Origin of the sequence: Pseudomonas sp. 44 R 15 (genome assembly GCF_900004965.1) — a bacterium.
In the GTDB taxonomy this organism is placed as follows: domain Bacteria; phylum Pseudomonadota; class Gammaproteobacteria; order Pseudomonadales; family Pseudomonadaceae; genus Aquipseudomonas; species Aquipseudomonas orientalis_A.
In genome coordinates this window covers 68,914-125,571 of record NZ_CVTU01000117.1, presented here as the reverse complement: position 1 = coordinate 125,571, position 56,658 = coordinate 68,914, and the positions used below count along the sequence as shown (strand labels likewise).

54 protein-coding genes and 1 pseudogene (1 of these 55 only partly in view) are annotated in these 56,658 nt (G+C 61.1%); 24 read left to right on the top strand and 31 right to left on the bottom strand.

The annotated features are described in order from the left end of the window. From BFP93_RS24925 to BFP93_RS24895, 7 genes are all read left to right on the top strand, one after another. A protein-coding gene (locus BFP93_RS24925) for a Na/Pi cotransporter family protein (RefSeq protein ID WP_065895299.1) crosses the window boundary here: on the top strand, positions 1 to 510 show its 3' end. Its footprint begins 1,149 nt before the window's first position; 510 of the gene's 1,659 nt are visible here — the last part of the coding sequence; the start codon falls outside the window, past its left edge; the stop codon is at positions 508 to 510. 58 nt (positions 511 to 568) lie between these two features. After that, a complete protein-coding gene (locus BFP93_RS24920; protein ID WP_065895298.1) occupies positions 569 to 1,951 on the top strand; it encodes a M16 family metallopeptidase in 1,383 nt (460 codons plus the stop codon). Between the two features lie 70 nt (positions 1,952 to 2,021). Then, positions 2,022 to 3,053, top strand: coding sequence for a DUF5924 family protein (locus BFP93_RS24915; RefSeq protein ID WP_065895297.1), 1,032 nt, complete (start codon positions 2,022 to 2,024; stop codon positions 3,051 to 3,053). Positions 3,054 to 3,107: 54 nt separating this feature from the next. Next, positions 3,108 to 4,256 carry an ABC transporter permease gene (locus BFP93_RS24910; protein WP_065895296.1) on the top strand — a complete coding sequence of 383 codons (1,149 nt, stop codon included), beginning with the start codon at positions 3,108 to 3,110 and terminating at the stop codon, positions 4,254 to 4,256. Then, positions 4,253 to 5,056 carry an ABC transporter ATP-binding protein gene (locus tag BFP93_RS24905; RefSeq protein ID WP_065895295.1) on the top strand — a complete coding sequence of 268 codons (804 nt, stop codon included), beginning with the start codon at positions 4,253 to 4,255 and terminating at the stop codon, positions 5,054 to 5,056. Before BFP93_RS24910 ends, BFP93_RS24905 begins: the two co-directional genes overlap by 4 nt. Position 5,057: 1 nt before the next feature. Further along, complete coding sequence (locus BFP93_RS24900) at positions 5,058 to 5,996, top strand: MlaD family protein (protein ID WP_065886788.1); 939 nt, start codon at positions 5,058 to 5,060, stop codon at positions 5,994 to 5,996. Then, positions 5,993 to 6,604 carry an ABC-type transport auxiliary lipoprotein family protein gene (locus BFP93_RS24895; protein WP_065895294.1) on the top strand — a complete coding sequence of 204 codons (612 nt, stop codon included), beginning with the start codon at positions 5,993 to 5,995 and terminating at the stop codon, positions 6,602 to 6,604. The genes BFP93_RS24900 and BFP93_RS24895 overlap by 4 nt, the downstream gene beginning before the upstream one ends. Positions 6,605 to 6,698: 94 nt before the next feature. Here the strand turns inward: BFP93_RS24895 and BFP93_RS24890 are convergent, their stop codons facing one another. From BFP93_RS24890 to BFP93_RS24870, 5 genes are all read right to left on the bottom strand, one after another. Next, complete coding sequence (locus BFP93_RS24890; protein ID WP_065895293.1) at positions 6,699 to 7,928, bottom strand: nucleoside recognition domain-containing protein; 1,230 nt, start codon at positions 7,926 to 7,928, stop codon at positions 6,699 to 6,701. A 97-nt stretch (positions 7,929 to 8,025) separates the two neighbouring features. Next, positions 8,026 to 9,357, bottom strand: coding sequence for a glutamate/aspartate:proton symporter GltP (gltP, locus tag BFP93_RS24885; RefSeq protein WP_065886786.1), 1,332 nt, complete (start codon positions 9,355 to 9,357; stop codon positions 8,026 to 8,028). 715 nt (positions 9,358 to 10,072) lie between these two features. Beyond that, entirely contained in the window at positions 10,073 to 10,540 is a 468-nt protein-coding gene (locus BFP93_RS24880) for an inhibitor of vertebrate lysozyme family protein (RefSeq protein WP_065886785.1), read from the bottom strand. A 2-nt stretch (positions 10,541 to 10,542) separates the two neighbouring features. Then, the gene (locus BFP93_RS24875) at positions 10,543 to 10,707 is read right to left on the bottom strand and encodes a DUF1328 domain-containing protein (protein ID WP_003187386.1); all 165 of its coding nucleotides are present in this window, start codon (positions 10,705 to 10,707) and stop codon (positions 10,543 to 10,545) included. Between the two features lie 78 nt (positions 10,708 to 10,785). Next, the gene (locus tag BFP93_RS24870; protein ID WP_065895292.1) at positions 10,786 to 11,070 is read right to left on the bottom strand and encodes a hypothetical protein; all 285 of its coding nucleotides are present in this window, start codon (positions 11,068 to 11,070) and stop codon (positions 10,786 to 10,788) included. A 401-nt stretch (positions 11,071 to 11,471) separates the two neighbouring features. On the opposite strand from BFP93_RS24870, the gene algB reads away from it, so the two are divergent. Beyond that, on the top strand, positions 11,472 to 12,818 hold the full coding sequence (algB, locus tag BFP93_RS24865) for a sigma-54-dependent response regulator transcription factor AlgB (protein WP_057725682.1): 1,347 nt from the start codon (positions 11,472 to 11,474) through the stop codon (positions 12,816 to 12,818). Between the two features lie 10 nt (positions 12,819 to 12,828). Next, entirely contained in the window at positions 12,829 to 14,616 is a 1,788-nt protein-coding gene (locus tag BFP93_RS24860; RefSeq protein WP_065895291.1) for an ATP-binding protein, read from the top strand. Between the two features lie 8 nt (positions 14,617 to 14,624). Here BFP93_RS24860 and BFP93_RS24855 read toward each other — a convergent pair whose 3' ends face one another. The 6 genes and pseudogenes from BFP93_RS24855 to BFP93_RS29440 all read right to left on the bottom strand — a co-directional run. Further along, a complete protein-coding gene (locus BFP93_RS24855; protein WP_065895290.1) occupies positions 14,625 to 15,401 on the bottom strand; it encodes an N-acetylmuramoyl-L-alanine amidase in 777 nt (258 codons plus the stop codon). An 89-nt stretch (positions 15,402 to 15,490) separates the two neighbouring features. Then, a complete protein-coding gene (locus BFP93_RS24850) occupies positions 15,491 to 17,539 on the bottom strand; it encodes a GGDEF domain-containing protein (protein ID WP_065895289.1) in 2,049 nt (682 codons plus the stop codon). After that, positions 17,536 to 18,414: an endonuclease/exonuclease/phosphatase family protein gene (locus BFP93_RS24845; RefSeq protein WP_065895288.1), complete on the bottom strand. Its 879-nt coding sequence runs from the start codon at positions 18,412 to 18,414 to the stop codon at positions 17,536 to 17,538. The genes BFP93_RS24850 and BFP93_RS24845 overlap by 4 nt, the downstream gene beginning before the upstream one ends. A gap of 10 nt (positions 18,415 to 18,424) precedes the next feature. After that, entirely contained in the window at positions 18,425 to 19,060 is a 636-nt protein-coding gene (dsbA, locus tag BFP93_RS24840; RefSeq protein WP_065895287.1) for a thiol:disulfide interchange protein DsbA, read from the bottom strand. Between the two features lie 168 nt (positions 19,061 to 19,228). After that, positions 19,229 to 19,840, bottom strand: coding sequence for a c-type cytochrome (locus BFP93_RS24835; protein WP_065895286.1), 612 nt, complete (start codon positions 19,838 to 19,840; stop codon positions 19,229 to 19,231). A 33-nt stretch (positions 19,841 to 19,873) separates the two neighbouring features. Further along, positions 19,874 to 19,975: pseudogene (locus BFP93_RS29440) on the bottom strand (cytochrome); the annotation flags it as partial. Positions 19,976 to 20,186: 211 nt separating this feature from the next. On the opposite strand from BFP93_RS29440, the gene yihA reads away from it, so the two are divergent. Next, the gene (gene yihA / locus BFP93_RS24830; RefSeq protein ID WP_042943980.1) at positions 20,187 to 20,828 is read left to right on the top strand and encodes a ribosome biogenesis GTP-binding protein YihA/YsxC; all 642 of its coding nucleotides are present in this window, start codon (positions 20,187 to 20,189) and stop codon (positions 20,826 to 20,828) included. Positions 20,829 to 21,097: 269 nt separating this feature from the next. On the opposite strand, the gene polA is transcribed toward yihA, so the two are convergent. Further along, on the bottom strand, positions 21,098 to 23,893 hold the full coding sequence (gene polA, locus BFP93_RS24825; protein ID WP_065895285.1) for a DNA polymerase I: 2,796 nt from the start codon (positions 23,891 to 23,893) through the stop codon (positions 21,098 to 21,100). A gap of 74 nt (positions 23,894 to 23,967) precedes the next feature. Between polA and BFP93_RS24820 the strand changes: the two genes are divergently transcribed. Further along, positions 23,968 to 24,258, top strand: coding sequence for a DUF2782 domain-containing protein (locus BFP93_RS24820; protein ID WP_017528747.1), 291 nt, complete (start codon positions 23,968 to 23,970; stop codon positions 24,256 to 24,258). A 56-nt stretch (positions 24,259 to 24,314) separates the two neighbouring features. Next, the gene (locus tag BFP93_RS24815) at positions 24,315 to 25,268 is read left to right on the top strand and encodes a homoserine kinase (RefSeq protein WP_065895284.1); all 954 of its coding nucleotides are present in this window, start codon (positions 24,315 to 24,317) and stop codon (positions 25,266 to 25,268) included. A 143-nt stretch (positions 25,269 to 25,411) separates the two neighbouring features. On the opposite strand, the gene BFP93_RS24810 is transcribed toward BFP93_RS24815, so the two are convergent. After that, a complete protein-coding gene (locus tag BFP93_RS24810) occupies positions 25,412 to 26,341 on the bottom strand; it encodes a zinc ABC transporter substrate-binding protein (protein ID WP_065895283.1) in 930 nt (309 codons plus the stop codon). Positions 26,342 to 26,399: 58 nt separating this feature from the next. Between BFP93_RS24810 and zur the strand changes: the two genes are divergently transcribed. From zur to BFP93_RS24790, 4 genes are read left to right on the top strand one after another with little or no spacing between them, the layout of a single operon-like run. Beyond that, on the top strand, positions 26,400 to 26,882 hold the full coding sequence (gene zur / locus BFP93_RS24805) for a zinc uptake transcriptional repressor Zur (protein ID WP_065895282.1): 483 nt from the start codon (positions 26,400 to 26,402) through the stop codon (positions 26,880 to 26,882). After that, complete coding sequence (znuC, locus tag BFP93_RS24800; RefSeq protein WP_065895281.1) at positions 26,882 to 27,661, top strand: zinc ABC transporter ATP-binding protein ZnuC; 780 nt, start codon at positions 26,882 to 26,884, stop codon at positions 27,659 to 27,661. The genes zur and znuC overlap by 1 nt, the downstream gene beginning before the upstream one ends. Then, positions 27,654 to 28,442 (top strand): zinc ABC transporter permease subunit ZnuB, encoded by a 789-nt coding sequence (gene znuB, locus BFP93_RS24795; protein WP_065886772.1) that lies wholly within the window; start codon positions 27,654 to 27,656, stop codon positions 28,440 to 28,442. The genes znuC and znuB overlap by 8 nt, the downstream gene beginning before the upstream one ends. Positions 28,443 to 28,479: 37 nt before the next feature. Beyond that, positions 28,480 to 29,199 carry a PA5502 family lipoprotein gene (locus BFP93_RS24790; protein ID WP_065895280.1) on the top strand — a complete coding sequence of 240 codons (720 nt, stop codon included), beginning with the start codon at positions 28,480 to 28,482 and terminating at the stop codon, positions 29,197 to 29,199. Positions 29,200 to 29,299: 100 nt separating this feature from the next. Here the strand turns inward: BFP93_RS24790 and katE are convergent, their stop codons facing one another. Next, positions 29,300 to 31,441, bottom strand: coding sequence for a catalase HPII (gene katE / locus BFP93_RS24785; protein WP_065895279.1), 2,142 nt, complete (start codon positions 31,439 to 31,441; stop codon positions 29,300 to 29,302). A 265-nt stretch (positions 31,442 to 31,706) separates the two neighbouring features. Here katE and BFP93_RS24780 point away from each other — a divergent pair, with 265 nt between their 5' ends. Genes BFP93_RS24780 through BFP93_RS24770 form a run of 3 tightly spaced genes read left to right on the top strand, consistent with a single transcriptional unit; the run spans position 31,707 to position 34,228 of the window. After that, on the top strand, positions 31,707 to 32,714 hold the full coding sequence (locus tag BFP93_RS24780) for a methionine ABC transporter ATP-binding protein (protein WP_065895278.1): 1,008 nt from the start codon (positions 31,707 to 31,709) through the stop codon (positions 32,712 to 32,714). Then, positions 32,714 to 33,406 (top strand): methionine ABC transporter permease, encoded by a 693-nt coding sequence (locus BFP93_RS24775; protein ID WP_038851116.1) that lies wholly within the window; start codon positions 32,714 to 32,716, stop codon positions 33,404 to 33,406. Before BFP93_RS24780 ends, BFP93_RS24775 begins: the two co-directional genes overlap by 1 nt. 51 nt (positions 33,407 to 33,457) lie before the next feature. Next, positions 33,458 to 34,228 carry a MetQ/NlpA family ABC transporter substrate-binding protein gene (locus tag BFP93_RS24770; protein WP_065895277.1) on the top strand — a complete coding sequence of 257 codons (771 nt, stop codon included), beginning with the start codon at positions 33,458 to 33,460 and terminating at the stop codon, positions 34,226 to 34,228. A 195-nt stretch (positions 34,229 to 34,423) separates the two neighbouring features. On the opposite strand, the gene BFP93_RS24765 is transcribed toward BFP93_RS24770, so the two are convergent. From BFP93_RS24765 to BFP93_RS24745, 5 genes are read right to left on the bottom strand one after another with little or no spacing between them, the layout of a single operon-like run. Beyond that, positions 34,424 to 35,059 carry an SCO family protein gene (locus tag BFP93_RS24765; RefSeq protein WP_065895276.1) on the bottom strand — a complete coding sequence of 212 codons (636 nt, stop codon included), beginning with the start codon at positions 35,057 to 35,059 and terminating at the stop codon, positions 34,424 to 34,426. Next, positions 35,056 to 35,955, bottom strand: coding sequence for a heme o synthase (gene cyoE, locus BFP93_RS24760; protein ID WP_065895275.1), 900 nt, complete (start codon positions 35,953 to 35,955; stop codon positions 35,056 to 35,058). The genes BFP93_RS24765 and cyoE overlap by 4 nt, the downstream gene beginning before the upstream one ends. Continuing rightward, positions 35,943 to 37,022, bottom strand: coding sequence for a COX15/CtaA family protein (locus tag BFP93_RS24755; RefSeq protein ID WP_065895274.1), 1,080 nt, complete (start codon positions 37,020 to 37,022; stop codon positions 35,943 to 35,945). Before BFP93_RS24755 ends, cyoE begins: the two co-directional genes overlap by 13 nt. Positions 37,023 to 37,032: 10 nt before the next feature. Then, positions 37,033 to 37,617: a hypothetical protein gene (locus BFP93_RS24750; RefSeq protein WP_065895306.1), complete on the bottom strand. Its 585-nt coding sequence runs from the start codon at positions 37,615 to 37,617 to the stop codon at positions 37,033 to 37,035. Continuing rightward, on the bottom strand, positions 37,583 to 38,347 hold the full coding sequence (locus BFP93_RS24745) for an SURF1 family protein (protein WP_065895273.1): 765 nt from the start codon (positions 38,345 to 38,347) through the stop codon (positions 37,583 to 37,585). Before BFP93_RS24745 ends, BFP93_RS24750 begins: the two co-directional genes overlap by 35 nt. Before the next feature lie 31 nt (positions 38,348 to 38,378). Between BFP93_RS24745 and BFP93_RS24740 the strand changes: the two genes are divergently transcribed. Further along, positions 38,379 to 38,582, top strand: a complete 204-nt coding sequence (locus tag BFP93_RS24740) for a twin transmembrane helix small protein (protein WP_057725706.1) — start codon at positions 38,379 to 38,381, stop codon at positions 38,580 to 38,582. A gap of 6 nt (positions 38,583 to 38,588) precedes the next feature. Here the strand turns inward: BFP93_RS24740 and BFP93_RS24735 are convergent, their stop codons facing one another. The 4 genes from BFP93_RS24735 to coxB form a co-directional block, all read right to left on the bottom strand. After that, on the bottom strand, positions 38,589 to 39,476 hold the full coding sequence (locus BFP93_RS24735; protein WP_065895272.1) for a cytochrome c oxidase subunit 3: 888 nt from the start codon (positions 39,474 to 39,476) through the stop codon (positions 38,589 to 38,591). A gap of 35 nt (positions 39,477 to 39,511) precedes the next feature. Then, on the bottom strand, positions 39,512 to 40,063 hold the full coding sequence (locus BFP93_RS24730) for a cytochrome c oxidase assembly protein (RefSeq protein ID WP_065895271.1): 552 nt from the start codon (positions 40,061 to 40,063) through the stop codon (positions 39,512 to 39,514). Positions 40,064 to 40,198: 135 nt separating this feature from the next. Continuing rightward, complete coding sequence (gene ctaD, locus BFP93_RS24725; RefSeq protein ID WP_065895270.1) at positions 40,199 to 41,785, bottom strand: cytochrome c oxidase subunit I; 1,587 nt, start codon at positions 41,783 to 41,785, stop codon at positions 40,199 to 40,201. A 58-nt stretch (positions 41,786 to 41,843) separates the two neighbouring features. Further along, positions 41,844 to 42,971 (bottom strand): cytochrome c oxidase subunit II, encoded by a 1,128-nt coding sequence (gene coxB / locus BFP93_RS24720; RefSeq protein ID WP_065895269.1) that lies wholly within the window; start codon positions 42,969 to 42,971, stop codon positions 41,844 to 41,846. A gap of 370 nt (positions 42,972 to 43,341) precedes the next feature. Here coxB and BFP93_RS24715 point away from each other — a divergent pair, with 370 nt between their 5' ends. After that, complete coding sequence (locus BFP93_RS24715) at positions 43,342 to 43,989, top strand: hypothetical protein (protein WP_065895268.1); 648 nt, start codon at positions 43,342 to 43,344, stop codon at positions 43,987 to 43,989. Between the two features lie 139 nt (positions 43,990 to 44,128). Here BFP93_RS24715 and BFP93_RS24710 read toward each other — a convergent pair whose 3' ends face one another. From BFP93_RS24710 to BFP93_RS24685, 6 genes are all read right to left on the bottom strand, one after another. Continuing rightward, positions 44,129 to 45,676, bottom strand: a complete 1,548-nt coding sequence (locus BFP93_RS24710; RefSeq protein ID WP_065895267.1) for a SulP family inorganic anion transporter — start codon at positions 45,674 to 45,676, stop codon at positions 44,129 to 44,131. Between the two features lie 85 nt (positions 45,677 to 45,761). Then, positions 45,762 to 46,493, bottom strand: a complete 732-nt coding sequence (locus BFP93_RS24705; protein WP_065895266.1) for a carbonic anhydrase — start codon at positions 46,491 to 46,493, stop codon at positions 45,762 to 45,764. Between the two features lie 225 nt (positions 46,494 to 46,718). Continuing rightward, positions 46,719 to 47,777, bottom strand: a complete 1,059-nt coding sequence (locus tag BFP93_RS24700) for a PA0069 family radical SAM protein (protein ID WP_065895265.1) — start codon at positions 47,775 to 47,777, stop codon at positions 46,719 to 46,721. A 70-nt stretch (positions 47,778 to 47,847) separates the two neighbouring features. After that, a complete protein-coding gene (locus BFP93_RS24695) occupies positions 47,848 to 49,146 on the bottom strand; it encodes a cytochrome c (RefSeq protein ID WP_065895264.1) in 1,299 nt (432 codons plus the stop codon). A 12-nt stretch (positions 49,147 to 49,158) separates the two neighbouring features. Then, complete coding sequence (locus tag BFP93_RS24690) at positions 49,159 to 50,943, bottom strand: GMC family oxidoreductase (RefSeq protein ID WP_065895305.1); 1,785 nt, start codon at positions 50,941 to 50,943, stop codon at positions 49,159 to 49,161. Positions 50,944 to 50,945: 2 nt separating this feature from the next. Next, on the bottom strand, positions 50,946 to 51,698 hold the full coding sequence (locus BFP93_RS24685) for a gluconate 2-dehydrogenase subunit 3 family protein (RefSeq protein WP_065895263.1): 753 nt from the start codon (positions 51,696 to 51,698) through the stop codon (positions 50,946 to 50,948). A gap of 272 nt (positions 51,699 to 51,970) precedes the next feature. Here BFP93_RS24685 and BFP93_RS24680 point away from each other — a divergent pair, with 272 nt between their 5' ends. Beyond that, positions 51,971 to 52,630: a dual specificity protein phosphatase family protein gene (locus BFP93_RS24680; RefSeq protein WP_065895262.1), complete on the top strand. Its 660-nt coding sequence runs from the start codon at positions 51,971 to 51,973 to the stop codon at positions 52,628 to 52,630. 108 nt (positions 52,631 to 52,738) lie between these two features. Here BFP93_RS24680 and BFP93_RS24675 read toward each other — a convergent pair whose 3' ends face one another. Both BFP93_RS24675 and prlC read right to left on the bottom strand, forming a co-directional pair. Continuing rightward, positions 52,739 to 53,014 carry a YheV family putative zinc ribbon protein gene (locus BFP93_RS24675; RefSeq protein ID WP_065886753.1) on the bottom strand — a complete coding sequence of 92 codons (276 nt, stop codon included), beginning with the start codon at positions 53,012 to 53,014 and terminating at the stop codon, positions 52,739 to 52,741. Beyond that, on the bottom strand, positions 53,011 to 55,062 hold the full coding sequence (gene prlC, locus BFP93_RS24670) for an oligopeptidase A (protein ID WP_065895261.1): 2,052 nt from the start codon (positions 55,060 to 55,062) through the stop codon (positions 53,011 to 53,013). Before prlC ends, BFP93_RS24675 begins: the two co-directional genes overlap by 4 nt. Positions 55,063 to 55,163: 101 nt before the next feature. On the opposite strand from prlC, the gene BFP93_RS24665 reads away from it, so the two are divergent. Both BFP93_RS24665 and BFP93_RS24660 read left to right on the top strand, forming a co-directional pair. Then, the gene (locus BFP93_RS24665; protein WP_065886751.1) at positions 55,164 to 55,706 is read left to right on the top strand and encodes a gamma carbonic anhydrase family protein; all 543 of its coding nucleotides are present in this window, start codon (positions 55,164 to 55,166) and stop codon (positions 55,704 to 55,706) included. After that, a complete protein-coding gene (locus BFP93_RS24660) occupies positions 55,703 to 56,362 on the top strand; it encodes an HAD family hydrolase (RefSeq protein WP_065895260.1) in 660 nt (219 codons plus the stop codon). The genes BFP93_RS24665 and BFP93_RS24660 overlap by 4 nt, the downstream gene beginning before the upstream one ends. Positions 56,363 to 56,658: the final 296 nt, after the last annotated feature.

Below are 56,658 nucleotides of genomic sequence, written 5' to 3'. Positions count from 1 at the left end.
CTTTACCTGGCGCAAATGCCCCGTGAAGACCTGAGTGAGCAGGACAATCGACGCTGGGCAGAAATCATCGAACTGTCGATCAACCTGAAGCTGGCAGGCGACCTGATCGAGCGCATGCTGCGCAAAGTGCAGCAGCAGAAGACGTCCCAGCGCCGGCAATTTTCCGAAGTCGGCCTGGAAGAACTCAGCGGCCTGCACAGCCAACTGATCGCCAATCTGCGCCTGGGCCTGTCGGTATTCCTCAGCGGCGACCCGGAAAGCGCCCGCCAATTACTGCGGGAGAAACGCCGCTTTCGCGCCCAGGAGCGGCGCCTGGCCCACGCTCACGTCAGCCGCTTGCAGCGTAAAATCGTACAGAGCCTGGAAACCAGCTCCCTGCACCTGGAGCTGATCGCCGACATGAAGCGCCTGAACTCGTTGTTTTGCAGCAGCGCTTATGTCGTGTTGGAAACATCCGACACCGGCGCACTCTCCGCCGACGATATTGCCGACATCACCCATTCGCCCTGAACGTACGCCAGCGAGCGAAGTCAGTTAACAACGGACCTCATTCGCCAGGAAGCTTGTTATGCGTCGCCTGTTACTCGCCTGCCTGCTCATGGGCTCGGCACACACCTTTGCCTTTGACCGCCTGCAGGTCGAAGGCTATACCTTGCCCAACGGCCTGCAATTGCTGCTCAAACCGGGCACCGAGCGCGGGCATGTGGCGATCCGCCTGGTAGTCGGCGTGGGCCTGGACGATTTCAGCTGCGACCAGAAAGAGCTGCCGCATTTGTTCGAGCACCTGCTGTTCAGCGGCATCGACGGCGGTAACGAAGGCGACCTCGAAGACCGCATGCAGGCCCTGGGCGGGGAGTGGAACGCCTACACCAGCAACGCCGACACCACGTTCGTGATCGAGGCGCCCGCGCAGAACCAGCGCAAGGTTTTGGACCTGCTGCTGGCAATCGTCACCCGCACCCAACTGACCGACGCCAATATCAACGCCGCCAAGCAGGTGGTCGAGCGCGAGGACGGTGGCCATTATTCCCACTTGCAACGCCTGCTGGACCGCCAGGACTTGGGCCACAACGCCAGCAACCAGCTGGCCGTCGAGTTGGGCCTCAAGTGCGCCGAACGCGCCGAGGTCGACCCGCTGACCCGCGACCAGTTGGAGGCGCTGCGCAAAAACTGGTACGCACCGAACAACATGACCCTGATCGTCGTCGGCGACCTGGACAAACTGCTGCCGGCCTACCTGGAACGCACCTATGGCCAGCTCGACCCGGTAGAGCCGAGCGAACATCGACCGCTGCCGCAAATCCAGCAGGCCGCCGCCAGTCATCGCGACCTGATCCACGGCTGGGTCGGCGACAATGCCAAGCTGCACTGGCTGTTCCCGGAGCCGGTGCTGGAAGACCAGCATGATGAAACCTACGACCTGCTCAAGGACTACCTCGACTGGGCGTTGTACCGCCAATTGCGCCTCAGGCACGGCCTGTCCTACGGGCCCTGGAGCGAGCGTGAAGTGCTCGGCGGCGTTGGCTTCCTGAGCCTGAACGCCGACCTCGAACGGGAAAACCTCGAGCAAGCCGAGCAGGTATTGCAAGACCTCAAGGCCCGCTTGCTCAAGGATGGCCTCGACCCGGCGGTGTTCGCGCGCCTGCAGCAAGCCGCCATTGCACGTCAGGCCTGGGCCGTGCAGGGCAACAGCGCGCTGGCCGACTATTATTGGAGCGCCGCCGGCGAATATGACGATGGGCGCTTCAGCGACCCGGCCAAACGTATCAAGGCCGTGACCCTGGCCCAGACCAATCAGGCCATGCGCCAGGTATTGGAGCAGCCGGGCTACTGGCGCATCGAAAAACCGCTGTTGAGCTACAACGCCCTGAGCTGGATAGGCGCGGGCGTGCTGGGACTGATCGGGCTTGCGTGGATTACCCTGCGGTTTTATCGCAAACGGCTCGCGTAATGAGGCGCCGAACAGCGGACCAAGACGTTATTCTGTCGCGGATTTTTCTAACCCTTATTGTGAATCGCCCATGCCAAACCTGCCGCCCCTTATCCAGCGCGTTATAGAACTGATCAAGCGCTACCCTGGGGTGATCGCACTCGGTGGCTTCATCTCGGGTGTGGGCAGCTTCATCCTGGTGGACCGCCAGCAAGGCATGGCCAGTTGGATCGCCGTGATCCTGCTGGTGAGCTGGTTGTGGCTGATGCTGGAAAACAGCTTCACCCAGCTGTTCACCAAGCTGTTCAACCGCGAGATACCGGAACCGCTGCTGCGCTATGCGACCCAGATGATCCACCAGGAAAGTCTGTTTTTCGTGTTGCCGTTCTTTTTCGTCACCACGGCCTGGAACAGCGGCCAATCGGCGTTCACCGGCCTGCTCGGCGCGGCGGCGCTGGTCTCGATCATCGACCCGCTGTATTACAAGTGGCTGGCGCCCAAGCGCTCGCTGTTCCTCGCCTTGCATACGCTGACATTGTTCGCCGCACTGCTGACCGCGCTGCCGATCATCCTGCACCTGACGACCGCCGAAAGTTACAAACTGGCACTGGGCGTCGCCATGGCCCTGTCGATTCCGAGCCTGGCCGCCAGCCTGCCGCTGCGCAGCGTCAAAGGCTGGGCAATGCTGCTGGGGGTGACAGCCGCTATTGGCTGCGCCGGCTGGTTGCTGCGTAGCTGGGTGCCACCTGCCACCCTGTGGATGACTGAAGTGGCCATCAGCACCCAGCTGCAAGACCGCACACCGGGCGACGACCTCAAGCAAGTCAGCGCCGCCCAGCTGCGCAGCGGCGGACTGTACGCCTACACCGCAATCAACGCGCCCCGCGGCCTCGATGAGCGGATCTACCATGTGTGGAAATTCAACGGCAAGGAAGTCGACCGCATTGCCCTGGATATCCATGGCGGCCGCAAGGAGGGCTACCGCGCCTGGACGCACAAGCAGAACTTCCCGCCGGATGCGGTAGGCCGCTGGCAGGTGCGGGTGCTCACCGAAGACGGGCAAGTGATTGGCGTGCTGCGCTTTAACGTCACCGACTCAGCACAAACGGACAACCCGCAATAGGCCCGATCGTGCTATTACGTAGCAATTGTGGACAGCCAAATACGCTCGGAGCTTATGACCACTCCCACGACGGCCGGCGCGGCCCAACTCGATACGTCCCGCACACCGCCGTTGCTGCGCATTACCGGTGACTGGACGCTTGCCCATTACGCAAAGCTGAAGAAGCTGTCGAACACACTCGACGGCCAATACGACGCCGGCGCGCACATCGACCTTAACGGCCTCGGCGCCCTGGATACTGCCGGCGCTTCGCTGCTGGTGGAGTTGCTGGGCCCCGAACGTATCGAACGCTCCGCCGAGCAGAGCGATTGCAGCCTGTCCGCCGCCGACCGGGCACTGCTCAAGACGGTCTACCGCTCGCTCAATGATTTTTGCGTACCGCTCAAGGAGCCGGAAGAGGGCGCCGGTGTGCAACTGCTGGCGCGCATCGGCCGCGCCGTGGACACCGTCTGGCAAGACGGGATGAAACTGTTGGGCTTCATCGGCCTGATCCTCGAAACCTTCGTGCGCGGCATCCTGCGGCCCAAGCGCTGGCGCCTGACGCCGGTGGTCGCGCATATCGAACAGACCGGCCTGGATGCCGCGCCGATCGTTGCGCTGCTGACCTTTCTGGTCGGCGCCGTGGTGGCCTTCCTCGGCGCCACCGTGCTCAAGAGCTTCGGCGCGACGGTCTTCACCGTGGACCTGGTGGCGTTTTCATTCCTGCGCGAATTTGGCGTGTTGCTCACCGCCATCCTGATCGCCGGTCGCACGGCCAGCGCCTTTACCGCACAAATCGGCTCGATGAAGGCCAACGAAGAAATCGACGCGATCCGCACCCTGGGCCTGGACCCGATGGAGCTGCTGGTGCTGCCGCGGGTCCTGGCATTGCTGGTGGCGCTGCCGATGCTGACATTCCTGGCGATGCTCTCGGGGATTGTCGGCGGTGGCGTGGTGTGTGCGGTGGCTCTGGATATTTCGCCGGCGATGTTTCTGTCGCTGCTGCAATCGGACATCGGCGTGCAGCATTTTCTGGTGGGCATGGTGAAAGCGCCGATCTTCGCGTTCCTGATTGCCGCGATCGGTTGCCTGGAAGGCTTCAAGGTCAGCGGCAGTGCCGAGTCGGTCGGCGCGCACACCACCTCCAGCGTGGTGCAGTCGATTTTCGTGGTGATCGTGCTGGACGCGGTCGCGGCAATGTTTTTCATGGAGATGGGCTGGTGAGTCGTCTGCATCGAGCGCCCACTGAGGCGGTGATTGAAGTTCGCGGCCTGTGCAATCGCTTTGGCAGCCAGAGCGTGCACGAGAATCTCGACCTGGATTTGTACAAGGGCGAGATCCTGGCGGTGGTCGGCGGCTCCGGCAGCGGCAAGTCGGTGTTGCTGCGCAGCATCGTCGGCCTGCGGCGACCCAGCGAGGGGCAAGTGCGGGTATTGGGCAAGGACCTGCCGAATTTGTCCGAGCATGAACGTTCACTGGTGGAACGGCGCTTCGGCGTGCTGTTCCAGAAGGGCGCCTTGTTTTCCTCGCTGACCGTCACCGAGAACGTCGCCTTGCCGTTGATCGAGCACGCTGGGCTCAGCCGCGCCGATGCCGAGCATCTGGCGGCGGTCAAGCTGGCCCTGGCCGGGCTGCCGTTGTCGGCGGCCGACAAGTACCCGGCGTCGCTGTCCGGCGGCATGATCAAGCGCGCCGCCCTGGCGCGCGCGCTGGCCCTGGACCCGGACATCCTGTTTCTCGACGAACCCACCGCCGGCCTCGACCCGATTGGCGCGGCGCAATTCGACCAACTGATCCTGACCCTGCGCGACGCGCTGGGCTTGAGTGTGTTCCTGGTCACCCACGACCTCGACACGCTGTACACCATCACCGACCGCGTGGCGGTGCTGGCGCAGAAGAAAGTCCTGGTGGCGGACGCCATCGATGTCGTCTCGGAAACCGATGACGCCTGGATCCACGACTATTTCCACGGCCCCCGAGGCCGCGCGGCATTGGATGCCGCTCAATCGCTCAACGAGGTATGACATGGAAACCCGAGCCCATCATGTGATGATCGGACTGTTCAGCGTAATAGTGGTGGTCGGCGCGATGCTGTTCGGCCTGTGGCTGGCCAAATCCAGCGTCGACAGCGCCTTCCAGGACTATGAGGTGGTGTTCAACGAAGCGGTCAGCGGCCTGTCCCAGGGCAGCTCGGTGCAGTACAGCGGGATCAAGGTGGGCGATGTCACCAGCCTGCGCCTGGACCCCAAGGACCCGCGCCGCGTGCTGGCGCGCATCCGCCTCGCCGGGCAAACGCCGATCAAGGAAGACACCCAGGCCAAACTGGCACTGACCGGCATCACCGGCACGTCGATCATCCAACTCAGCGGCGGCACCCCGCAGAGCCCGGAACTCAAGGGCAAGGACGGCAACCTGCCGGAGATCATCGCGTCGCCGTCGCCCATCGCCCGCCTGCTCAATAACAGCAACGACCTGATGACCAGCGTCAACCTACTGCTGCATAACGCCAACCAGCTGTTCTCCCGGGAAAATGTCGAACGCTTGAGCACCACCCTGGACAATCTGCAGCAAACCACCGGCGCCATTGCAGAACAGCGCGGCGACATCAAAGTGGTGATGCAGCAATTGATGCAAGTGAGCAAGCAGGCCGGCGGCGCGCTGGAACAGACCACCGTATTGATGCGCAACGCCAACGGTTTGCTCAACGACCAAGGCAAGCAAGCCTTTGGCAGCGCGGAGCAGGCAATGAAGTCCCTCGAGCAAAGCACCGCCACCCTCAACACCTTGCTGGCCAACAACAAGGACTCGGTGAACAGCGGCCTGCAGGGCCTCAATGAACTGGCGCCGGCCGTGCGCGAACTGCGCGAAACCCTCGGTTCGCTACGCGCCATCTCCCGCCGCCTGGAAGCCAACCCCAGCGGTTACCTGCTGGGCAGTGACAAGAACAAGGAGTTCACGCCATGAAGCGTGCTTACCGAATCATCGCTCCCGTGGCCTTTGCATTGATGAGCGCGTGCTCGATCCTGCCCAAGCCGGACCCGTCCGACGTCTACCGCCTGGCGTCGACCCAGCCCGTCAGTCAAGGTACGCCGGTGAGCTGGTCACTGCGCGTGACCAAGGCACAGACCAGCGAATTTCTCGACAGCCCACGCATCGCGGTGGTGCCCAATGGCGATCTGATCAGCAGCTATGCCCACTCGCGCTGGAGCGACCCGGCGCCGGTGCTGTTGCGCAATCGCCTGCTGGATGGCTTCCAGCGTGATGGGCGGGTGACGCTGTTGAGTACCGATGAGACCAACCTGCAGGCGGACTATGAGCTGGGAGGCCAGTTACAGGCGTTTCAGAGCGAATACCATGGCACGGCAGTGGAGGTGGTGATTCGCCTGGATGCGCGGCTGGTGCGCGGCAGTGATCAGCGGATTATTGCCAGCCGGCGGTTTGAGGTAAGGCAGAAGGTGGGGGATACCAAGGTGCCGGCGGTGGTGGCTGCTTTTGGGCAAGCCGGGGATCAACTGAATAGGCAGGTAGTGGATTGGGTTGTGGCGCAAGGCAATACTGCTGCGAAACACTGAAGGCCTCATCGGGGGCAAGCCCCCTCCCACATTTTTTAATGTGTTCACAGATCGACATGTGGGAGGGGGCTTGCCCCCGATAGCTACCTGAGCCTTAACCAAAGAACCAGTAGCACACCGCAATAGCCGCGACCACGCCGGCAAACTCCGCCAACAACGCACACCCCACCGCATGCCGCGCCCGCTGGATGCCCACTGAGCCGAAGTACACCGCCAACACATAAAACGTGGTCTCGGTACTGCCCTGGATCGTCGCCGCCACCAACGCCGGGAAGCTGTCCACCCCCTGGGTCTGCATGGTCTCGATCAGCATCGCCCGCGCCGCGCTGCCGGAGAACGGCTTGACCATCGCGGTGGGCAGCGCGTCGACAAACCGCGTGTCCATGCCGGTCCAGGCCACCAGGTGGCGAATCCCTTCCAGGCCGAAGTCCAACGCGCCGGAGGCACGCAATACGCCCACCGCACAGAGCATCGCCACCAGATAGGGCAGCAGGTTCTTGGCGACGTCAAAACCTTCCTTGGCACCTTCGACAAAGGCCTCATACACCTTGACCTTGCGCAAGGCGCCGATCACAAGGAACAGCATGATCAAGCCAAACAGCGTGAGGTTGCCCAGGATCGAAGACAACCCGGCCAGCGCCGTGGCGGACAGGGTCGCCAGCAGCGCCATGAAGCCCCCCAGCACCAACGCGCCGGGAATCAGGTAGGCGAGCACGACCGGGTCCCACAGGCGCAGGCGCTGCATCACCGCTACCGACAGCAGGCCCACCAGCGTAGACGCGCTGGTGGCCAGCAGGATCGGCAGGAACACCAGCGTCGGGTCGGCAGCGCCTTGCTGGGCGCGGTACATGAAGATGGTCACCGGCAACAGCGTCAGCGAGGACGCATTGAGCACCAGGAACAGGATCTGTGCGTTGCTCGCCGTATTGGGGATGGGGTTGAGTTCCTGCAGCGCCTTCATGGCCTTGAGGCCGATCGGCGTGGCGGCGTTGTCCAGGCCCAGGCCGTTGGCGGCGAAATTGAGGGTGATCAAGCCGATAGCCGGGTGGCCGGCGGGCACCTCCGGCATCAGGCGACGAAACAGCGGGCCCAGCGCCCTGGCCAGCCAGTCGACGATCCCGGCTTTTTCGGCGATACGCAGAAAACCCAGCCACAACGTCAGGGTGCCGAACAAGAGCACCATGACCTCCACCGACAATTTGGCCATGGCGAAAATGCTTTCCACCATCGCCGCAAAAATTCCGGCGTTACCGCCCACCAGCCATTGCGCCAGTGCTGACACCATTGCCACCACAAAGAAGCCAAGCCACAGGCCATTGAGCATCAGTTGAATCCCCCGAAAGATGGGCGAATGATAACGGGGCTGGCAGAAACGACAAACCCCGGAATTATCCGGGGTTTGTGTCAGAGCATTCGAGCGATCAGCCGCGAGTGATCTCGCCGGCCGGCAGCACCTCTTTGCTGCGCCAGTGCGGCAGCGAATTCCAGTAGCGCTCGCCCTTGGCATCGTCGTACATGCCTTCCCAGCGCGAGATAACCAGCACGGCCAAGGCGTTGCCGATCACGTTCAGCGCGGTACGCGCCATGTCCATCACACGGTCGACACCCGCGATAAACGCCAGGCCTTCCAGTGGGATGCCCACGCTGCCCAGGGTCGCCAGCAACACCACGAAGGACACACCCGGCACGCCGGCGATGCCTTTGGAGGTGACCATCAGGGTCAGCACCAGCATCAGTTGCTGGCCGATCGACAGGTCGATGCCGTACAGCTGCGCAATGAAGATCGCGGCGATGCTTTGATACAGGGTCGAACCGTCGAGATTAAACGAGTAACCCGTCGGCACCACGAAGCTGCAGATCGCCTTGGGCGCGCCGTAGGCTTCCATCTTCTCGATCACACGCGGCAGTACGGTTTCGGAACTGGCGGTGGAGTAGGCAAGCACCAGCTCGTCCTTGAAGATGCGCATCAGCTTCAGGATCGAGAAACCAAACAGGCGGGCGATCAGGCCCAGCACCGCAAACGCGAAGAACAGAATCGCGACGTAAACCAGGATCACCAGCTTGGCCAATGGCAGCAGCGAGGCGAAGCCGAAGTTGGCGACCGTCACCGCGATCAGCGCAAATACGCCGATAGGGGCGTACTTCATGATCATGTGAGTGACTTTGAACATGCTCTCGGACACGCCCTGGAACATGGTCACCAGCGGCTCGCGCAGTTCCGGCTTGAGGCTCGACAAGCCCAGGCCGAACAGCACCGAGAAGAAGATGATCGGCAGCATCTCGCCACGGGCGACGGCCGCGAAGATGTTCGACGGGATCAGGTTGAGAATGGTCTCGATGAACGCATGCTCATGCTGCACTTCGGCGGCGGTGGCCTGGTACTTGGAGATATCGACAGTACCCAGGGTACTCATGTCGATGCCCGCGCCCGGATGGAACAGGTTGGCCAGCAACAGGCCGACCACGATGGCGATGGTGGTGACGACTTCAAAGTAAAGGATGGTCTTGACGCCGATGCGACCCAGCTTTTTCGCGTCACCCACACCGGCAATACCGACGATCAGCGACGAAATCACGATTGGGATAACGATCATCTTGATCAGGCGGATAAAGATATCGCCTGCCGGCTGCAGCACGTTGCTGATCCACCAGGCTTTTTCAGCACTGAAATGGTTGAGCACTGCACCGATTGCGATCCCCAGCACCAAACCGATGAGGATCTGCCAGGCGAGGCTTAGCTTTGCCTTCTTCATGTCATTACCCTTACTTCAAGTGAACTTAAGGCAAATGCGCCAGCTGGACCGCTCGAAAGCGAAAAAGTGTGAGCATCTGCCTCCATGGAAGGTCACCGCAGCGTGGCCGAAATGGCTTACTGGCAGGCGAAAAAAGGCGCAACTATTCCCATGCAAGGCGGCGACGTCTAATGCCGTAAACGCCTACCCTATGCCGAATCGGCATGGTTTTTTTTGAAAATAATTGTCTGAACGGTCAGTTCGGATATGCCATTGAAGCGGGTGAACCGGCCGTGAAGCTGCCAATTCCGGCTTGCGCAGAGGTAGCTGAGGACTTGGGGTGTTGGGTAGAAATGCTTGGAATATCCGCGGCATGGCGTGAGAAATAGCCTATTGCGCTCGGAAAAATTTATCGATGGATGGTCGCGCCGACACACTACGTAATGATTGGCGAGAGGCAAAACGAGGAATGCCAGCTATGGCCGGCATGATGCCCGGGCTTTGAGAGTCATAAGCCCGCCGCAAGTTCAGCAAGCTTGAGGACTTGTGAACTTGCGTCGCAGCTTTTCACCTGACCCGGCCCTTGCGCAGGCACTCCCTGTGCCCGTAGGTCACGCCGATCCTGATCGATCAGAGCAACCCGGCCCCCTGGTCATGCATCGCATTTGGTATGCGATGCAAACAGAAAGAAGCGAACTGGCTTCTTTCTATGGACGCCGGCTCCGTAAGACGGAACCTAGTACCAATTCGGATCTTTCTTGAGCTGCTCCATGAGCAGCTTCTGCATACCTTCATCCGGCTTACCGATAAAGCGGTAATCGGCATGCCGCGTCGGCGATTTGTCCGCCGGCAAACCGGCCGGGACTTCCACCAACATGGCGTAGGCATCTTCCTTATCGAAGCTGAAGGCGACGATCAGGCGCTTGTTCCGGCAGGTATCTGCCGTTTCACACAGCGGACCTACCAGGTACTTCTCACCGTCTTCTTCGACAGCGTTCATCTGCTCCGCCGCGCCCGACAGGTTCATCACCCATTCGGGCAGGCGCTGCTCTTTCTTGACCACGCCTTGCCAGGTTTCACGGTATTGCGCATCCGTGCTAAGCAATTCATTGGCCCGGGATTGGCCGTCGTTGGCGGCCATCACCAGGCTGCTGCCGCCCAACAGCAGGGCGGCGGCTATGGCTTTAAAAGGCACAGTGGTCATATTCAGCCTCGGCCTTTGCGACCAAAGAAGAACGACGCGATAAACATCACCAGGAAGACCACGAAGAGAATCTTGGCGATACCCGTAGCGGTGCCGGCGATACCACCGAAGCCCAGGACTGCAGCCACAATGGCGATGATCAGAAATGTGATTGCCCAACTCAACATGGTGATTCTCCTTAAGCTTTCATAGGGGTAACAGCGGTGATGCCATGCAGTCGCTCGACGCGAGCGACGATGTATTGCTTAGAACACCCAGCGTTCTTGAACCGGCAGTTCGCTCAGGGTGGACTCCTGGTCTGCCAGTCGCAGTTGCGGGGCTGTTGCATCAGCAGTCGTGCTGCCAACGGAACGGAAATGGGTCTGGGTCATGACGGGGCGTTCGAACTGCGGGGCCTGCTGCTGACTCTGCTGCCAATGCTGCATCTGCTGGCCGGCAATCAGCGTGACCATCAACGCCAGGCTGGCGAACAGACCTTGCTGCACATGAAGCGGCGATACACGCAATTGGCTGAGGCTTTGGCGAGTCATACTGCTTTCTCCCGCATTCTGATTATTCGGTCATGACGCTCTATGCAGTACTTATTGCAGAGCTCATGCCAGCTTTTTTACAAAATAAAACTCAATAAAATCATATAGTTAGGAATTGTCTATCGGCACACAGCACAGCATCCTGCACGATGCACTGTCAGGGGCCGTGCGAAATGCACGATGGTCAGTGGTCGGGTCGAGGGATCGAAAGCGAATGGGCGATTGCCGAAGGGGCGAGAAGCTATGAAAACGCCACTAGATCGGGCCTTTTACTAGGGCGTGTAGGAAGATGTGCAGATAGCTACGCGATGCTTCCTTTTATCGATCAGAATAAACCATGCAACTTGCCCGATTATTCCGGGACTAAACACCAACATTCACAGTTAAGGAGCGCGGGACAGATGGAATCAGCCAAGGAACTTCAAGGCCGCATTCTTTTAGTGGATGACGAGTCCGCGATCCTCCGGACCTTCCGCTATTGCCTGGAAGATGAAGGCTACACCGTCGCCACCGCCAACAGCGCAGCCCAAGCCGATGCCTTGATGCAACGCCAAGTGTTCGACCTGTGCTTTCTCGACCTGCGCCTGGGCGAGGACAACGGCCTGGATGTATTGGCGCATATGCGTATTCAAGCGCCATGGATGCGTGTCGTGATCGTTACCGCCCATTCGGCGGTGGACACTGCAGTCGATGCGATCCAGGCCGGCGCCGCCGACTACCTGGTCAAGCCCTGCAGCCCGGATCAACTGCGCCTGGCCACCGCCAAGCAGCTGGAAGTACGCCAGCTCTCGGCACGGCTGGAAGCCCTGGAAGGCGCGGTGCGCCAGCCCAAGGACGGCCTCGACTCCCATAGCCCGGCCATGATGGTGGTACTGGAAACCGCACGGCAGGTCGCCGGCACCGATGCCAATATCTTGATCCTCGGCGAGTCAGGCACCGGTAAAGGCGAGTTGGCGCGGGCCATTCACGGCTGGAGCAAACGCTCGAAAAAATCCTGCGTGACCATCAACTGCCCATCGTTGACCGCAGAACTGATGGAGAGCGAACTGTTCGGCCACAGCCGCGGCGCATTTACCGGCGCCAGCGAGAGCACATTGGGCCGCGTCAACCAGGCCGACGGCGGCACGCTGTTTCTCGACGAGATCGGCGACTTTCCGCTGACTCTGCAACCCAAGTTGCTGCGATTCATTCAGGACAAGGAATACGAGCGAGTGGGCGACCCGGTTACCCGTCGCGCGGACGTGCGTATTCTCGCCGCCACCAACCTGAACCTGGAAGACATGGTGCGCGACGGCCGCTTCCGTGAAGACTTGCTGTACCGCCTCAATGTCATCACGTTGCACCTGCCGCCGCTGCGCGAGCGCAGCGAAGACATCCTCACCCTGGCCGACCGCTTCCTGGCGCGTTTCGTCAAGGAATATGCCCGCCCGGCGCGCGGCTTCAGCGATCAGGCGCGCGAAGCGCTGCTCAACTATCGCTGGCCCGGCAACATCCGCGAGCTGCGCAACGTGGTGGAGCGCGCCAGCATCATCTGCCCTCAGGAGAAGGTCGAGATCAGCCACCTCGGCATGGCCGAGCAACCGACCAACAACGCCCCACGCATCGGTGCGGCACTGAGCCTGGACGAATTGGAAAAAGCCCATATCGGCGCGGTACTTGCCACCAGCGATACGCTGGATCAAGCCGCCCGCACCCTCGGCATCGATGCGTCGACCCTGTATCGCAAACGCAAACAGTACAACTTATGAGCTGTACTTCATGAAGCTCGCGATGAAACTGCGCACCCGGTTATTCCTGAGCATCTCGGCGCTGATCACCGTGGCCCTGCTGGGGCTGATCCTGGGCCTGGTCAGCGTGATGCAGATGGCCAAGACCCAGGAGTCGTTGATTCGCAGCAATTTCGTCACCCTCGACCTGGGCGTGAAGTTGCGCCAGAGCCTGGGCGATCAACTGATCATGATGCTCGAAAAGCGGCCTGATCCGGCTGCCCTGCAAGCCTCCAAACAGCGCTACTTTGACCTGTTGGACCAGGGCATAGCCCATGAACAGAGTGACGGTCACACCCACGGTTTCGAGCAGGCACGCGAGGACTATCAGAACCTGCTGCAGGCTTTTGACGAGTCTCAACAGAACCCGTCTCTGCCGAGCAGCAGGCAAAAGCTCACTGAAGCCTTCAATACCCTGCGCAACGGGCTGATCGTCCACCACAAGCTGGCGCTGGAAAATATCAGCACCAGCGAGCATAAATCCCGTGAACGTGCGCTGCTCGTCGCCAGCTTGCTGGGGCTGGTGGGCCTTGCGGTGTTGATCATCGGCTTCGTGACCGCCCATGGCATTGCCCGGAGATTCGGTGCGCCCATCGAAGCGCTGGCCAAGGCTGCCGATAAAATCGGGCAAGGCGATTTCGAAGTGACATTACCGATATCGACGGCTGCGGAAATGAACCTGCTGACCCGTCGCTTCGGCATCATGGCCGAGGCCTTGCGCCAACACCAGGCCACCAATGTCGATGAGTTGCTCGCCGGTCAGCAGCGCTTGCAGGCGGTGCTCGACAGCATCGACGATGGCCTGCTGATGATCGACCGCCAAGGCCGCCTTGAACACCTCAACCCCGTCGCGCAACGCCAGCTGGGTTGGGACGAAGAACGCCTCGGCCAGGGCCTGGGCGAAGCGCTGGGCCGCCCGGAAATGGATGAACAACTGCATCTGGTGCTGCGCGGCGGCAACCTGGAGCGGGCGCCGGAAGATCTGGAAGTGGAAGTCGAAGGTGAGCTGCGCCTGCTGACGTACAGCCTGACCCCGGTAAGCCACACCGAGGGGCATATTCTGGGCGCCGTGATGGTGCTGCATGACGTCACCGAGCAACGTGCCTTTGAGCGGGTGCGCAGCGAGTTCGTGTTGCGCGCCTCCCATGAATTGCGCACACCGGTGACCGGTATGCACATGGCCTTCGGACTTTTCCGCGAACGAGCCAAGTTCCCGGCTGAGTCACGCGAAGCCGACCTGCTGGACACGGTCAACGAAGAAATGCAGCGGTTGATGCAGTTGATCAACGATTTGCTCAACTTCTCGCGCTACCAGAACGGCCTGCAGAAACTCACGCTGGGGCCGTGCGACGTCACCGACCTGCTGGAACATGCCCGGGCCCGGTTCGCCGAGCCGGCGAACGCGCAACGCGTCGAACTGCTGGTGGAAGCCCAGTCAGGCCTGCCACGCCTGTACGCCGACCAGGCGCAACTGGAGCGCGTGCTCGACAACTTGCTGGGCAATGCCCTGCGGCATACTGCCGAGGATGGGCAGATTCGCCTGCAGGCGCGACGTCATGGCGAACGGGTGATTATCAGCGTCGAGGACAACGGTGAAGGCATTGCCTACGGCCAGCAAGGGCGCATTTTCGAGCCCTTCGTGCAGGTAGGGCGCAAGAAAGGCGGCGCCGGCCTGGGGCTGGCGCTGTGCAAGGAGATCGTGCAATTGCACGGCGGCCGCATGGGCGTGTATTCACGGCCGGGGCAGGGCACACAGTTCTATATGGCCTTGCCTCTGTAAGCACCCATTCAGCGTTGGTTCAAGGCGCGCAGGATCGCCGCGCTTTGTGCATCCGGCGTTCCGTCGAACAACGATGGGCGGAAACGCATCTGGAATGCGGCGATCACGTGACGCGTGGCCACGTCCAGCTCACCGGTTTGCGGCGTCGGGTAGCCCAGACGCGCCAGTTCTTCCTGGAACCAGGTGATGCTCGGCAACTGCACCGCGTACTGCTGCTGGAATTGAGCCACTGCCTGGGCATTCGGCCAGACCCCCAGGCCCTCATCGGCCAGGCGCTTCCATGGGAACAACGGGCCCGGGTCCAATTTGCGCAGCGGCGCGATATCGCTATGCCCGATGATGTTCCTGGGGTTGATACCGTTACGCTTGCTGATGTCCTTGAGCAGCACCACCAGCGACTTCACCTGCGCCTCGGAATACGGGTACCAGACCCGGCCGGTCGGAGTATCGCTATAGCCGGGGTTGACGATTTCGATGCCGATGGAGCTGGAGTTGAGCCAGGTACGCCCCATCCACTCGCTTTCCCCCGCATGCCAGGCACGCTGGCTTTCATCAACCAGCTTGTAAATTGTGCCTGAGGCGTCATCGCCGATCAGGTAATGGCTGCTGACCTGGCCGTGGGTCAGCAGCGCCAGGGAACGCTCGAGGTTGGCAGAGGTGTAGTGCACCACTACGAACTGCACGCGGTTGTCGTGATTCACGGAAGGATGGCTGGTATTGAGGCGCGGGCCGCTGGAGCAGCCGGCGAGCAGAACAACGGCAACGGCGATGAAGAAAGATTTCATAGGAGAAGGCATTACACAAAGGACGATAATGCAACAGTGTAACGTACCGCTGGCGGGCAAGCGGTCAAATTACATATTCAGAACATTTTTTACGCCGCCTGCACCCGATTACGCCCCGCCGCCTTGGCCCTGTAAAGCGCTTCATCGGCACGCTTGAGTACCAGGTCACTGCGCTCGCCCGGCTGGAACTGCGCCACCCCCATGGATACCGTGATGGTCACCGGCTCGCCCTTGAAGTGGAACGGGCAAGCCTCGATGGCCACTCGCAACACGTCACCGACAGCCAAGGCATCCGCCAGGGCTGAATCGGGCATCAACAACACAAATTCTTCGCCGCCGAAGCGCGCAATGAAATCAGTCGGGCGCAGGCGTTTGCGCAGCACATTGGCGATGATCTTCAGGACTTTATCGCCGGCCAGGTGGCCGTAGCCGTCGTTGATGCGCTTGAAGTGGTCGAGGTCCAGCATGGCCAGTGACAGGCTGTTGCCACGCTGGTGCCAGGCATTGACCTCATGATCCAGGCGCTCACTCCAGGCCGCGCGGTTGGGCAGGCCGGTGAGCGGATCGATCAGCGCCTTCTGGCGCTGTATCTCCAAATGCTCACGATAGCCCTGGGCTTCCTGCTCCATGTTCGCCACCCGTTCAGCCAGGCCCTGGAGCCGCGCGGCCACTTCCTGCTCGCGCTGGTCGCGCTGTTGTCGGTGCTCGTCCATGGTGCCGAGCAAGCCCTCGAGGTGGCTCTCCAGCACCTGCTTGAGGCTGTCCAGATCGGCGGCGTCCTGCACGCTGCTTTGCAGGCCGTCTACCTGTTCGCGAATTTGCGTGTCCAGCTCCCGCGCGGCGGAGCGGCTGTCGGCGTGCCCTTCGCTGGCGACCTGCAGGTGACCCTGGAATGCCTCAAGACGCTCGTTGAGCTGCTTAAGGTAAGCCTCGAACTCATGCTGGCCGCTGTCGGTAACCGCCAGCATCAGCACCGCCAGGTCATCGAGGATCGGCAGCAGCTCGTACCAGTTCAAGCCATGGGCCAGACGTTCGCGCATGGCTTCGGCCTGTGGTCGGTGGCCCTCGGGCAGGGCCAGGTCTTCCAGCAGGCCGAGTAAGGTGTCTTCAATATGCTTGGCAACCGAGCTATAGGAAGGCTCGGGCGAATCGGGCAGGGCGTAGAGACCATCCGACTGCAGGGCGTCGGAGTCAGGCTCTGCGGTATCCAATACGGGCGGGAGTGAAAGGCTGCCGATCAGCGTTTCCTCTGGCGTATCGACGGGGTCTTGGGGCGCTTCGATAAAAGCCGCGAGTGCGCTTTCGGCAGCGGCGTCTTCGGCTGGGGTGTCAGGCGCCTCACGATCGAAGGCTTCGTCGGGCATGGGCGCGAGCGACGTTTGAGCAGGCACTTGGAGCTCGGACTTTACGCTGGCCGGTGCCTCTTTGACGGCGGCCGCAGGCTCAGGCGCAGAGACGTCCGTTGTCGGCGGCAACGGCGCGAAAGCTCGCAATGCCTGGGTCAGTTCCTCGGACTGCGCGGGCTCCGGGGCTTCAGGCGCTGCAGGCGAGGGCGCGACGGAGAGCGGCGCAGGGGGTGTCTCGGGCTCGGGCGCTTCGCTCGAGTGCTCCTTGGCACCAAACAGGCGCTGCAATAACCCGGGCCCGGAGCGCGGCGTTTCGCCATCCGGCTCCAGGTTATTCAGCGCCTGTTCCTGCAGGCTGCTCAACTCGCTGAGCAGCAGCGGTATTTCCCGTGCCTGCCCGACTCGACCGTCAAGCTGCTTGGCGAAGGTTTTCAGCGGGCGCGCCACCTCACGGGGCAGCGGCAGTTTCTGCAACTGCGCGACCAGGGCGGTGAGGGCGGTACTGATTTGGTCAACCCGGGTTTCGCGGCGCTGCTCGGAATCCAGCACGGCCTTTTCCAGACGCGGCAGCAGGGCGGCCAGGGCAGCGTCCATGTCGTCAGTGCGCACGACATCGCGCATTTCCTTCATGCATTGATCGACAGCGCGGTCAGTCCCTTCCGCCGCCAGCGTGCTGCGCACCAGCCCTCGACGTAACAGATCGAGGCGGGCGGCCCAGCGGCGTTCGAGCTTGTCTTGCTGCTCAACGCCTTTAAGGTACTTTTCTTTCCAGCGCTGGGCGTCGTCGCTCATGCAACAGGTCCGCCGGGGCCAGGACTCAACGCGGGGAACGCATCAGCCGTCAGAAAGCCCGGCAGACGAATTTCCACCGCGACCGGCAGGTGATCGGAAATGGGGTGCGCCAGCACCTGCACACTTTCCAGTGTGAGGCTCGGGCTGAGCAGGATATGGTCCAGACAGCGCTGCGGGCGCCAACTGGGAAACGTGGCTTCGACTTGCGGCGCCAGTAGGCCGAGGTCACGCAGCGGGGAATTCTGCAGCAGGTCGTTGGCGTGGGTGTTCATGTCCCCCATCAACACCTGGTGCTTGTAGTTGCCAATCAAGTCGCGCACGTAGGCCAACTGAAGGTTGCGCGTACGCCCGCCGAGGGCCAGGTGCATCATCACCACTACCAAGGCTTCCGGGCCTTCGCCGAAGCGCACCAGGATCGCACCACGCCCCTTGGGGCCTGGCAACGGGTGATCCTCGATGACTGTCGGCTTCAGGCGACTGAGCACACCATTGCTGTGCTGCGCCAGGCGCCCGAGGTTGCGATTGAGTTGCTGGTACCAGTAGGGGAAGGCACCGAGCTGGGCAAGGTGCTCCACCTGATTGATGTAGCCGGAGCGCAGGCTGCCGCCGTCGGCTTCCTGCAGGGCGACCAGGTCGAAGTCGCTGAGCAGGTCGCCGATTTTCTGCAGGTTGCCGGTACGCCCCTTGTGGGGCAGCAAGTGCTGCCAGCCACGCGTGAGGTAGTGCCGATATTTCTCGGTACTGTTACCCACCTGAATATTGAAACTGAGCAGGCGCAAGCGGCTGTCCGCCGGCAGGCCTGTGGACTCCAGGTGATGTTCGTTGACCTGCGGATCATGCAGGCCGACGACACGCTCGGTACCCCAACGACGCATGGCGAGCCCCTTACTTGGCTGCGCGCTCTTTGGCGATCAGCTGGTCGGCGACATTGAGGACCGCTTCAGGACCACCGGCAGTGCCAAGGTCAAAACGGTACTTGCCGTTGACGATCAGGGTCGGTACGCCTTGCACGCCATACTTCTGCGCGAGTTCCTTGGCCTGCTTGATCTGGCCCTGGATGGCAAAGGAATTGAAGGTGGCCAGGAACTTGTCTTTATCGACACCTTGGGTGGCCACGAAGTCAGCCATTTCTTCCGGCTTGGTCAGGCGCTTGCCTTCTTTCTGGATCGCGTTAAATACCGCGTTGTGGACCTTATGCTCCACACCCATGGCTTCCAGGGTCAGGAACAGCTGGCCGTGGGCATCCCATGGGCCACCGAACATGGCCGGAATGCGTTTGAAGTTCACGTCCTTGGGCAGCTTCTCGGCCCAAGGGTTGATGGTCGGTTCAAAGGCGTAGCAATGCGGGCAGCCATACCAGAACAGCTCCACCACCTCGATTTTGCCGGGCACCGAAACCGGGACCGGGTTAGTCAGTTCAACGTAGGTTTTACCGGCTTCAAGCGGCACGTCGGCAGCTTGTGCGGTCATGCCGAAGAGACTGGCAGTGACGAGAGCGGCGCTGAGGATCAGTTTACGCATGCTTTACTCCTGGACAAATAAAGTCGCCTCACGCGACCTTTATGTGTGACAGGTCTACGCGGACATGAGTTCGTTAGTGTAACGGCAGCGGCCACAAAAAAGGGCGGCCGTGGCCACCCTTTTTATGCTTGCATCGACGGATTAATCGAGCGTTAACGTTGCCGTCTGTCAGTGCAGGCCCTGGATGTAACTGGAGATTGCAGCAATGTCTTCATCGCTCAGTTTGCGGGCGATGGTGCGCATGGTCATTGCGTCGCCATCATTGGCCCGGCCGGCGTCTTCCTTGCGGAAGTCGGTCAGCTGTTTGGCGATGTAGGCAGCGTGCTGGCCGCTCAAGTGCGGGAAGCCGGCGGCGGCGTTGCCTGCGCCATTTGGCGAATGGCAGCCGGTACAGGCGGGCAGGCCCTTGTCCAGGTCGCCGCCACGGAACAGTTTCTCGCCGCGGGCGACCAGTTTCGGATCAGCAGCTCCCACACTGCCTTTCTGGCTGGCAAAATACGCCGCGATGTCAGCGATGTCCTGATCGCTGGAGTTGGCCAGCAAGCCGGTCATTTCCAGCACCACGCGCTTGCCATCCTTGATTTCGCGCATCTGCTTGGCCAGGTAACGTTCACCCTGGCCGGCCAACTTGGGGAAGTTCGGCGCCGGGCTGTTACCGTCCGGTCCATGGCAAGCACCACACACGGCGGCTTTCGCCTGCCCCGCGGTAGCGTCGCCTGCGGCATGGGCAACACCGGTGATGCCCAAGGTCAACAGCAGACTCACGATCAGTTTGTTCATCAGCTAATCCAACTACGGCTAAGGGTTTAAGAGTTATCTACCGGGTTTACTCACCATCAACTCATTGATGGCCTGGTAATCCTCGGTACTGCAGTCCATGCACAAACCACGCGGCGGCATTGCCTTGAAACCCTGGGGCAATCACTTGATCATGTGGCGATCAATTCAGGGTTTGAGAGCGTTTTGCGTTCTAATGCGCAATAAAGGTCTTTTCGCTCCCGTGAACGTCATCCTTCGCTGGGACAAAGCACACACAAAATCTGCGGCATTATATACTGGCGCTACTGAAACGGAAACGACACCGCTTGCCGCACCCTTTTTCGGCACCGCCCACATCGGAAATCTCATGCAACTCAAGAATCCCATCCTCGGCCTGTGCCAACAGTCCACCTTCATGCTCAGCGCCGCCAAAGTGGACCAATGCCCCGATGACGAAGGCTTTGAAGTCGCCTTTGCCGGCCGTTCCAACGCTGGCAAGTCCAGCGCACTGAACACGCTCACCCATGCCAGCCTGGCACGCACCTCGAAAACCCCGGGTCGCACGCAGTTGCTCAATTTCTTCAAGCTAGACGATGATCGGCGTCTGGTCGACCTGCCGGGCTACGGTTATGCAAAAGTCCCTATCCCGTTGAAGCTGCACTGGCAGCGTCACCTGGAGGCTTACCTGGGTGGTCGGGAGAGTTTGAAAGGTCTGATCCTGATGATGGACATCCGTCATCCAATGACCGATTTCGACTTGTTGATGCTCGATTGGGCGGTCGCCAGCGGCATGCCGATGCATATCCTGCTGACCAAGGCCGACAAGCTGACCTACGGCGCGGCCAAGAACACCCTGCTCAAGGTGCAGTCCGAAATCCGCAAGGGTTGGGGCGATGCCATCACCATCCAATTGTTCTCCGCGCCAAAGCGCATGGGCCTGGAAGACGCCTACACCGTACTGGCCGGCTGGATGGAATTGGCGGACAAGGGCGCGGAAATCGCCGAATAACTTTTGCGCAGGCAAAAAAAACCCCGGACTTCGTATGGGGAGGGGAAGTTCGGGGTCCAAGTTCCGAACCGCTAGGGCGGGGTCCGGATATCTGCCAACACTTAACACAACATAGGAGCATTGAAGGGCTTCACCACCCATTCAGTAACTCTGAGTGGCAGTTCACAGGTTAAGTTCCGGCAGGTTCAAAAAACACTTGGAAATAACTGACGGTAGCTTCCGATCTAAAGCGTTTCGCCATCACCGGGTGTGACGGCGAAACCGCAGAATCAATGCGCCTCGTCCCAGTTATCGCCCACGCCCACGTCCACCACCAGAGGCACGTCCAACTGAGCCGCAGCGCTCATGTGCTCGCGAATTCTTTCGCTGACCTCGGCGACCAGATCCTCACGGACCTCCAGTACCAGTTCGTCGTGCACCTGGAGGATAACCTTGGCGTCCAGGCCTGACTCAGTCAGCCAGTCGTCCACCTTCACCATGGCCTTCTTGATGATGTCCGCTGCCGTGCCCTGCATCGGCGCGTTGATCGCGGTGCGTTCTGCCGCCGCGCGCTCCTGGGGCTTGTTGGAGTTGATGTCCGGCAAGTACAGGCGCCGCCCGAAGAAGGTTTCCACGTAGCCCTGGTCCGCCGCCTGGGCACGGGTGCGCTCCATGTACTCGCGCACACCGGGGTAGCGGGCGAAGTAAACATCGATATAGGCCTTGGCAGTCTTGGTGTCGACGCCAATGTCCTTGCCCAGCTTCTGGGCGCCCATGCCATAGATCAGGCCGAAGTTGATCGCCTTGGCGCTGCGGCGCTGGTTGGAGGTGACCTCGCTCAACTCAACCTTGAACACCTCGGCAGCCGTGGCGGTGTGCACGTCCAGGTCGTTGCGAAAGGCATTCATCAACCCTTCGTCCTTGGACAGGTGCGCCATGATTCGCAGTTCGATCTGCGAGTAGTCCGCCGCCAGCAGCTTGTAACCCTTGGGCGCGATAAACGCCTGGCGAATGCGTCGCCCCTCGGCGGTGCGCACCGGGATGTTCTGCAGGTTCGGATCGCTGGAGGACAGACGCCCGGTCGCCGCCACCGCCTGGTGGTAGGACGTATGAATACGCCCGGTACGCGGGTTGATCTGTTCCGGCAGACGGTCGGTGTAGGTGCTTTTTAGCTTGCTCATGCTGCGGTACTGCATGAGTACCTTGGGCAATGGAAAATCATCCTCCGCCAGCTTGGCCAGCACTTCTTCAGCGGTGGATGCCTGGCCCTTGCCGGTTTTTTTCAACACGGGCATGCCGAGCTTCTCGTAAAGGATCGCCCCGAGCTGCTTGGGCGAACCCAGGTTGAATGCCTCACCGGCGATTTCGAAGGCCTGGCGCTCCAGCTCGATCATCTTGTTGCCCAGCTCGATGCTCTGGATGCCCAGCAGGTCCTTGTCCACCAAGGCGCCCTGGCGCTCGATACGCGCCAGCACCGGCACCAGCGGTATTTCGATATCCGTCAGCACACTGGCCAGGCTCGGGATCGCGGTCAACTTCGCGTGCAGTGCCTGATGCAGGCGCAAGGTCACGTCGGCATCTTCGGCCGCGTAAGGGCCGGCTTGCTCCAGAGCGATCTGGTCGAAGGTCAGCTGCTTGGCGCCCCTGCCGGCGATGTCCTGGAAGCTGACGGTGGCGTGGTCCAGGTACTTCTTCGCCAGGCTGTCCATGTCATGGCGGGTCGCGGTGGAGTTCAGCACGTAGGATTCGAGCATGGTATCGAAGGCGATGCCGCGCACGGTGATGCCCTGCGCCGGGTCGCCACCGATGGCGCAGTTGGCCAGGATGTTCATGTCGAACTTGGCGTGCTGGCCGACCTTGAGCTTGGCCGGATCTTCCAGCAAGGGCTTCAAGGCCAGCAGTACGGTGTCACGGTCCAATTGCTCCGGCGCACCCGTGTAGGCATGCGTCAGCGGGATATAGGCGGCTTCGTGGGCCTGTACCGCAAACGACAGCCCAACCAATTGGGCCTGTTGGGCGTCGATCCCGGTGGTCTCGGTATCGAAGGCAAACAACGTCGCGTCGTTGAGTTTCTTCAGCCACAGATCAAACGTGGCCTGGTCAAGAATGGTGGTGTACACCGTCTCCACCGGCACCGCGAGAACCGCCTCGGCAGGCAGCTCGGCGGCAGGTGCAACTTCGTTGGTCGCCTTGAGTTCGACACGCTTGCTATCGCGCTGGATCTCGTCGTACCAGCTCTTGAACTCGAGCAGCGTGTACAGCTCCAGCAACTTTTCGCGATCCGGCTCGATCAGGTGCAAGTCGTCCAGGCCGATGTCCAGGGGCACGTCGATTTTGATCGTCGCCAGCCGATAGGACAGGAACGCCATCTCCTTGTGCTCTTCCAGCTTGGCCGGCAGCGTCTTGGCGCCCCGAATCGGCAGGGTCGGCACAATGTCCAACTGCTCATACAGCTCTTTGAGACCGCCATTGACCCCCACCAGCAGACCGGAGGCGGTCTTCGGACCGATGCCGGGCACCCCAGGGATGTTGTCGGAGGAATCGCCCATCAACGCCAGATAATCGATGATCTGCTCCGGAGCGACGCCGAATTTCTCCTTTACGCCCTCGATGTCCATCGAACTACCGGTCATGGTGTTGACCAAGGTAATGTGCCCGTCCACCAGTTGCGCCATGTCCTTGTCGCCGGTGGAGATCACCACCGGACGGTCAGCGGCGGCGCTGCTGCGGGCCAGGGTGCCGATCACGTCATCGGCCTCGACGCCTTCGACGCACAGCAACGGGAAGCCCAGGGCGATCACGCTCTGGTGCAGGGGCTCGATCTGCAGGCGCATGTCATCGGGCATGCTCGGGCGATTGGCCTTGTAGTCGGCGAACATTTCATCGCGAAAGGTCCCGCCCTTGGCGTCGAATACCACGGCGAACGGGCTGTCCGGGTATTGCTTGCGCAGGCTCTTGAGCATGTTCAACACGCCCTTGACCGCACCGGTCGGCAGGCCTTTGGAGGTGGTCAACGGTGGCAGCGCGTGGAAGGCGCGGTACAGATAAGAAGAACCGTCCACCAGGACGAGGGGCGCTTGGCTCATGAGCAGGATCAACCTTTTCGGCGGGTCAGGCGCTAGAATAGCCGGACCAATGAAAACAAAGGGACAAGGTTATCATGCGTACATTCAATCGCCTGCTGTTGACTGGCTTGATTGCACTCGCTCCGATGGCTGCCATGGCGGCAGACGATGCGCCATCGGGCGATCCGGAAGTGACCATTCGCACGGAAGGCGACAAGACCATCCAGGAGTACCGTCAAAACGGCTTCCTGTATGCCATCAAGGTAACGCCAAAAGGCGCTCCACCGTATTTCCTGGTACGCGCGGATGGAACTGACGCGAACTTCATCCGTTCTGACCAGCCGGATATGCTGATCCCGTCATGGAAGATCTTCGAATGGAAATGATTCCCTAATTTCAACCGGCGCCGCCCTGAGCGGCGCCCGTAACGGCAGTTTTAACCATGTCTGTGTTCACCCCCCTGGCTCGGTCCGAGCTGGAAACCTTTCTTGCCCCTTATGGGCTCGGCCGCCTGCTTGATTTCCAGGGGATTGCCGCCGGTAGCGAAAACACCAATTTCTTTATCAGCCTGGAGCAGGGCGAGTTCGTCCTGACCCTGGTCGAGCGCGGCCCCGTGGCAGAAATGCCGTTCTTTATCGAACTGCTCGACGTGCTCCACGACGCCGACCTGCCGGTGCCCTACGCCCTGCGTACCACCGACGGTATCGCTTTGCGCGAACTCAAGGGCAAACCCGCCTTGCTGCAACCGCGCCTGGCCGGCAAGCACATCACGCACGCCAACGCCCAGCATTGCGCCCAGGTCGGCGACCTGCTCGGCCACCTGCACCTGGCGACCCAGGGCGACAAGGTCCTGGAGCGCAAGACCGATCGCGGGCTGGAGTGGATGCTCAGTGAAGGCGCGCAGTTGATTTCGCATCTGAACGACGCACAACAGCGCCTGTTGCAGGACGCGTTGAACGAGATAGAAGCCCACAAGGCGCAGATTCTCGCCCTGCCACGCGCCAACGTTCATGCCGACCTCTTTCGCGACAACGCGATGTTCGAAGGCACGCACCTGACCGGCCTGATCGACTTCTACAACGCCTGCTCCGGGCCGATGCTGTATGACGTCGCCATCGCCTTGAATGACTGGTGTTCGAACGCCGACGGCGTGATTGATGGGCCGCGCGCCCGTGCGCTGCTGGGTGCTTATGCGGGGTTGCGGCCGTTTACCGCCAAGGAAGCCGAGCTATGGCCGACCATGTTGCGTGTGGCGTGCGTGCGGTTCTGGCTGTCGCGGCTGATCGCAGCCGAGTCGTTTGCCGGGCAGGATGTGCTTATTCACGACCCTGCCGAATTCGAGCATCGCCTGCTGCAGCGCCAACAGGTGGCTGTGCATCTGCCGTTCGCGCTCTAAAGACCTGCTCGCTCCAAATGTAGGAGCGAGCTCGCTCGCGAAAAACGTCAACGATAACGCGTGCTTTCTGAATGAACGCGGCGCCTGTGAGTTTTTCGCGAGCAAGCTCGCTCCTACAACAAGCCTTAACGCTTGCCCCACATTTAGAGTGACTCCAGGCACCCGGCCAGGTCGTTGCCCAATTTCTCCAGCACCTGCTCATACCCCTGCGCAGTGGCCGGGGTGTAGCCGCCCAGCGCATCCAGCTCTGCCAATTTAACCGGCAACCCGGCAACCAATGTTTCGGCCAATCGCGGCCGCAGCGGCGGCTCGCTGAACACGCACGTCTTGCCCACTTCCTGCAGCCGCGTACGCATCGCCGCCACATGCTGGGCGCCGGGCTGCACTTCGGCGGCTACGCTGAACACGCCGGTGTGCTTCAAGCCGTAAGCGTCTTCGAAGTAATCAAAGGCCTCGTGAAACACAAAGTAAGGCTTGCCTTCAACACCTGCCAGACGCTTCTTCAAGCGTATATCCAAAGCATCCAGGCGACCCGCAAAGGCTTTGGCGTTGCTCTGGTAACGCTCGGCGTTGGCCGGGTCGGCCGCACTGAGGTCAGCCGCCATGCGCGCCGCGATGACACGCGCGTTCACCGTCGACAACCACAAATGCGCATCAACGCTGCCGGGACGATGATCGTGATCATGCTCGTCGGCTTCGTCGGCATGGGAGTGGCTATCTTCGCCGAAACGGCGCAGTTTCATGCCTGGCAGGTCCTGCACGGCGACCGTCGCCGCGGTACGGCCTTTCAGCACGCGCGGCAGAAAAGTTTCCATGTCAGGCCCGATCCAGTACAGCAGGTCGACCGACTGCACGCGCCGTACGTCGGATGGACGCAAGGCGAAGTTATGCGGCGACGCACCCGGCGGCAACAACACCTCCGGAACGGCCACTCCGTCCTGCACAGCCGCGGCGATCAGTTGCAGCGGCTTGATGCTGGTCAGCACCTTGACGTCGGCCTGAGCGGCGCCAGCCACGAACAAACTGGTGACAAATACGACAAAAACGGGAAAAAGTCGGGACACGATGACCACTCAATGGCATAGGAACAGGTAACATAATAACGTCTCTATCAAATATCTGTCGCCGCTCATGCCTATAACACCGCTTGCCAGCCGTCCCCATGACCACTCTCACTGCGTTCACACCGCATTGTCGGAGGCCGACACCCTATGCGCGCAGAAGGGCTTGCGCCTGACCGCGCTGCGTCGACGCGTGCTGGAGCTGGTGTGGCAAAGCCACAAGCCGCTGGGCGCGTACGACATCCTTGGCGTGCTGAGCGAACAGGACGGCCGCCGCGCCGCGCCACCTACGGTTTACCGCGCGCTGGATTTCCTGCTGGAAAACGGTCTGGTGCACCGCATCGCCTCGCTCAACGCATTTGTCGGCTGCAACCACCCGGAGCACGCGCACCAGGGCCAGTTCCTGATTTGCCGCGAGTGCCACGCCGCCATCGAGCTTGAACAGAAAAGCATCAGTGATGCCATCGTCAAAAGCGCCGCCGGAGTCGGCTTCAGCGTCGAAGGGCAAACGGTCGAAGTGGTCGGCCTGTGCTCGGGCTGTCAGGGGGCTTGATGAGCAACCCGTTAATCCGCCTGGAGCAGGTCGGGGTCACGTTCGCCGGGCAACACGTGCTGGACAACATTGCACTGAGCGTGGAGCCGGGGCAGATCGTGACCCTGATCGGCCCCAACGGCGCCGGCAAGACCACCCTGGTGCGCGCCGTGCTCGGCCTGCTCAAACCCGACCGCGGCAGCGTATGGCGCAAGCCCCGGCTGCGCGTGGGCTATATGCCGCAAAAGCTGCACGTGGACCCCACATTGCCGCTGTCGGTATTGCGCTTTCTGCGTCTGGTGCCAGGTGTAGACCGCGCCCGCGCCCAGGCGGCGCTCAAGGAAGTCGGCGCTGAACAGGTGATCGACAGCCCGGTGCAGAGCATCTCCGGCGGTGAAATGCAGCGCGTGCTGCTGGCCCGCGCCCTGCTGCGCGAGCCGGAGCTGCTGGTGCTCGATGAGCCGGTGCAAGGCGTCGACGTCGCCGGCCAGGCCGAGCTGTACAGCCTGATTACCCGTTTGCGCGACCGCCATGGCTGCGGCGTGCTGATGGTCTCCCACGACTTGCACCTGGTGATGAGCACCACCGATCAAGTGGTCTGCCTCAACCGTCACGTGTGCTGCTCCGGCCACCCGGAACAGGTCAGCGGCGACCCGGCGTTTGTCGAGCTGTTCGGCAAGAACGCTCAGAGCCTGGCGATTTATCACCACCATCACGACCACGCCCACGATCTGCATGGCGCCGTTGTCGATGACACTTCTACCCCCCACGTTCATGGAGATAGCTGCAAGCATGGCTGATTTTCTGCTCTACGCCCTGCTGGCAGGCTTGGCTCTGGCGTTGGTGGCGGGCCCGCTGGGCTCGTTCGTGGTCTGGCGGCGCATGGCGTACTTTGGCGACACCTTGTCCCATGCCGCACTGCTTGGCGTGGCCATGGGCTTCCTGCTCGACGTGAGCCCGACCATCGCCGTAACCGTCGGCTGCCTGCTGCTGGCGGTGTTACTGGTGACGCTGCAGCAGCGCCAGCCGCTGGCGTCCGACACGCTGCTGGGCATCCTGGCGCCGAGCACCCTGTCCCTGGGCCTGGTGGTGCTGAGCTTCATGCATGAAGTGCGCATCGACCTGATGGCCTACCTGTTTGGCGATCTGCTGGCGATCAGTCCTACCGACCTGGCTTGGATCCTCGGTGGTAGCGCGGCGGTGCTGGTGCTGCTGGTGAGCCTGTGGCGCCCGCTGCTGGCAATCACCGTGCACGAGGAGCTTGCAACGGTCGAAGGTTTGCCCGTGCCGGCCCTGCGCCTGGCGCTGATGCTGTTGATCGCGGTGGTGATCGCTGTCGCGATGAAGATTGTCGGCGTATTGTTGATCACCTCGCTGCTGATCATTCCAGCCGCCGCCGCTCAGCGCCATGCCCGTTCGCCGGAGCAAATGGCCATCGGCGCCAGTCTGCTGGGCATGCTGGCAGTGTGTGGGGGCCTGGCCTTGTCATGGTTCAAAGACACGCCGGCCGGGCCGTCGATTGTGGTGTCGGCGGCCGCCCTGTTTCTGCTGAGTTTTGTCCTGCCCCGTCGAGGGGTGTAGACTTGCTCGCTTTTTGCGCAAATAGAGAGTCGCAGGAATGAAGCCGTTCACTTTCCGTTATCTGCTCCTTGCCGCATTTTCCCTGCTGCTGGGCGCCTGTCAAAGCACACCGCCCGCCGCCCCCGAAGCGCCGGACCCGCGCGCTGCGGCCATCGCGCAGCTGGAGCAAAACCTGGCCAGCAGCGAATTGGCCACGGCCGAAGACCAGCTCGCCACCTTGCAGGCCCAATCGCCCAATGACCCGGCGCTCGAGGCTTACCAGCGCCAGCTGGCCGAAGCCTACTTGCAGCGCAGCCAGATCGTGCTGCAAAAGGGTGACGTCAACGCCGCCGCCACGGCGCTAAGCCGTGCCCGCGCGCTGATGCCCAAGGCCCCGGCCCTGACCGGCGGCGTCAACAGCGCCATCAGTCATGCGCGCAAAGCCGAGCTGGATCAGGCCGAGGCCGCCCTGAAAGCGGCCGAAGCCAAGCCCGCCGCCAAGGTCATCGACCCGGCGGCGCCGAGCACCACCGTGGCGTTGAATTTGGCGGATGTCGAAGCCATGCGCCATCAGCTGGATGCCATCGCCACCGACGTGGTGAATTACCAGTGCGACGTCAGCATCCAGGTGCCACGCACCGAGGATTACCCGTGGCTGGCCACATTGCTGACCAAACGGGTGAAGCGAATTGATTCGGGGTATGACCTGAAGATTCACCGGCAGATTCTGAAGCACATTCCGGCGCAGGTTGTGCTGATTCCGCGTAAAGCGGACTAAAAGCATCGGGGGCAAGCCCCCTCCCACATTTGAACTGTGAATACATTCAAGTGTGGGAGGGGGCTTGCCCCCGATGACGATCTAACAAACAACCAACAAATTAAGCCGGAATCGCCTTAGCCTTCGGCTCCCGCTCCCATACCCGGTGCTGAGCAATCGCGGCAAAGAACGCCTTGAACGCCTTGGCATCCGCCCCCACGATCAACCCCGCATCCGCTTCCAGCTTCAACAGGTCGAGCAATGGCTTCACGTCGCTGGCGACCGCAATGGCCTTCAGGTGCTTGTACGCTTCCAGCACGTAATGCAATGCCACGCCGTCGCCGCTCAGGGCCTTGACCGACTCCTTGCCGCCCGGGATAAACACCGCGTCGAACGCAATGGACGGCATGCCTTCCATCGACGCATCCACCGGCAGCGACTTGCCATCGGCCGTGGTCACAGGCGCCGACGTCGGCCCGAGCAACTTGGCATGCGCACCTTCAGCCTCCAGGGCTGCCTTGAGTGCAGCAATCGCCGCACCGTCCACACCGTTCGCCGCCAGAATTGCCACTTTGCGCGTCTTGATATCGCCCGACAGCAAGTTCACCTGGCTCAAGGCCGGCGATTCCTTCAACGAGGTCTCACGCACAGGCACCGTGCCTTTGGTCGGCGCCGGCAAGCCCAGGTTCTGCGCAACGCGCTTGGCCAGTTCCAGGTCGATGTTGGCCAGAATATCATTCACCTGGCGGGCACGAATATGCTCGCGCTCGACCTTGCCCAACTCGAAGCTGTAGGCGGCGATGATGTGCTCTTTCTCGTGATGGCTCATGCTGTTGAAGAACAGCGTGGCCTGGGAGAAGTGGTCGCCGAACGATTCGCTGCGCTCGCGCACTTTGTTGGCATCCACGCGCTCGTAGTAAGTCTCGAAGCCACCATCCGTAGGACCGGCAGGTGTTTCCTTCGGCCAGCCGCCATCGATGGAGTTGGGCTCATAAGCCGCACGCCCTTTATCGATCACGGTGCGATGCTGAGCGTCGCGCTGGCCGTTATGGAACGGCGCCACTGGGCGGTTGATCGGGATCTCATGGAAATTCGGGCCGCCGAGACGGCTGATCTGGGTGTCCGTGTAGGAAAACAGACGACCTTGCAGCAGTGGGTCGTTGGTGAAGTCGATACCCGGCACGATATGGCCCGGGCAGAACGCAACCTGCTCGACCTCGGCAAAGAAGTTGTCCGGGTTTCGGTTGAGCACCATCTTGCCCAGCGGAGTGATCGGTACCAGTTCCTCGGGGATGATCTTGGTCGGGTCGAGCAGGTCGAAGTCGAACTTATGCTCGTCTTCTTCTGCAACGATCTGAACACCCAGCTCCCACTCAGGGTAATCGCCGCTTTCGATCGACTCCCACAGGTCGCGACGGTGGTAGTCGGTGTCTTTACCGGCCAGCTTTTGCGCTTCGTCCCATACCAGCGAGCAGGTGCCGACTGTCGGCCGCCAGTGAAACTTCACAAAGCTCGATTTGCCTTCGGTGTTGATCAAACGGAAGGTATGTACACCGAAGCCCTGCATGGCACGCAGGCTTTTTGGAATGGCGCGGTCAGACATTGCCCACACCACCATATGCGCCGATTCCGGCACCAGCGAGACAAAATCCCAGAATGTGTCGTGCGCCGACCCGCCGGTAGGAATCTCGTTGTGCGGTTCGGGCTTAACGGCATGCACGAAATCGGGAAACTTGATCGCGTCCTGAATGAAGAACACCGGCATGTTGTTGCCCACCAGATCGAAGTTGCCTTCGTCGGTGAAAAACTTCACGGCGAAACCACGCACGTCACGCACGGTGTCACCGGAACCGCGCGGGCCCTGCACTGTGGAAAAACGCGCGAACACCGGCGTTTTATGCTCTGGAGTCCGCAGGAAACCGGCCTTGGTCAGCGCCGAATGGTCGCCGTAGCTCTGGAAATAGCCATGGGCGCCAGTACCCCGGGCATGCACGATGCGCTCCGGAATACGCTCATGGTCAAAGTGCGTGATCTTTTCACGCATGATGAAGTCTTCCAGCAGCGACGGGCCACGCGCGCCGACCTTCAGGGTGTTCTGGTTGTCGGAGATCTTCACGCCCTGGTTGGTGCGCAGGGCCTGACCGGTCGCATCGGAACGGAATTCTTCCAGCGCCTGCAGTTTGGCGTTGGTATTGCCTCGGTCCAGGGTATCAGTGCCCGCGAGTTCACTCTTCGGCGGGGTGGCTGGCTTCTTGGTACTCATCAGTCAAAACTCCTTAGTCAAAGTGGCCAGAGCGGTCCCCGGCTCATTTGAGCGAAACCCCGGACACGGCACCCGGGAGATCGAATTGCTTAAGTAGTGACTGACAGGGTTTTGAGCCGTTCCTTTTTTATGACCTTTGGTCTCGTTATTGCCAAATCGCTGGATGGATGCGAAATAAATGCTAAGAAACGCTATACGGACAGGCTAAAATGCGCGCCCGGCTAACCGCTGATCCCTTTTCCATGCGCCCCACAAGGTTCGCTACGTGATCGAGTTTCAAAACGTCCATAAAACCTACCGCGTCGCCGGTAAGGATATTCCCGCCCTGCACCCCACCAGCCTGCGCGTCGAAAACGGCCAGGTGTTTGGCCTGATTGGCCACTCGGGTGCGGGAAAAAGTACCCTGCTGCGCCTGATTAACCGCCTCGAAGAACCCAGTGGCGGGAAGATCACGGTTGATGGTGAAGAAGTCACCGCGCTGGATGCCAACGGCCTGCGCCGTTTTCGCCAGCAGGTCGGGATGATCTTCCAGCACTTCAACCTGCTGGCGTCCAAGACCGTTGCAGACAATGTGGCGCTGCCGCTGACATTGGCCGGCGAATTGTCGCGCAAGGACATCGACCTGCGCGTGGCTGAACTGCTCGCCCGCGTCGGCCTGTCGGACCACGCCAGGAAGTACCCGGCGCAATTGTCCGGCGGTCAGAAACAGCGCGTCGGCATCGCTCGCGCCCTGGCCACCAAACCCAAGATCCTGCTGTGCGACGAGGCCACCAGCGCCCTCGACCCGCAGACCACCGCCTCGGTCCTGCAACTGTTGGCCGAGATCAACCGCGAACTCAAGCTGACCATCGTGTTGATCACCCATGAAATGGACGTGATTCGCCGCGTCTGCGACCAGGTCGCCGTGATGGACGCCGGCGTGATCGTCGAGCAAGGCTCGGTGGCCGACGTGTTCCTGCATCCAGAGCATCCGACCACCAAGCGCTTCGTCCAGGAAGCTGAACAGGTCGACGAAGGCGAGCAACGCGACGACTTCGCCCACGTGCCGGGCCGTATCGTACGCCTGACCTTCCAGGGGGACGCGACCTACGCGCCATTGCTGGGTACCGTCGCCCGAGAAACAGGGGTGGACTACAGCATCCTCGCCGGTCGTATCGACCGCATCAAAGACATTCCCTACGGGCAATTGACCCTCGCCGTCACCGGCGGTGACATGGACGCCGCGTTTGCGCGCTTCACCGCCGCCGACGTTCATATGGAGGTGCTGCGCTAATGGACCTGTTCCTGAATTTCTTCGCCGACATCGATTGGTCAGAAATCTGGCTCGCCACCGGCGACACCATGACCATGCTGTTCGGTTCGCTGTTCTTCACGGTCGTGCTGGGCCTGCCCATAGGTGTGCTGTTGTTCTTGACCAGCCCACGTCAGCTGTTCGAGCAGAAAGGCTTGTACGCCTTTCTGTCGCTGATTGTAAACATCCTGCGTTCGCTGCCGTTCATCATCCTGCTGATCGTGATGATTCCATTAACCAAACTGATCACTGGCATATACATGGACGAGCCCACCTCGCTGGGCGTTGCGGGCGCGATTCCGCCGCTGGTTATAGGCGCCACACCGTTCTTTGCACGCCTGGTAGAAACCGCCCTGCGTGAAGTGGACCGTGGCATCATCGAGGCCACGCAGTCGATGGGGGCCAGCACGCGCCAGATCATCACCAACGCCTTGCTGCCCGAAGCACGCCCCGGCATTTTTGCGGCAATTACCGTAACGGCGATTACACTGGTTTCCTACACAGCGATGGCCGGCGTGGTCGGTGCCGGTGGCCTGGGCGACCTGGCGATCCGTTTCGGTTACCAGCGTTTCCAAGACAATGTAATGGTAGTCACCGTGGTGATGCTGGTGATCCTGGTGCAAATTCTGCAAACCGTCGGCGACAAGCTGGTGGTGCACTTTTCTCGAAAATAACGGCCATGGCCGGCCTTGTGCCGGCAGATGCCCGAACAAGGAGCTTGCTGGATGAAAAAACTACTGGTTGCTTTCGCCGCCGTTGCCGCGTTTTCCGCCCATGCCGAGACCCTCAAGGTCGCTGCTTCGCCGGTGCCGCACGCGGAAATCCTCGAATTCGTTAAACCTGCGCTGGCCAAAGAAGGCGTAGACCTGCAGGTCAAAGTCTTCACCGATTATGTGCAGCCGAACGTACAGGTGGCTGAAAAGCGCCTGGACGCCAACTTCTTCCAGCACCAGCCGTACCTGGATGAATTCAACAAGGCCAAGGGCACTCACCTGGTGAGCGTCGGCGGCGTGCACCTGGAACCGCTGGGCGCGTACTCGAGCAAATACAAGAAGCTCGCCGACCTGCCTGACGGCGCCAACGTGGTGATCCCGAACGACGCCACCAACGGCGGCCGTGCCCTGTTGCTGTTGGCCAACAACGGCCTGATTACCCTGAAGGACCCGACCAACATCCTGTCGACCATCAAGGACATCACCGGTAACACCAAGAACCTGAAATTCCGCGAACTGGAAGCCGCCACCCTGCCGCGCGTACTGACCCAGGTCGACCTGGCGCTGATCAACACCAACTACGCGCTGGAAGCCAAGCTGGACCCGTCCAAGGACGCCCTGGTGATCGAAGGCAGCGACTCGCCTTACGTCAACATCCTGGTGACCCGCGAAGACAACAAGGATTCGGACGCCGTGAAGAAGCTGGTTGCAGCCCTGCACACGCCTGAAGTGAAGCAATTTATCGAAGAGAAGTACAAAGGCGCGATCAAGCCGGCGTTCTGATTCAAAGCGGACGCAGAGCGTCCAGGGCGGCATTCCCACGCAGAGCGTGGGAACGATCAACGATCTCCAACACACTGGAGATCAAAATGTGGGAGGGGGCTTGCCCCCGATAGCGGCGGGTCAGTCAACATCTTCATCGACTGACACCCTGCTATCGGGGGCAAGCCCCCTCCCACATTTGTTTTTTGGCGTGAGCTATTTACGCTGCAGCAACCCCGGCAACTGCGCCACCAGCTTCTGGTTGTTCAACGGCGCACGGATGAACCCGCGCTGGGTGCCATCCGGGCCGATCAGCGCCAGGTTGCCGCTGTGGTCGACGGTGTAGTTCGGCTTGCTGGTGTCCGCAGGAATGAAGGGAATGCTCACGGCATTCGAGACCTTCTGCACCTCCTGCACATTGGTGCCGGTCAACCCCTGGAATTGCGGGTCGAAGTAGCCCAGGTACTGCTTGAGCTGGGTTGGGGTGTCGCGGTTCGGGTCGACGCTGACCAGGATCACTTCCAGCTTGTCCACCGCCTCTTTGGGCAGTTCGCTCTTGATCTGGCGCAGTTGGGCGAGGGTGGTGGGGCAGATGTCCGGGCAGAAGGTGTAGCCGAAGAACAGCAGGCTCCACTTGCCTTTGAGCTCATTGACCAGCACCGGCTGGCCGTCCTGGTCGGTCATGCTCACCGCAGGCAGCTGGCGGCTTTGCGGCAGCAGGATGATGCCGGCGTCGATCAGCGCGGTCGGGTCGCCCTGGCCTTTGCCCGAGAGCACCTTGTTGACGGTCAGGCCCATGATCAATGCCACCAGGGCCACCAGAATGAAGACAGTTTTTTGAGTTCGAGTCATAGGTTCAACAGTAGGTAGTGGTCTACGAGCAGGGCGATAAACAGCACCAGCAGGTACCAGATAGAGTACTTGAAGGTGTTGACCGCCGCGTGCGGCTGGCTGCCACGGTACAGCACCCAGGCCCATTGCAGAAAGCGCCCGCCCAATACCGTCGCACAGGCCAGGTACAACAGCCCGCTCATATGGATCACATAGGGCATCAGGCTCACCGCCAGCAGGGCGAAGGTGTAGAGCAGGATATGCACTTTGGTGTAATGCTCGCCGTGGGTGACCGGTAGCATCGGGATGTCGGCCTTGGCGTACTCCTCCTTGCGATGGATGGCCAGCGCCCAGAAGTGCGGCGGCGTCCAGGCGAAGATGATCAGCACCAGCAGCAACGGCTCGGCGCTGACATGCCCGGTCACGGCGACCCAGCCCAACAACGGCGGCGCGGCACCGGCCAGGCCACCGATGACAATATTCTGCGGCGTTGCGCGCTTGAGGAACCCGGTATAGATCACCGCGTAGCCCAGCAACGAAGCCAGGGTCAGCCAGGCCGCCAGGGGGTTGGTGAACGCCAGTAACAGCGCCAGGCCCGTCACCGCCAGCACCAACGCAAAGACCAGCGCCGCAACGGCTGAGACCCGCCCCTCGGCCAGTGGTCGTTTGTGAGTGCGCGCCATCAGCGCATCAATGCGCCGATCCACCACATGGTTGACCGCCGCCGCTGCGCCCGCACACAGGGCAATGCCCAGGTTGCCGAACACCAGCACCGTCCACGGCACCCCGGCGCGGGTGGCGAGGAACATGCCCACCAGCGAGGTGATCAGCATCAGCACCACCACTTTCGGCTTGGTCAGCTCCAGATAGTCACGCCAGACCGCCTGGCCGTGACGCGCGCCGGTCAGGGACGCCATGGCAACTCTCCTTTAAGGGTTATCAGGCCCGATGCCGGTTTTCGCGCAATGAACCGCCAGGTGATTGGGTGTGGGTAGCGCACCCGAACCAGGCTGGTGCGCGCGTGATAATTGACCAGCACCAGGGTCAGCAAGAGCGCTGCGCCCCCGGCGTTGTGCGCCACCGCCACCGGCAGCGGCAAGCCGAACGCCACATTGCTCAGGCCCAGGCTGATTTGCGCCGCCAGGGCGATCAACAGCAAGCCCGCCAGGCGCGTCATGCCCACCGCGCGCAACTGCCAGGCCAGGCCCAGCAGCACCAGCGTGACCAGCACCGCACCCACGCGATGGGTAAGATGAATGGCCGTGCGCGCATCGCTGTCCAACTGACCGCCCAGGTAATTGGGGCCGATATGCTGGGTCAGGTGAAAGCCATTGGCAAAGTCCGCCGCCGGCCACCATTGACCGTGACACGTCGGCAAATCGACACAGGCCACCGCCGCATAGTTGGCGCTGACCCAACCGCCCAAGGCAATCTGCCCGATCACCAGCACCAGCCCCGCCGTTGCCCAATATTGCAGGCGCCTGGGTACGATCAAAGCCGGCAGCACGCCGGACAGACGCAGGCTCAACAGGAACAGCAGGCTCAAGGTGGCAAAGCCGCCCAGCAAGTGGCCCGTCACCACCTGCGGCCACAGCTTCAGCGTCACCGTCCACATGCCAAACGCCGCCTGGGCGCACACCACTATCAATACGAACAGCGGCAATTTCACCGGCTGGCCCGGGTCACGCCGGTGGCTCCAGGCCCGCGCCGCCAACAGCGCGATGAGGATGGCGAGGGTGCCGGCAAAGTAGCGATGGGTCATCTCGGCCCAGCCCTTGTCGGCCTCCACTGGCGTATCAGGAAAGTGCAGTTCGGCATGGGCCAGCTGGGCTGCGCTTTGCGGCACGCCGATAAAGCCATAGCACCCCGGCCAGTCCGGGCAACCCAGGCCGGCATGGGTCAGGCGGGTATAGGCACCGAGCAACACGACAATCAGCGCGAGCAGGGTGGCAAACAGCGCGAGGCGAAATCCAGGCTTGGCCATGACGATGCCCTTATCCGATGTTCGACAGTTTCAGCAGCAGGCGCAGGTCGTTGAGCAAGTCCTTGCCGTTGACCTTGGCGTCGTAGCGCAGCACCAGGTTGCCGTGGGGGTCGACGATCCACAGTTGCGCATCGCCAGGCGCGGCGGCGTTGCGGTTGAAGGTCGACAGGTCCAGTGAATAGCGCTGCAATTGCGGGTATTCGGCCTTGAGCCGGGTGTCGTAGTCGGTGCCGACCGGCTGCGCACTGGCCAGCGCGTGGCTGGCGCGGGACGCATCGCGACCCAGGCCGATCTGCAGCTGGCGCGCCAGGTACACGAGTTGCTGGCACTCGGCGGCGCAGCTGGCGGGCGCGGTGACCAGCAACTGCCAGCGATCCTCAGCGGCCTGCACGCCTATGTCTGCGCGGGTCTGACCGTTACCGATCAGTTCACCGTGATAACTGCGGCTTTCCGGCACCCAGAATTGCAGTTTGTACATAAAGGTCGCCAGCACCATCGGCCCCACCACCATCAGCAGGATCAGGATCAACTGCCAGCGGCCCTTACGCCGGTCCGGCGCTTCAGACACGTTGAGTGGATTCATGACGGCTCCCATGGTGCTTCTCCTTTGCGTTGTGCCATCCGAGGTAGAGGTAAAGCGCCAGCAGCGCCAGTGACATGGCAAACCACTGCACCGCATACCCCAGGTGTTTTTCCGGCCCCATGGCGACCACAGGCCAGTGGGTGTCGTACGTACCGGGGCCGGCTTCGGCGCGCAGTTCAAAGGCGAACCCATTGCGGCCCAACTCGGCCCACAGGGCGACGGGATGCAACGCGGTCAGCAGGCGCGGCCATTGCACCGTCGCGGGATCAACCTGCAACTGGAAGGTTTCGCCGGGAGCGACGTACACCCAGGCGACCAGATTCACCGGTTGACCCGGCGTGGCGAACGCCGGTGGCGTACGGCGATCCGGCCAGGGCAGCCAGCCGCGATTGAGCAGTACCCAAAGGCCGCTGGCCTGATCATGAAAGGGTTGCAGCAACTCGACACCGGCCTTGCCGTCGCGCATACGGTTGTCGAGCAACACACTGTGGTCGGCATCGAAGCTGCCACGCAGATGCACCCGGCGAAAGGCTGGATCGGCGCTCGTCTCAAGCTGCTCGCTGCCAATAGGCTCGGCGGCACGCCGCTCGGCGTAGGTGTCGACCAGCTGCTGTTTTTCCTGACCGCGCGACAGCTGCCAGAACCCCAGGCCAATCATCAACGGCAGCAGCATCAGCACCACCAACGTCGGTGCGATGCCGGGCCTGAAGCACTGCCGGGCACTGGCTATACTGGATTTCATTGCCCCTCCCCGTATGGCCCGGAGCCAGACCATGCTCAAAGCACTGATTGCCCTGATGCTGATCGCGACCGTTGCGAGCCTGTTCAGTGGCTTGTTCTTCCTGGTCAAGGACGAGGGTCGTTCCAACCGCCTCGTCACTGCCCTGACCGTACGTGTGGTGTTGGCCGCAATCACCGTGGGGCTGATCGCCTGGGGCTTTTTCAGCGGCCAGTTGGTCTCGCATGCGCCGTGGTAGAACGGCTCACAGCACATACACAAAGAAAAACAGCCCAATCCACACCACATCCACGAAGTGCCAATACCAACTGGCCGCTTCGAAACCGAACTGGTGCTCGGCATTGAAATGCCCCTTCAGGACGCGCATCAGCATCACAAACAGAATGATCGTGCCGATGGTCACGTGGGCGCCGTGAAACCCGGTGAGCATGAAGAAAGTCGCGCCGTACACGCCCGAACCCAGCGTCAGGCCCAGCTCTTTATAGGCGTGGATGTACTCCTCGGCCTGGAACCCGAGAAACGCCAGGCCCAGCAAAACGGTCAGCGCCAGCCAGAGCTTCAGCGCACCGCGATGCCCTTTGCGCAGGGCATGGTGGGCAATGGTGATGGTCACGCTGGAGCTGACCAGCAGGATGGTGTTGACCAGCGGCAGGCCCCACGGGCTGATGGTGCCTTTGGGCGCCGGGTACAGGTTGGGGTCCGGGTTGTTCAGCAAAGGCCAGGCAAACTCGAAATTGGGCCACAACATATGCGCGATGCCCTTGGGCCCCTCGCCCGCCAACCATGGCCCCGACCAGGTGCGCACGTAAAACAGCGCGCCGAAGAACGCGATGAAGAACATCACTTCGGAAAAGATGAACCAGCTCATGCCCCAGCGAAACGAACGGTCCATTTGCGCACTGTACAAACCGGCGCGGCTCTCCTTGATCACTGCGCCGAACCAGCCGAACAGCATGTAGGCCAGCAACAGGCCGCCAACGAAAAAGATCCACGGGCCGTGGGATTCCGCGCGCAAGGCCTTGAGGTCGTTGAACCACACGGCCAGTCCATACACGGTCACCAACAGGCCAATCGTGGCAATTATCGGCCATTTGCTTTGCGCCGGTACGTAGTACGTATCATGAGTCGACATGTATTCGCTCTCCTGATTGAGCGGGCAAACAGTAGCTAGCCGCCGCTGCGGGCCGCTCCGGGCGGCTGGCGCGCGGTGATATCGAACAGCGTGTACGCCAGGGTCAAATGCTTCACATCCTTGGGCATCGCGCGATCGACGATAAAGCGCACCGGCATCTCGATACGTTCGCCCGGCTGCAGCACTTGCTGGGTGAAGCAAAAGCACTCGGTCTTGTGGAAGTACATCGCCGCTTCGGCCGGGGAAATACTGGGCACTGCCTGGGCGGTCATCGGTTTGTCGGTGGGGTTGTAGGCCACAAACAGCATCTCGGTCACCGCGCCCGGATTGACCACGACTTCGTCGGCCTTGGCATGGAAATCCCAGACCATATCGATGGCGTTGGTGGACAAAAACTGCACCCGCACCTGACGCGACGGGTCGACGACCTGCTCGCCTTCGTATTGCCCGCCAGTCTTGCCATTGATGCCGAACGCCTTGCACATCACGTCGTAAATCGGCACCAGGGCAAAGCCGAAGGCAAACATGGCCAGCACCAGGATCAGCAGGCGTGTGACCAGGCGTTTGAGCGGCACGGAGTCAGCCATGACACCCACCCAAAGCGAACACAATCAATGTGGGAGAGGGCTTGCCCCCGATGGCGGTGTACCAGTCGAGACTAACACTGGCTGTGACATAGCTATCAGGGGCAAACTCCCTCCCACAGGGGATCACGAGCGTACTCATTTGACCTCCGGCGGCGTGGTGAAGGTGTGGTACGGCGCGGGCGAGGGCACGCTCCATTCCAACCCTTCGGCGCCATCCCACGGCTTGGCCGGTGCGGGCGGGCCGCCGCGGATGCACTTGATCACGATGAACAGGAAGAAAATCTGCGTGGCGCCGAACATGAAGGCGCCAATCGAGGACACCATGTTGAAGTCGGCGAACTGCAGGTTGTAGTCCGGCACCCGGCGCGGCATCCCGGCCAGGCCCACGAAGTGCATCGGGAAGAACGCCATGTTCATGCCCACGAAGGACAGCCAGAAGTGCAGCTTGCCGAGGGTTTCGTCATACATGTGGCCGGTCCATTTCGGCAGCCAGTAGTACGCCGACGCGAAGATGCCGAAGATCGCGCCGGGTACCAGTACGTAATGGAAATGCGCCACCACAAAGTAGGTGTCGTGGTACTGGAAGTCCGCCGGCGCAATCGCCAGCATCAGCCCGGAAAAGCCGCCGATGGTGAACAGGATCACGAAGGCCACCGCAAACAGCATCGGCGTCTCGAAGGTCAACGAGCCCTGCCACATGGTGCTGACCCAGTTGAACACCTTGACCCCGGTAGGCACCGCAATCAGCAGGGTGGCGTACATGAAGAACAGCTCGCCCACCAACGGAATGCCGACCACGAACATGTGGTGCGCCCACACGATGAACGACAGGAACGCAATGCTGGCCGTGGCGTAGACCATCGAGGTGTAGCCAAACAACGGCTTGCGCGAGAAGGTTGGGATGATCGAGCTGACGGCGCCAAAGGCCGGCAGGATCATGATGTACACCTCGGGGTGGCCGAAGAACCAGAACACATGCTGGAACAGCACGGGATCACCACCGCCCGCCGCACTGAAAAAGCTGGTGCCGAAGTGGATGTCCATCAGCATCATGGTCACGCAACCGGCCAGCACGGGCATCACCGCAATCAGCAGGAACGCGGTGATCAGCCAGGTCCACACGAACAGCGGCATTTTCATCAGGGTCATGCCCGGTGCGCGCAAGTTGAGGATGGTTGCGACCACGTTGATCGCGCCCATGATCGAACTGATGCCCATCAGGTGAATGGCGAAGATGAAGAACGTCACGCTTTCCGGCGCATAGGTGGTGGAGAGCGGGGCGTAGAAAGTCCAGCCGAAATTCGGCCCGCCGCCGGGGCTGAACAGGGTCGACACCAGCAGCAGGAACGCCGCCGGCAGCAGCCAGAAGCTGAAGTTGTTCATGCGCGGCAGGGCCATGTCCGGCGCGCCGATCATCAGCGGGATCATCCAGTTGGCCAGGCCGACAAAGGCCGGCATCACCGCGCCAAACACCATGATCAGGCCATGCATGGTGGTCATCTGGTTGAAGAACGCCGGCTCCACGATCTGCAGGCCGGGCTGGAACAGTTCGGCGCGGATCACCATGGCGAACGAACCGCCCAGCAGGAACATGGTGAAGGCGAACCACAGGTACATCGTGCCGATGTCCTTGTGATTAGTGGTCAGCACCCAGCGCATCAACCCTTTGGCGGGGCCGTGGGCGTGGTCGGCGTGACCATGGTCATCGATCACAGTGCTCATGGCCGTTCTCCTGCAAGCGAGTAAGCGGGGCGATTCAGTGCATGTGCAATGAAGGTAGTCATTTGCTTTGCGCCTGTTTCAGAGCCAGCACGTCTTTGGGCGTGACCATGTCGCCTTTGTTATTGCCCCAGGCATTGCGCTCGTAGGTCACGACAGCGGCGATATCGACTTCCGAAAGTTGCTTGCCGAAGGCCGCCATCGCGGTGCCGGGTTTGCCGTGATAGACAATGTTCAGGTGATCGGCGGCGGGGCCGGTGGCGATTTTCGAGCCCTTGAGCGCCGGGAACATCGGCGGCAGGCCCTGGCCTTCGGCCTGGTGACAGGCCACACAGGTGGTGTGGTAGACCTTGTCGCCGCGCGCGACCAACTCTTCCAGCGTCCACTCCTTGGAGGTCAGCTCCTTGAGCTTGACCGCCTCTTGTTTGCGCTCACCGAGCCAGGTGTCGTAGTCAGCCTTGGATTTGACTTCGACCACAATGGGCATGAACCCATGGTCCTTGCCGCATAACTCGGCGCACTGGCCGCGATAGATGCCGGGCTTCTCGACACGGGTCCAGGCCTCGTTGACGAAGCCGGGGATGGCGTCACGCTTGACGGCAAAGGCCGGCACCCACCAGGAGTGGATCACGTCGGCGGCGGTCACCAGAAAGCGCACCTTGGCGCCCACCGGCAACACCAGCGGCTGGTCGACTTCCAACAGGTAATGTTCGCCCTTGGTGGCCTGGTTATGGATCTGTTCGGCGGGCGTGGCCAGGTTGCTGAAGAACTCCACATCCTGGCCCAGGTATTTGTAATGCCACTTCCACTGATAGCCGGTGACCTGGATATCGATATCCGACTCACTGCTGTCGTAGATGTTGATCAGGGTCTTGGTCGCTGGAATGGCCATGGCCACCAGGATCAGCAATGGCACCACGGTCCAAAGAATTTCTACGGTGGTGCTCTCATGGAATTTGGCCGCTACCTGGCCCGTGGACCGGCGATGCAGAATCATCGACCAGAACATCGCGCCAAACACGACGATGCCGATCACCACACAAATCCAGAAAATGGTCATGTGCAGGTCAAACACAGCGTGACTGACTTCAGTGGCCCCTGGCGCCATATTCGTTGTCCAGGCCGCGTGGGCCTGGCCGAATACCGACCACAACAGTAAGCCCATCCAAACGTGTGGATGTCGCGTCATTGCGGGTTCCCCTTTATGTTTCTTGTTATCCCGCCGGTTTGCACCTGCGGCCAAGGGAGCGGCTTCCAGACTGCTTACAACCGCCAAGCCTTGCCTGCTTCTGCAGTTGGGCGTCATCAGCTAATTGCGTACAAATCCGAGTATAGACAGCCGTAGCGACCCCGCAATGTGTAGGGGCAAATGAGTGAAAACAGACGGACCGGGGCCCAATGCAATGGGCGGCAGAATCGTTTATCCGGCCAAGGGTGGTATTTCGATATAACGTCTACGTATAACCATGAAATAATTATGACAAATGCGTCTTAGGCGCTCGTATAAACGAGCTACCTTATCCTCTCCCTTTTCCTACACCTGCATGACTGGAGCCTTCATGAACACCGCCGCATTGCGCGAGCAGATTTCCCGTGCCCATCAACACGAAGCCACGACGGGCCAGCTTGCCCGGCAACTGGAAAAACAATTGCCGCACCTGCATTCGGCCATTTCCCTGGCTGACGGTGATCGCAACATTGTCATGACCCGCTTTGTCACCGCCTACATCGACCTTGTCCCCGAGTTGCTCGACGCTGCCAATGACGTGGCACGCGAAGCCGGGATCGAAAGCCAGATAAAGCCCGTGCTGAAGATCGCCGAGCATTTCTTCCTGCAGCCGCCGGCGATTCTGGCCGGCCACGAAGGCCTGGACGGCCTGCTGGACGAGGCCTACCTGGCCCATCGTCTGGTGGAAGAGGTCAACGATCTGTACATCAAGCATTTCGGCCAGCCGCTGATTCCGGCCGATACCACCGTCGCCAACCTGATTGCCCATCAATTGATCGGTGAAGGTTTCGCCAACCAGCTGGATGAAGCCGTGCACCTGGCGGTGGATGAGATGCTTAACGAGGAGAGCTTTGCGCTGGAGTCGGTCGAGGCTTATCGCGAAACGCTCAAAAGCCCGAACACAGAAGCCGCGTGGAAGCGCTGGCCATGCCTGTCGCGCCAGTTGGGCGTTGAGCTGGCACTGGATCAGCCTGCCTGAATCTCGAGTCCGATAAAAAACTCCAATGTGGGAGGGGGCTTGCCCCCGATAGCAGTGTGTCAGCCAAAGAGATTTTGACTGGTCCACCGCAATCGGGGGCAAGCCCCCTCCCACACTTTTTATCCGGTTTCGTCAGGTATCAGGTAGTAGACGGCGCCGAACCAATTCCCACCGTCGTTCGCACTCGACCTTCCAACCGACGCTTCAAGCCACGCGCTTCGATCACCAGCTTCGAGCCCTTGGCCGCATTGGCCCGTCCCCATTCCTCCAGCAACTCCAGGCAGGAATGGTCGATATAGCTCAGGTTATTGAGCGGCACATGCACGGTGGTTCCGGTCGGCACGGTCGACAGCACCTGCGTCAACGCCGGTACTTTGAGGAACGTCGCCGCTCCGGTCAGGCGCAACTCCATCTCACCGTCCTGAGGCAAATCGACCAGGCTGATTTTCAGCCGTGATGCCTTGAAGGCCAGCTTGACCAGCGTCAGCCCGAAGCCCACCAGCACCCCCGTCAGCAGGTCGGTGAAGATGATCGCCAACGCCGTGGCGGCATAGGTGAACATCGGCATCCGGCCATAACGTCCCAAGGCCTTGAACGCCTTCACGTCCACCAGCTTGATCCCGGTATACACCAGCACGCCGGCCAGGCTCGCCACCGGGATGCTTTGCAGCACACTCGACAGCAACAGCACGAAGCCCAGCAACCACACGCCATGGAACATCGCCGACAACCGCGTGGTGGCGCCCGCCTGGACGTTGGCCGAACTGCGCACAATCACACCGGTCATCGGCAAGGCACCGACCAATCCGCACAGCATGTTGCCCACGCCCTGGGCGGACAACTCCTTATCGAAATCCGAGCGCTGCCCGCTGTGCATGCGGTCGACCGCTGCGGCGGACAGCAGCGTCTCGGCACTGGCGATAAACGCGACGGCAAATGCGGCGATCAGCAGTTGCGGGTCAGCCAGGTTGAGCAGGTCGCTGGGGCGCAACCAATCGATGGCATCGGACAGGTTCGCCGGTACTTCCACACGCTTGACCTGCAATGCCAGCACCAGGCTGGTCACCGTCGCCAGGCCCACGCCCAGCAGAGCGCCTGGCACAAAGCGCAGTTTTTGCGGCCGGAATTTATCCCACAGGTACATCACCAGCATGGTCGACACACCGAGCAGGCCCGCCTGCCAGCCGAGCCCGCCGCCGAGGGTGGGAATCGCGTCGACCAACGCGGCCGGAAAGCCCGCCAGGTTATCCAACCCCGACGGTTTGGGCGCACCGTCGAGCATCACATGGATCTGCGACAGCACGATCAATACGCCGATCCCCGCCAGCATGCCGTATACCACCGCCGGCGCCGTCACGCGGAACCAGCAGCCCAGGCGCAGACGCCCGGCCACCAATTGCAGGAAACCCGCCAGCAGCAGGATAGGTCCCAGCATCATCATGCCGTGCTGGCGCACCAACTCGAACACCAACACCGCCAAGCCCGCTGCCGGGCCACTGACTTGCAGCGGAGACCCCGCCAACCAGCCCACCACCAGACCACCGATGATACCGGTGATCAAGCCCTTGGCCGGCGGCATGCCGGACGCGATTGCAATCCCCATGCACAAGGGCAGGGCGACCAGGAACACCACCACGGAGGCAAGCAGCTCCCGAGGCAGAACAGCTTTTAATTGAGCAGCACGCATGATGACTCTCCCGAGGCATTCGCCGGGCGCGGTAAAGCCTGGCTGCATCCATGGCAGCCACCGCATTACCCGGCAGGGAAGTGTGTTAGAAGCGCGCTTTAGGCGTCGCGGATGGAATCGGGCCTTCGCCGCCCAACGGTCGGAACGCCGACTGATCCGCATCGTAAGCCCGGATTTCGCTGGTCTCGATGTTGTAGATCCAGCCATGAATAAACAATTGGCCATTGGCCATGCGCGAAGCCACGGAAGGGTGGGTGCGCAAGTGCTGCAACTGGGCGATGACGTTTTCTTCGGTCAGTACCTTCATGCTTTCGCCTTCATTGGCGCAGTCACAGTTGTCGTGGACCATCGTCTTGGCGACCTCGGCATGACGCAACCAGGCCTTGACCGTCGGCATCTTCTCGAGGCTGTCGGGATTGAGCACCGCGCGCATGGCGCCGCAATCGGAATGCCCGCACACGATGATGTGCTGTACGCCAAGGGCGAGTACCGCGTACTCGATGGCCGTAGAAACACCGCCGTTCATCTGGCCATAAGGAGGGACCACGTTACCCACGTTGCGGGTCACGAACAGGTCGCCGGGCGAACTTTGGGTAATCAGCTCGGGCACGATGCGCGAGTCGGCGCAGGTAATGAACATCGCGCGCGGGCTCTGGGCCGTGGCGAGTTTCTTGAAGAGTTCTTCCTGCTGGGGGAAGACGTCGTGATGAAAATGCAAAAAACCGTCGACGATATGCTGCAGCGCTGCATCGGCGGTTTCCGCCACTTGAGGGGCTGAAGCCGACGCAGCCAACGGCTGTTTATCCTTATCACTCATGATTCAACCTCTTGATCAATGCAGGGGAAGTGTTCAAGTCAGTTCGACGCTCGGGCGGTGAAATAGTTGGGAAACTCCAACGACCAGGGCGCCGACTCATTAGTCACTCGTCGAACAAGGTACCCGTCGAAACTTAACTCAAACTGAATGAACCGCTCTAGATCGAGGGTTTCAGTGATATTAAAACGCGACTATTCGTACGGTAGTTTCCCATTTGTCTTCTTCCTACAACAATGCCATTTGCCTGCCCGGTGGGCAAAATGCGGTGCAATCGAGATTGAAGCCTTCCCGGCGATTGAGCCCCAGGCGTTTGATCGCCTTGCTGAAACGCTGTGCCAGCAGATCGGCAAACGGGCCCTCACCGCGCATGCGCACCCCGAAGCGGCTGTCATACACCTCGCCACCACGCACCTGACGCACCAGGCTCATCACATGCGCCGCGCGCTGCGGGTAATGCGCCGCCAGCCACTCCTCGAACAGCGGCGCCACCTCGAGCGGCAGGCGCAGCATCATGTACGCGGCACTTTGCGCACCGGCGGCATGGGCCTCGATGAGCAGGCTTTCCAACTCGCTGTCGTTGATCATCGGAATCATCGGCGAGCACAGCACGCCGACCGGAATACCCGCCTCCCGCATCACCCGTATCGCCCGCAACCGCGCCTTGGGTGCCGCCGCACGCGGCTCCAGGATGCGCTTGAGCTCATCGTCGAGGCTGGTGAGGCTGATCATCACCGCCACAAGCCGTTGGCGGGCCAGTTCGGCGAGCAGGTCCAGGTCGCGCAGGATCAATGAGCCCTTGGTGATGATAGTCACCGGGTGCCGATAGCGCAGCAGCACTTCGAGGGTTTGCCGGGTGATCCTGTATTCACGCTCGATAGGCTGGTACGGGTCGGTGTTGGAGCCCAGGTTGATCGGCGCGCACACATATCCCGGCTTCGAGAGTTGCTGCTCCAGCACGTCGGCGGCATTGCTCTTGGCGATCAACCGGGTTTCGAAATCCAGCCCCGGTGACATGTCCCAGTAGGCATGGCTGGGCCGTGCATAGCAGTAGATGCAGCCATGTTCGCAGCCGCGATAGGGGTTGATGGAGCGATCGAACGGCAAGTCCGGCGAGTTATTGCGGGTGATGATGGTCTTGGCCGTTTCGATGCGCACTTCGGTGCCCTGGGTGGGCGGCACTTCCTGGAACCAGCCGTCGTCCTCGGCCACGCTGACGGTGGGGGCGAAACGGTTGTGCAGGTTGGTGGCCGTGCCCCGGCCACGGGGTGGCAGTGCAGTGGTCATGAAAACGCCTCGATACTGTTTTTATATACAGTATCGAGGCGCGCGCTATCTGACCAGTGCCGTTTGGCGGTCAGTGCTTTTGCGTGACCTGCCCCAGATCGTCACCCGAGGTGGTGCGCATATCGCTCTTGCGCAGGTCGGCCACGTCGCTTGCGCTCACGGGTGCGCCCTGATTGCCCCAGCTGCCGCGGATGAAACTGACCACGTCCGCCACTTCCTGGTCCGACAAGCGCCAGGCGAATGCCGGCATGGTGAAGGTCGATGGCGCAGCGTGGGTAGCGGGCAAGGTGCCGCCGTTCAACACGATATTGATCAACGACGTGGCATCCGCCGTCTGCAGCACCGGGTTACCCGCGAGCGCCGGGAACACCCGGGTATAGCCATGCCCATCGGTACGGTGGCAGGCCGCGCAGTTGTCGATATACACCGAAGCGCCCGGCTTGCTGTCATCCCCTTTCCAGAGCGCCTGGGCCACGTGTTGGTCGTACTGGTGCGGCTTGTCCTTGGGGTCCACCGCCGGCAGGCTCTTGAGGTAACGGGCGATAGCGGTCAGGTCGTCCTGGGACATGTATTGCATGCTGTGGACCACCACATCGCTCATGCCGCCGAACACCGCGCTTCGATCACTGCGACCGGTCTTGAGAAATTGCACCAGTTGCTCTTCGCTCCAGCTGCCGAGGCCGTCCTTGTGGTCGCCGCGCAGGCTTTTCGCAATCCAGCCTTCCAGGGGCGCACTGCCGGACAGGAATGCACTGCCGTCGGCGGCGCTCAGGGCTTTTTCCTGCATGGTCAGGGCGCGGGGTGTATGGCACGCACCGCAATGGCCGAGGCCTTCGACCAGGTAGGCGCCACGACTGACCACCGGATCGGCGGTGGTTTGTACCTGATGCTCCTCGACCGATGGCGCGAACATCCAGCGCCACGCCGCCAGGGGCCAGCGCATGCTCAACGGCCAGGGAATATCACTGTCCCGGTTCTGCTGGGCGACCGGCTCGACGCCTTTCATGAAGTAGGCATATAGCGCCTGCATATCGCTGTCGCTGACGCGTGCGTAAGACGGATAAGGCATTGCCGGGTAAAGCGTACTACCGCTCTTGGCGACGCCATGGCGCACGGCCTTGTCGAAGTCTTCGAAGCTGTAGTCACCCAGGCCGGTCTTGTCCGGTGTGATGTTGGTGGAGTAAATCACGCCAATGGGGGTTTCCATCGGCAGCCCGCCGGCGAATGGCTTGCCGCCCTTGGCGGTGTGGCAAGCCACACAATCACCGGCGCGGGCCAGGTATTCACCTTGCTTGATCAGGTCGGTTTCAGCCGCGCTGACCGAGCAACTGCTCAGCAGCGCCAGAGAGGCGATAACGAGTGCTTTCATGGTCATCGCTCCTTATGCCTGAACCAGCGGGCCGGGGTTTTTCAGGTACTGTTCGCGGATCGCGCGAGCCGACCAATAGGTCAAAGCTGCCACCAGACCGGTAGGGTTGTAGCCCAAACCTTGTGGGAAAGCGGACGCCCCCGGGACAAACACGTTGTGTACATCCCAGCTCTGCAGGTAGCGGTTCAACGCGCTGGTTTTCGGGTCGGTGCCCATGATCGCGCCACCGTTGAGGTGCGTGGTCTGGTACGACGCGGTATTGAAATGCTCGCCGACTTTTTTGCCCAACACGGCGATGGCCTTGGGATTCATGGCCTGGGCGACCTTGCCCATTTTTTCCATCATGAAGCGGTTCATCTTGATGTCGTTTTCCTGCCAGTCGAAGGTCATTCGCAACAGCGGCAGGCCGTAGGCATCGCGGTAAACCGGGTCCAGATCCAGGTAATTGCTGCGGTAGGACTGATGCGCACCGTGGGAATCCATCGACACCTGGTGGGTGTAGTAATCGGCGGTGGCACGCTTCCACGCGCTGCCCCAGGCCGGCGTGCCCGGCGGGTTGGAAGTGCCGGCAATCGGCCGGCTGCCCGCCTGGTTGACCCACATCGGCGAGCCGCCCACGAAGCCGTGGGGGCCGTGGTCGAAGTTGTCGGCGTTGAAGTCGTCGATGGCCACGCCATTGCCGCCCGCGCCGATGAAGTTGTTGGTGTGGGTGTCCTTGTCGAAGAACGCCTTGATGGTGCCCATGTTCTGGTAGGCAAAGTTCCTGCCGACCACGCCTTCATTGGTAATCGGGTCGTAAGGCTTGCCGATGCCCGACAACAGCATCAGGCGCACGTTGTGAAACTGGAATGCGCCGAGAATCACCAGATCCGCCGGTTGTTCGCACTCCCGGCCCTGGCCGTCGACATAGCTCACACCGGTGGCTTTCTTCCCGGTGCTGTCGAGGTTGACCTTGAGCACATGGGAATTGGGCCGCAACTCGAAATTCGGCACCTGGCGCAACGCCGGCAGGATGTTCACGTTCGGCGACGCCTTGGAGTACATGTAGCACACGTAGCCACTGCAAAAGCCGCAGAAGTTGCACGGCCCCATCTGCGCGCCGTAAGGGTTGGTGTAGGGCCCGGAGGTATTGGCCGACGGCAGGTTGTAGGGTTTGTAACCCACATCAGCAGCCGCTTTCTGAAACAGCTGCGCGGAGACCGTGTTTTTCTGCGCTTCCAGCGGGAAAGGGTTGGAGCGATCCGGTGCATAGGGGTTGCCGCCGCGACCTTCACCGACCAATTGACCCTTGACGGTCCAGGCCTGGCCGGAAGTGCCAAAGACTTTTTCCGCGTAGTCGAAAAACGGCTCCAGTTCTTCGTAGCTGACGCCGAAGTCCTGGATGGTCATGTCCTTGGGAATGAAGTGCTTCCCATAGCGTTCCTCGTAGTGGCTGCGCATGCGCAACTCGATGGGGTCGACGCGAAAATGCACGCCCGACCAGTGCAGGCCTGCACCGCCGACGCCGTTACCCGGCAAGAAGGCGCCGAGCTGACGGTTGGGCAGGGCGACGTCATTCACACTATGGCGAATGGTCACGGTTTCTTTGGAAATGTCCTGGAAGAGCTTTTTACGCACGCTGTAGGTCAATTCGTCGATGACCTGGGGATAGTTGCCGTCCGGGTAGGTGTCCTGCATCGGGCCGCGCTCCAGCGCTACCACGTTGAGGCCGGCCTCGGTCAGTTCCTTGGCCATGATCGCACCGGTCCAGCCGAAGCCCACGATCACCGCGTCCACTTTCTTCATGATGGTCGCCACGCTCATGCCCTCTCGCCGCGAATGGAAACAGCCGGGAAGGGGTATTGCTCGTTGCGCTCCACCCAATCCATGAAATCGGCGCGGGCGCCGGGGAAACCGATCATGGTCCAGCCGACCATGCCTTTGTTGCCACCGTGGATGGGGTCGCAGAAGAAGCCTTCCTTGGTGTTCTGCAACAGCAGGTTGAAGAACATCTTTGGCGGCACTGCCGCGAAGTGAGCGCTCACTTCACTGCCACCCGCCTCAAGGCGGCGCAACATGTCGTCTCGGGTAGCGCTGTCTTGCGCAGCAAAAGCTTTACCGTTGAACGCCTTCGACCAGGCATCCGTCGCGGCGATACCCAGGCGATAGATCTCCTTGGGCACCAATTTGCTCTGCCAGCCCATCTCCGGCGCGGCGTCGGCATTGAAGGGGCCTTGCATGAACCACAGCGCGCCACTGGCGTACGGGGTGTTCATCTGACGGTCGATGTATTCCGGCGCACCGGCTTCCAGAGCGCCTGGGCCCTGGGCATCGGCGGGAATCAAACGCTCGACGGCGGCGTTGATAAACGCCCATTCCTCGGCGGTGAAATAAGTCGGTTCATACGCCTTGTCACTGGGAGCCGGCTGGACTGGCGCGGCCTGGACAGGCTCGGGCGTGGCCATCAGCATCGAACCGCCAAGGCCGGTACTGGCAACCGTGACCACCGGGATCAAGGTCAAGGATTTGCGCAAAAAATCACGCCGGGGGTTGTCTTGATCTTGATCAGACATGGGTGCACCTCATCATGTGGTCACGGGTATATCAGCCGCTTCTGGGAGCAGCGTGAAGGTTTGCCAACGAGTGGGATCCAAAGACAGAACACTTTCGCAAACAATATTTACAAATGATAGCAGGCTAAGAATTGGGAAGAATCTCTTCAATAACAAAAACAGCGGATCAGATCTGATGATTCACAATTCTTTGACGAGCACCTCACGCCCCATTCACCCCGTGCGTACGACTCTGGACATCATCCACATTGCCCAATTCGGTTACGTTAAAAATGTTCAAGATTCGACTGTTGCCGGCCTTCGGCTTGGCACTGATGGCCCTGATCACTGCCGTTAATGTCCACGCCGATAGCACCACCTCTTCCATTCGCTCGCCTGAGTGGGCCCAGCCAGTGGGTGATCAATACAATCTGCACCAGATGACGCCCACGCTCTATCGCAGCGCGTTGCCAGACAGTGATGCAGTGCCCGTGCTGGAAAAACTGAAGATTGGCACGGTGATCAACTTTTTGCCGGAGTCCGATTCGGCTTGGCTGAAGTCAGCGGATATAAAGCAGGTGCAAATTATTTATCGTACCAACCATGTCGACGATTCCGATGTGCTGGCGGCACTGCGAGCGATTCAAGAGGCTCAGGCCAACGGCTCGGTGTTGATGCATTGCAAACACGGCTCTGACCGCACCGGGCTGATGGCCGCGATGTATCGGGTAGTGATTCAGGGATGGAGCAAGGAAGACGCACTCAACGAGATGACTCTGGGCGGCTATGGCAGCAGTAACGGCTTCAAGGATGGCGTTCGTTACATGATGAAAGCCGATATCGACAAGTTGCGCACAGCCTTGGCGAATGGCGATTGCAGCACCAGCGCGTTTGCGCTGTGCTCGATGAAAGATTGGATCACCACAACGGGCAAGGAAGAGAAAGAATTGTAGGAGCGCGCTCGCTCGCGAAAAACTCGATTACGCCACGTTTATCCGGGAAACACGCGTTATCGTTAACGTTTTTCGCGAGCAAGCTCGCTCCTACAGTTAAGTGCCGCTTTAGTCTTTTTTCAGCTTCGGGTTAGGAAAGAACTGCACCGCTTGCACCTTCGGGTCCGCCGGCGCTTTCAACGCCGAGGTATTGACCCGCGTGCCCAACTCCCTGGGCACTGACAGCCCCTGATCATTGAGCGTATCGGTATAGCCGCAGGCCACACATTCGCGGTGCGGCACGTTGTCCTCGGTCCACATCTTCAGCTTGTCCGGCTCGCTGCACGCCGGGCAGACCGCCCCGGCGATAAATTGCTTTTTGGTAATCACAGGCCCTTCACTCATGCTGCCGCGTCCTCACTCAGGCCGCTGTGGCGCAAGAGTGCGTCAATCGACGGCGCCCGTCCGCGGAAGTCGACGAACAACACCATCGGCTCCTGGGAACCGCCCCGTGCCAGGATCGCTTCCCGGAAGGCGCGACCGGTCTGGGCATTGAGCACGCCGTCTTCTTCGAACTTGGAGAAGGCATCCGCCGAGAGCACTTCGGCCCACTTGTAGCTGTAGTAACCCGCCGCATAACCGCCGGCAAAGATATGCGCAAAGCTATTGGGGAAACGATTGTAGGCCGGCGGACGCATCACCGAGACTTCATCGCGCACACCGTCGAGTACCTGCGCCACACTGCGTCCGTCGCCGTGGGTGGCGTGCAGTTCGAAGTCGAACAGCGAGAACTCGAGCTGGCGCACCATCATCAGGCCGGACTGGAAATTCTTCGCCGCGAGCATTTTTTCCAGCAGGTCCTGGGGCAGCGGTTCACCGGTTTCGTAGTGACCGGAAATCAGCGCCAGGCCTTCAGGCTCCCAGCACCAGTTCTCCATGAACTGGCTCGGCAGCTCCACCGCATCCCAGGCCACGCCATTGATACCGGATACGCCGGCGTGTTCAACGCGGGTCAGCAGGTGGTGCAGGCCATGACCGAACTCGTGGAACAGGGTGGTGACTTCATCGTGAGTCAGCAGGGCAGGCTTGCCACTGTCGGCCGGAGTGAAGTTGCACACCAGGTTGGCCACCGGGCTTTGCAGCACGCCATCGATGGTGCGGCGGCGGTCGCGGGCGCCGTCCATCCAGGCACCGCCACGCTTGTTGGCGCGGGCATACAAATCAAAGAAGAAGCGGCCGACGTGCTGGCCGTTTTCCTTGATCTCGAACAGGCGCACGTCCGGGTGCCAGGCGTCGAAACCTTTCTGTTCGGCGATTTCAATGCCGTACAGGCGCTGCACAATGGCGAACAGGCCGCCCAATACCTTGTCGATCGGGAAGTAGGCGCGCAAGGCTTCCTGGGACACGCTGTAGCGCTGCTCGCGCAGTTTTTCGCCGTAGAAACCGCTGTCCCAGCTTTGCAGATCAGGGCAACCTTGTTCAGCGGCGTAGGCCTTGAGCTGCTGCAGGTCCTGGGTGGCGAACGGCTTGCTGCGCCGGGCCAGGTCGCGCAGGAAACTCAACACCTGATCGCTCGACTCGGCCATTTTGGTGGCCAGGCTCAGTTCGGCGAACGACGCGTAGCCCAGCAATTGAGCCAGTTCCTGACGCAAGTCGAGGATCTGTTCCATCACCGGGCCGTTATCGTTCTGACCGGCATTCGGGCCCTGGTCCGACGCGCGGGTGCAGTAGGCTGCGTAGACTTCTTCACGCAGGGCACGGTCCTGGGCGTAGGTCATTACCGCGTAATAGCTTGGAAATTCGAGGGTGATCAGCCAGCCATCGAGACCTTTGGCCTGGGCGGCGGCGGCCATTTGCGCCTTGGCCGAATCGGTCAGACCGGCGAGGGTGGCCTGGTCGGTGACGTGTTTGGTCCAGGCCTGGGTGGCGTCCAGCAACTGGTTGGAGAATTTGCTGCCCAGCTCCGACAGCTTGCTTTGCACGTCGGCGTAGCGCTTCTGCTGCTCGGGCGGCAAATCGATACCCGACAGGCGGAAGTCGCGCAGGGCGTGTTCCAGAATGGTCTTTTGCGCCACATCGAAACCGGCGGCTTCGGGGCTGTTGGCCAGGGCTTCGAAGGCCTGGAACAGTTCACGGTTCTGCCCCATCTCGGTGGAGTAGGCGCTCAATGCCGGCAGGCAAGCCTCATAGGCTTCGCGCAACTCGGCGCTGTTACACACGGCGTTGAGGTGGCTGACCGGGCTCCAGGCCGCGCCCAGGCGATCATTAAGCTCGTCCATGGCCAGGACCAGGCCCGCCCATGTCGGATTTTTGCCCTGGCTTTGCAGGATGTCTGCGATCGCTGCACGGTTGTCGGCCAGGATCTGTTCGATGGCCGGCTGGACATGCTCGGCACGGATCGCCGAGAACGGCGGCAGGTCGTAGGGCTGCAGAAGAGGGTTGTTCGCGCTCACGGTTGGCACCTTGGCTGAAGAAACAGATAAGACAAAGATGGGGCCATCTTAATTACAATCAACACCCACCGCAGCTATCAGTACAACAGAGAGAGGCTATCGTGACCCTTCGCACCTATCAGAATCACACGCCAACCCTGGGCACCGGGGCGTTTGTCGATGTTTCGGCGGTGGTGATCGGCGATGTCGAAATCGGCGCCGACAGCTCGGTCTGGCCATTGACGGTGATTCGCGGCGACATGCACCGCATCCGTATCGGTGCGCGCACCAGCGTGCAGGACGGCTGTGTGCTGCACATCACCCACGCCGGCCCGTTCAACCCGGACGGTTTCCCGCTGTTGATCGGTGACGACGTGACCATCGCCCATAAAGTCATGCTGCATGGCTGCACCGTGGGCAGCCGCATCCTGATCGGCATGGGCAGCATCGTCATGGACGGCGCCGTGGTGGAGGATGACGTGATCATCGGGGCCGGCAGCCTGGTGCCGCCGGGCAAGAAACTCGACAGCGGCTTTTTGTATGTCGGCAGTCCGGTTAAACAGGTCCGCCCGTTGACCGACAAGGAGCGTGCCTTTTTCACCTACAGCGCGGCGAACTACGTGAAGCTAAAAGACCTGCACATCGCGCAAGGATTCGACCAATGACCCTGCACCACCAGACCGTGCTGTTCGACCTGGACGGCACCCTCACCGACCCGCGCGAGGGCATTACCCGTTCGATCCAGTACGCCCTCGGCAAACTGGGCATCGACGAGCCGGACCTGACCCGGCTCGAACACTTCATCGGCCCGCCGTTGCTGCAAGCGTTCATGCAGTTCTATGGCTTCGACGAGGCCAAAGCCTGGGAAGCGGTGAATTTCTATCGCGAGCGCTTCAAGGTCACGGGGCTGTATGAAAACCAGGTATTCGACGGCGTGATGCCACTGCTCGAAGAACTGAACAGCCAGGGCCGCCAACTGTATGTGGCGACCTCCAAGCCGTGGGAATTCGCCCGTGAGATCGCGCGGCATTTCGACTTTGCCAAGCACTTCAAGGTGATTTACGGCAGCGAGCTGGATGGCACACGCACCAACAAGGTCGAGCTGATCGCCCACCTGATGCGTGAAGAAGGGCTGGACCCGGCCACCACCTTGATGATCGGTGATCGCAAGCATGACCTGATCGGCGCGCGCAGCAATGGGCTCGACTCGGTGGCAGTGGGTTATGGGTTTGGCAGCTTTGAAGAGCTGAATGCCGAAGCGCCGACCTGGCATTTTGAGACGTTGGCAGAAATGCATCAGGCGTTTTTGCGGCGGACTTGAGTCCGCCATCGGGGGCAAGCCCCCTCCCACAATTGACCTGTGTACACCGCTCAAAATGTGGGAGGGGGCTTGCCCCCGATGAGCATAGGTCTCTACACAACCCATCTGATACACCTCGGTCCAAATGTGGGAGGGGGCTTGCCCCCGATGGCGGCCTCTGGGCCGACCAGGATGTTGGATCAGATCGAGTACATATCCATTCTTTAGGTAACGGCCACTTAGGGTTCCGCCCTGACGGCGGGTCACTTTGGAAAAGCCCCAAAGTAACCAAAGGGCTCTTGCCCCACCACTCGGCA

Coding starts and splice junctions, on each gene's coding strand:
- znuC (WP_065895281.1), top strand. CDS start 26,882: ATGAGCAACCCGTTAATCCGCCTGGAGCAGGTCGGGGTCACGTTCGCC.
- BFP93_RS24755 (WP_065895274.1), bottom strand. CDS start 37,022: ATGGCCAAGCCTGGATTTCGCCTCGCGCTGTTTGCCACCCTGCTCGCG.
- cyoE (WP_065895275.1), bottom strand. CDS start 35,955: ATGGCGTCCCTGACCGGCGCGCGTCACGGCCAGGCGGTCTGGCGTGAC.
- BFP93_RS24855 (WP_065895290.1), bottom strand. CDS start 15,401: ATGAAATCTTTCTTCATCGCCGTTGCCGTTGTTCTGCTCGCCGGCTGC.
- ctaD (WP_065895270.1), bottom strand. CDS start 41,785: ATGAGCACTGTGATCGATGACCATGGTCACGCCGACCACGCCCACGGC.
- BFP93_RS24680 (WP_065895262.1), top strand. CDS start 51,971: ATGTTCAAGATTCGACTGTTGCCGGCCTTCGGCTTGGCACTGATGGCC.
- BFP93_RS24850 (WP_065895289.1), bottom strand. CDS start 17,539: ATGAGCGACGACGCCCAGCGCTGGAAAGAAAAGTACCTTAAAGGCGTT.
- BFP93_RS24715 (WP_065895268.1), top strand. CDS start 43,342: ATGAACACCGCCGCATTGCGCGAGCAGATTTCCCGTGCCCATCAACAC.
- BFP93_RS24900 (WP_065886788.1), top strand. CDS start 5,058: ATGGAAACCCGAGCCCATCATGTGATGATCGGACTGTTCAGCGTAATA.
- BFP93_RS24660 (WP_065895260.1), top strand. CDS start 55,703: ATGACCCTGCACCACCAGACCGTGCTGTTCGACCTGGACGGCACCCTC.
- algB (WP_057725682.1), top strand. CDS start 11,472: ATGGAATCAGCCAAGGAACTTCAAGGCCGCATTCTTTTAGTGGATGAC.
- BFP93_RS24740 (WP_057725706.1), top strand. CDS start 38,379: ATGCTCAAAGCACTGATTGCCCTGATGCTGATCGCGACCGTTGCGAGC.
- dsbA (WP_065895287.1), bottom strand. CDS start 19,060: ATGCGTAAACTGATCCTCAGCGCCGCTCTCGTCACTGCCAGTCTCTTC.
- BFP93_RS24860 (WP_065895291.1), top strand. CDS start 12,829: ATGAAGCTCGCGATGAAACTGCGCACCCGGTTATTCCTGAGCATCTCG.
- BFP93_RS24815 (WP_065895284.1), top strand. CDS start 24,315: ATGTCTGTGTTCACCCCCCTGGCTCGGTCCGAGCTGGAAACCTTTCTT.
- BFP93_RS24770 (WP_065895277.1), top strand. CDS start 33,458: ATGAAAAAACTACTGGTTGCTTTCGCCGCCGTTGCCGCGTTTTCCGCC.
- BFP93_RS24790 (WP_065895280.1), top strand. CDS start 28,480: ATGAAGCCGTTCACTTTCCGTTATCTGCTCCTTGCCGCATTTTCCCTG.
- katE (WP_065895279.1), bottom strand. CDS start 31,441: ATGAGTACCAAGAAGCCAGCCACCCCGCCGAAGAGTGAACTCGCGGGC.
- BFP93_RS24870 (WP_065895292.1), bottom strand. CDS start 11,070: ATGACTCGCCAAAGCCTCAGCCAATTGCGTGTATCGCCGCTTCATGTG.
- BFP93_RS24700 (WP_065895265.1), bottom strand. CDS start 47,777: ATGACCACTGCACTGCCACCCCGTGGCCGGGGCACGGCCACCAACCTG.
- BFP93_RS24750 (WP_065895306.1), bottom strand. CDS start 37,617: ATGGGAGCCGTCATGAATCCACTCAACGTGTCTGAAGCGCCGGACCGG.
- znuB (WP_065886772.1), top strand. CDS start 27,654: ATGGCTGATTTTCTGCTCTACGCCCTGCTGGCAGGCTTGGCTCTGGCG.
- BFP93_RS24775 (WP_038851116.1), top strand. CDS start 32,714: ATGGACCTGTTCCTGAATTTCTTCGCCGACATCGATTGGTCAGAAATC.
- BFP93_RS24890 (WP_065895293.1), bottom strand. CDS start 7,928: ATGCTCAATGGCCTGTGGCTTGGCTTCTTTGTGGTGGCAATGGTGTCA.
- BFP93_RS24695 (WP_065895264.1), bottom strand. CDS start 49,146: ATGAAAGCACTCGTTATCGCCTCTCTGGCGCTGCTGAGCAGTTGCTCG.
- BFP93_RS24745 (WP_065895273.1), bottom strand. CDS start 38,347: ATGAAATCCAGTATAGCCAGTGCCCGGCAGTGCTTCAGGCCCGGCATC.
- yihA (WP_042943980.1), top strand. CDS start 20,187: ATGCAACTCAAGAATCCCATCCTCGGCCTGTGCCAACAGTCCACCTTC.
- polA (WP_065895285.1), bottom strand. CDS start 23,893: ATGAGCCAAGCGCCCCTCGTCCTGGTGGACGGTTCTTCTTATCTGTAC.
- BFP93_RS24730 (WP_065895271.1), bottom strand. CDS start 40,063: ATGGCTGACTCCGTGCCGCTCAAACGCCTGGTCACACGCCTGCTGATC.
- BFP93_RS24845 (WP_065895288.1), bottom strand. CDS start 18,414: ATGCGTCGTTGGGGTACCGAGCGTGTCGTCGGCCTGCATGATCCGCAG.
- BFP93_RS24705 (WP_065895266.1), bottom strand. CDS start 46,493: ATGAGTGATAAGGATAAACAGCCGTTGGCTGCGTCGGCTTCAGCCCCT.
- BFP93_RS24835 (WP_065895286.1), bottom strand. CDS start 19,840: ATGAACAAACTGATCGTGAGTCTGCTGTTGACCTTGGGCATCACCGGT.
- BFP93_RS24875 (WP_003187386.1), bottom strand. CDS start 10,707: ATGTTGAGTTGGGCAATCACATTTCTGATCATCGCCATTGTGGCTGCA.
- BFP93_RS24735 (WP_065895272.1), bottom strand. CDS start 39,476: ATGTCGACTCATGATACGTACTACGTACCGGCGCAAAGCAAATGGCCG.
- BFP93_RS24880 (WP_065886785.1), bottom strand. CDS start 10,540: ATGACCACTGTGCCTTTTAAAGCCATAGCCGCCGCCCTGCTGTTGGGC.
- BFP93_RS24710 (WP_065895267.1), bottom strand. CDS start 45,676: ATGCGTGCTGCTCAATTAAAAGCTGTTCTGCCTCGGGAGCTGCTTGCC.
- BFP93_RS24895 (WP_065895294.1), top strand. CDS start 5,993: ATGAAGCGTGCTTACCGAATCATCGCTCCCGTGGCCTTTGCATTGATG.
- BFP93_RS24765 (WP_065895276.1), bottom strand. CDS start 35,059: ATGACTCGAACTCAAAAAACTGTCTTCATTCTGGTGGCCCTGGTGGCA.
- BFP93_RS24685 (WP_065895263.1), bottom strand. CDS start 51,698: ATGTCTGATCAAGATCAAGACAACCCCCGGCGTGATTTTTTGCGCAAA.
- BFP93_RS24675 (WP_065886753.1), bottom strand. CDS start 53,014: ATGAGTGAAGGGCCTGTGATTACCAAAAAGCAATTTATCGCCGGGGCG.
- BFP93_RS24920 (WP_065895298.1), top strand. CDS start 569: ATGCGTCGCCTGTTACTCGCCTGCCTGCTCATGGGCTCGGCACACACC.
- coxB (WP_065895269.1), bottom strand. CDS start 42,971: ATGACGCGACATCCACACGTTTGGATGGGCTTACTGTTGTGGTCGGTA.
- zur (WP_065895282.1), top strand. CDS start 26,400: ATGCCTATAACACCGCTTGCCAGCCGTCCCCATGACCACTCTCACTGC.
- BFP93_RS24820 (WP_017528747.1), top strand. CDS start 23,968: ATGCGTACATTCAATCGCCTGCTGTTGACTGGCTTGATTGCACTCGCT.
- BFP93_RS24910 (WP_065895296.1), top strand. CDS start 3,108: ATGACCACTCCCACGACGGCCGGCGCGGCCCAACTCGATACGTCCCGC.
- gltP (WP_065886786.1), bottom strand. CDS start 9,357: ATGAAGAAGGCAAAGCTAAGCCTCGCCTGGCAGATCCTCATCGGTTTG.
- BFP93_RS24915 (WP_065895297.1), top strand. CDS start 2,022: ATGCCAAACCTGCCGCCCCTTATCCAGCGCGTTATAGAACTGATCAAG.